This is a genomic window from Acinetobacter sp. AOR14_HL (genome assembly GCF_027855175.1).
Lineage (GTDB): Bacteria > Pseudomonadota > Gammaproteobacteria > Pseudomonadales > Moraxellaceae > Acinetobacter > Acinetobacter calcoaceticus.
In genome coordinates this window covers 288,358-346,028 of sequence record NZ_JAKTII010000005.1, presented here as the reverse complement: position 1 = coordinate 346,028, position 57,671 = coordinate 288,358, and the positions used below count along the sequence as shown (strand labels likewise).

General features: G+C 39.5%; 52 protein-coding genes, 1 tRNA gene and 2 pseudogenes (2 of these 55 only partly in view). 31 read left to right on the top strand and 24 right to left on the bottom strand.

What is annotated here, in order from left to right; all coding sequences use genetic code 11:
- Nucleotides 1–376, top strand: the 3' portion of a protein-coding gene (locus MKL38_RS06740; RefSeq protein ID WP_004643457.1) for an alpha/beta hydrolase. Its footprint begins 257 nt before the window's first position; only the last 376 of its 633 coding nucleotides appear in the window; the start codon falls outside the window, past its left edge; its stop codon occupies nucleotides 374–376.
- Between the two features lie 60 nt (nucleotides 377–436).
- Here the strand turns inward: MKL38_RS06740 and rtcR are convergent, their stop codons facing one another.
- Complete coding sequence (gene rtcR / locus MKL38_RS06735) at nucleotides 437–2,041, bottom strand: RNA repair transcriptional activator RtcR (protein WP_132069098.1); 1,605 nt, start codon at nucleotides 2,039–2,041, stop codon at nucleotides 437–439.
- A gap of 67 nt (nucleotides 2,042–2,108) precedes the next feature.
- Here rtcR and MKL38_RS06730 point away from each other — a divergent pair, with 67 nt between their 5' ends.
- The 5 genes from MKL38_RS06730 (at nucleotide 2,109) to rtcA (ending at nucleotide 6,755) form a co-directional block, all read left to right on the top strand.
- On the top strand, nucleotides 2,109–3,083 hold the full coding sequence (locus MKL38_RS06730; RefSeq protein ID WP_270902867.1) for a ribonuclease Z: 975 nt from the start codon (nucleotides 2,109–2,111) through the stop codon (nucleotides 3,081–3,083).
- 255 nt (nucleotides 3,084–3,338) lie between these two features.
- On the top strand, nucleotides 3,339–4,607 hold the full coding sequence (locus MKL38_RS06725) for an RtcB family protein (protein ID WP_270902866.1): 1,269 nt from the start codon (nucleotides 3,339–3,341) through the stop codon (nucleotides 4,605–4,607).
- A 2-nt stretch (nucleotides 4,608–4,609) separates the two neighbouring features.
- A complete protein-coding gene (locus MKL38_RS06720) occupies nucleotides 4,610–4,972 on the top strand; it encodes a hypothetical protein (RefSeq protein ID WP_231764879.1) in 363 nt (120 codons plus the stop codon).
- A gap of 18 nt (nucleotides 4,973–4,990) precedes the next feature.
- Nucleotides 4,991–5,449, top strand: coding sequence for a DIP1984 family protein (locus MKL38_RS06715; RefSeq protein WP_270902865.1), 459 nt, complete (start codon nucleotides 4,991–4,993; stop codon nucleotides 5,447–5,449).
- Nucleotides 5,450–5,708: 259 nt separating this feature from the next.
- Nucleotides 5,709–6,755 (top strand): RNA 3'-terminal phosphate cyclase, encoded by a 1,047-nt coding sequence (gene rtcA / locus MKL38_RS06710; RefSeq protein WP_270902864.1) that lies wholly within the window; start codon nucleotides 5,709–5,711, stop codon nucleotides 6,753–6,755.
- A gap of 34 nt (nucleotides 6,756–6,789) precedes the next feature.
- Here the strand turns inward: rtcA and MKL38_RS06705 are convergent, their stop codons facing one another.
- The 4 genes from MKL38_RS06705 to pheA all read right to left on the bottom strand — a co-directional run bounded on the left by MKL38_RS06705 (nucleotide 6,790) and on the right by pheA (nucleotide 12,393).
- The gene (locus MKL38_RS06705; protein WP_270902863.1) at nucleotides 6,790–8,250 is read right to left on the bottom strand and encodes an aminoacyl-histidine dipeptidase; all 1,461 of its coding nucleotides are present in this window, start codon (nucleotides 8,248–8,250) and stop codon (nucleotides 6,790–6,792) included.
- Between the two features lie 168 nt (nucleotides 8,251–8,418).
- Nucleotides 8,419–8,802 (bottom strand): hypothetical protein, encoded by a 384-nt coding sequence (locus tag MKL38_RS06700; RefSeq protein ID WP_004643460.1) that lies wholly within the window; start codon nucleotides 8,800–8,802, stop codon nucleotides 8,419–8,421.
- Nucleotides 8,803–8,929: 127 nt separating this feature from the next.
- A complete protein-coding gene (locus MKL38_RS06695) occupies nucleotides 8,930–11,176 on the bottom strand; it encodes a bifunctional prephenate dehydrogenase/3-phosphoshikimate 1-carboxyvinyltransferase (protein ID WP_270902862.1) in 2,247 nt (748 codons plus the stop codon).
- 107 nt (nucleotides 11,177–11,283) lie between these two features.
- A complete protein-coding gene (gene pheA / locus MKL38_RS06690; protein WP_003650703.1) occupies nucleotides 11,284–12,393 on the bottom strand; it encodes a prephenate dehydratase in 1,110 nt (369 codons plus the stop codon).
- 185 nt (nucleotides 12,394–12,578) lie between these two features.
- Between pheA and MKL38_RS06685 the strand changes: the two genes are divergently transcribed.
- Nucleotides 12,579–13,523 (top strand): alpha/beta hydrolase, encoded by a 945-nt coding sequence (locus tag MKL38_RS06685; protein WP_270902861.1) that lies wholly within the window; start codon nucleotides 12,579–12,581, stop codon nucleotides 13,521–13,523.
- Between the two features lie 107 nt (nucleotides 13,524–13,630).
- Entirely contained in the window at nucleotides 13,631–14,257 is a 627-nt protein-coding gene (locus MKL38_RS06680) for a hypothetical protein (RefSeq protein ID WP_270902860.1), read from the top strand.
- Between the two features lie 50 nt (nucleotides 14,258–14,307).
- Here the strand turns inward: MKL38_RS06680 and MKL38_RS06675 are convergent, their stop codons facing one another.
- Nucleotides 14,308–15,453 (bottom strand): acyl-CoA dehydrogenase family protein, encoded by a 1,146-nt coding sequence (locus tag MKL38_RS06675; RefSeq protein ID WP_174728694.1) that lies wholly within the window; start codon nucleotides 15,451–15,453, stop codon nucleotides 14,308–14,310.
- Between the two features lie 163 nt (nucleotides 15,454–15,616).
- The gene (locus MKL38_RS06670) at nucleotides 15,617–16,975 is read right to left on the bottom strand and encodes a dicarboxylate/amino acid:cation symporter (RefSeq protein ID WP_056481146.1); all 1,359 of its coding nucleotides are present in this window, start codon (nucleotides 16,973–16,975) and stop codon (nucleotides 15,617–15,619) included.
- A gap of 503 nt (nucleotides 16,976–17,478) precedes the next feature.
- On the opposite strand from MKL38_RS06670, the gene MKL38_RS06665 reads away from it, so the two are divergent.
- Nucleotides 17,479–18,474: a glycosyl transferase family protein gene (locus MKL38_RS06665; protein ID WP_270902859.1), complete on the top strand. Its 996-nt coding sequence runs from the start codon at nucleotides 17,479–17,481 to the stop codon at nucleotides 18,472–18,474.
- 38 nt (nucleotides 18,475–18,512) lie between these two features.
- Here MKL38_RS06665 and MKL38_RS06660 read toward each other — a convergent pair whose 3' ends face one another.
- From MKL38_RS06660 to MKL38_RS06650, 3 genes are all read right to left on the bottom strand, one after another.
- The gene (locus tag MKL38_RS06660; protein ID WP_003650692.1) at nucleotides 18,513–18,920 is read right to left on the bottom strand and encodes a hypothetical protein; all 408 of its coding nucleotides are present in this window, start codon (nucleotides 18,918–18,920) and stop codon (nucleotides 18,513–18,515) included.
- Between the two features lie 62 nt (nucleotides 18,921–18,982).
- Nucleotides 18,983–19,255: a YeaC family protein gene (locus MKL38_RS06655; RefSeq protein WP_004643467.1), complete on the bottom strand. Its 273-nt coding sequence runs from the start codon at nucleotides 19,253–19,255 to the stop codon at nucleotides 18,983–18,985.
- Nucleotides 19,252–20,160 carry an NAD(+) kinase gene (locus MKL38_RS06650; RefSeq protein ID WP_003650688.1) on the bottom strand — a complete coding sequence of 303 codons (909 nt, stop codon included), beginning with the start codon at nucleotides 20,158–20,160 and terminating at the stop codon, nucleotides 19,252–19,254. Before MKL38_RS06650 ends, MKL38_RS06655 begins: the two co-directional genes overlap by 4 nt.
- 185 nt (nucleotides 20,161–20,345) lie before the next feature.
- Between MKL38_RS06650 and mrcB the strand changes: the two genes are divergently transcribed.
- Nucleotides 20,346–22,742: a penicillin-binding protein 1B gene (mrcB, locus tag MKL38_RS06645; RefSeq protein ID WP_270902858.1), complete on the top strand. Its 2,397-nt coding sequence runs from the start codon at nucleotides 20,346–20,348 to the stop codon at nucleotides 22,740–22,742.
- A gap of 21 nt (nucleotides 22,743–22,763) precedes the next feature.
- Nucleotides 22,764–23,315 carry a tetratricopeptide repeat protein gene (locus MKL38_RS06640; RefSeq protein ID WP_151826465.1) on the top strand — a complete coding sequence of 184 codons (552 nt, stop codon included), beginning with the start codon at nucleotides 22,764–22,766 and terminating at the stop codon, nucleotides 23,313–23,315.
- Between the two features lie 25 nt (nucleotides 23,316–23,340).
- On the opposite strand, the gene MKL38_RS06635 is transcribed toward MKL38_RS06640, so the two are convergent.
- On the bottom strand, nucleotides 23,341–24,243 hold the full coding sequence (locus MKL38_RS06635) for an NUDIX domain-containing protein (RefSeq protein ID WP_270902857.1): 903 nt from the start codon (nucleotides 24,241–24,243) through the stop codon (nucleotides 23,341–23,343).
- A gap of 136 nt (nucleotides 24,244–24,379) precedes the next feature.
- Here MKL38_RS06635 and hemP point away from each other — a divergent pair, with 136 nt between their 5' ends.
- Entirely contained in the window at nucleotides 24,380–24,550 is a 171-nt protein-coding gene (gene hemP, locus MKL38_RS06630) for a hemin uptake protein HemP (RefSeq protein WP_004643472.1), read from the top strand.
- A 71-nt stretch (nucleotides 24,551–24,621) separates the two neighbouring features.
- Here hemP and MKL38_RS06625 read toward each other — a convergent pair whose 3' ends face one another.
- The 4 genes from MKL38_RS06625 to MKL38_RS06610 form a co-directional block, all read right to left on the bottom strand.
- On the bottom strand, nucleotides 24,622–25,962 hold the full coding sequence (locus MKL38_RS06625; RefSeq protein WP_270902856.1) for a sensor histidine kinase: 1,341 nt from the start codon (nucleotides 25,960–25,962) through the stop codon (nucleotides 24,622–24,624).
- Complete coding sequence (locus MKL38_RS06620) at nucleotides 25,959–26,621, bottom strand: response regulator transcription factor (protein ID WP_004643474.1); 663 nt, start codon at nucleotides 26,619–26,621, stop codon at nucleotides 25,959–25,961. Before MKL38_RS06620 ends, MKL38_RS06625 begins: the two co-directional genes overlap by 4 nt.
- Nucleotides 26,622–26,726: 105 nt before the next feature.
- The gene (locus tag MKL38_RS06615) at nucleotides 26,727–27,086 is read right to left on the bottom strand and encodes a NirD/YgiW/YdeI family stress tolerance protein (protein ID WP_151743274.1); all 360 of its coding nucleotides are present in this window, start codon (nucleotides 27,084–27,086) and stop codon (nucleotides 26,727–26,729) included.
- Between the two features lie 75 nt (nucleotides 27,087–27,161).
- Nucleotides 27,162–28,919, bottom strand: a complete 1,758-nt coding sequence (locus MKL38_RS06610; protein WP_270902855.1) for a GspE/PulE family protein — start codon at nucleotides 28,917–28,919, stop codon at nucleotides 27,162–27,164.
- Nucleotides 28,920–29,207: 288 nt separating this feature from the next.
- Between MKL38_RS06610 and MKL38_RS06605 the strand changes: the two genes are divergently transcribed.
- Nucleotides 29,208–30,479 carry an MgtC/SapB family protein gene (locus tag MKL38_RS06605; protein WP_270902854.1) on the top strand — a complete coding sequence of 424 codons (1,272 nt, stop codon included), beginning with the start codon at nucleotides 29,208–29,210 and terminating at the stop codon, nucleotides 30,477–30,479.
- A gap of 9 nt (nucleotides 30,480–30,488) precedes the next feature.
- On the opposite strand, the gene tsaA is transcribed toward MKL38_RS06605, so the two are convergent.
- Nucleotides 30,489–31,208 (bottom strand): tRNA (N6-threonylcarbamoyladenosine(37)-N6)-methyltransferase TrmO, encoded by a 720-nt coding sequence (gene tsaA, locus MKL38_RS06600; RefSeq protein ID WP_270902853.1) that lies wholly within the window; start codon nucleotides 31,206–31,208, stop codon nucleotides 30,489–30,491.
- Nucleotides 31,209–31,309: 101 nt separating this feature from the next.
- On the opposite strand from tsaA, the gene MKL38_RS06595 reads away from it, so the two are divergent.
- Entirely contained in the window at nucleotides 31,310–32,089 is a 780-nt protein-coding gene (locus MKL38_RS06595) for a ferredoxin--NADP reductase (RefSeq protein WP_080027497.1), read from the top strand.
- A gap of 53 nt (nucleotides 32,090–32,142) precedes the next feature.
- Here MKL38_RS06595 and MKL38_RS06590 read toward each other — a convergent pair whose 3' ends face one another.
- Nucleotides 32,143–33,012: a PhzF family phenazine biosynthesis protein gene (locus MKL38_RS06590; protein WP_151798850.1), complete on the bottom strand. Its 870-nt coding sequence runs from the start codon at nucleotides 33,010–33,012 to the stop codon at nucleotides 32,143–32,145.
- Between the two features lie 231 nt (nucleotides 33,013–33,243).
- Here MKL38_RS06590 and MKL38_RS06585 point away from each other — a divergent pair, with 231 nt between their 5' ends.
- The 4 genes from MKL38_RS06585 (at nucleotide 33,244) to abeS (ending at nucleotide 36,968) form a co-directional block, all read left to right on the top strand.
- Nucleotides 33,244–34,710 (top strand): aminotransferase-like domain-containing protein, encoded by a 1,467-nt coding sequence (locus MKL38_RS06585; RefSeq protein WP_270902879.1) that lies wholly within the window; start codon nucleotides 33,244–33,246, stop codon nucleotides 34,708–34,710.
- Nucleotides 34,711–34,766: 56 nt separating this feature from the next.
- The gene (gene trhP / locus MKL38_RS06580; RefSeq protein ID WP_270902852.1) at nucleotides 34,767–36,137 is read left to right on the top strand and encodes a prephenate-dependent tRNA uridine(34) hydroxylase TrhP; all 1,371 of its coding nucleotides are present in this window, start codon (nucleotides 34,767–34,769) and stop codon (nucleotides 36,135–36,137) included.
- A gap of 2 nt (nucleotides 36,138–36,139) precedes the next feature.
- Nucleotides 36,140–36,391, top strand: coding sequence for a YfhL family 4Fe-4S dicluster ferredoxin (locus MKL38_RS06575; protein WP_045430122.1), 252 nt, complete (start codon nucleotides 36,140–36,142; stop codon nucleotides 36,389–36,391).
- A 247-nt stretch (nucleotides 36,392–36,638) separates the two neighbouring features.
- A complete protein-coding gene (gene abeS / locus MKL38_RS06570) occupies nucleotides 36,639–36,968 on the top strand; it encodes a multidrug efflux SMR transporter AbeS (RefSeq protein WP_003650669.1) in 330 nt (109 codons plus the stop codon).
- A gap of 73 nt (nucleotides 36,969–37,041) precedes the next feature.
- On the opposite strand, the gene MKL38_RS06565 is transcribed toward abeS, so the two are convergent.
- The 5 genes from MKL38_RS06565 to MKL38_RS06545 form a co-directional block, all read right to left on the bottom strand.
- Nucleotides 37,042–37,818, bottom strand: coding sequence for an ABC transporter ATP-binding protein (locus MKL38_RS06565; protein WP_017387976.1), 777 nt, complete (start codon nucleotides 37,816–37,818; stop codon nucleotides 37,042–37,044).
- A 12-nt stretch (nucleotides 37,819–37,830) separates the two neighbouring features.
- Entirely contained in the window at nucleotides 37,831–38,544 is a 714-nt protein-coding gene (locus MKL38_RS06560; protein WP_045125742.1) for an ABC transporter permease, read from the bottom strand.
- Nucleotides 38,541–39,230 carry an ABC transporter permease gene (locus MKL38_RS06555; protein WP_005039343.1) on the bottom strand — a complete coding sequence of 230 codons (690 nt, stop codon included), beginning with the start codon at nucleotides 39,228–39,230 and terminating at the stop codon, nucleotides 38,541–38,543. The genes MKL38_RS06560 and MKL38_RS06555 overlap by 4 nt, the downstream gene beginning before the upstream one ends.
- A 91-nt stretch (nucleotides 39,231–39,321) precedes the next feature.
- Nucleotides 39,322–40,107, bottom strand: a complete 786-nt coding sequence (locus MKL38_RS06550) for an ABC transporter substrate-binding protein (RefSeq protein WP_005046083.1) — start codon at nucleotides 40,105–40,107, stop codon at nucleotides 39,322–39,324.
- Nucleotides 40,108–40,281: 174 nt separating this feature from the next.
- Complete coding sequence (locus MKL38_RS06545) at nucleotides 40,282–41,310, bottom strand: LysR family transcriptional regulator (protein WP_005039338.1); 1,029 nt, start codon at nucleotides 41,308–41,310, stop codon at nucleotides 40,282–40,284.
- 197 nt (nucleotides 41,311–41,507) lie between these two features.
- On the opposite strand from MKL38_RS06545, the pseudogene adeF reads away from it, so the two are divergent.
- The 3 genes and pseudogenes from adeF (at nucleotide 41,508) to MKL38_RS06530 (ending at nucleotide 47,402) form a co-directional block, all read left to right on the top strand.
- A pseudogene (adeF, locus tag MKL38_RS06540) lies at nucleotides 41,508–42,728 on the top strand (multidrug efflux RND transporter periplasmic adaptor subunit AdeF).
- Nucleotides 42,729–42,734: 6 nt separating this feature from the next.
- Complete coding sequence (gene adeG / locus MKL38_RS06535; protein ID WP_270902851.1) at nucleotides 42,735–45,914, top strand: multidrug efflux RND transporter permease subunit AdeG; 3,180 nt, start codon at nucleotides 42,735–42,737, stop codon at nucleotides 45,912–45,914.
- A gap of 12 nt (nucleotides 45,915–45,926) precedes the next feature.
- On the top strand, nucleotides 45,927–47,402 hold the full coding sequence (locus MKL38_RS06530; RefSeq protein ID WP_270902850.1) for an efflux transporter outer membrane subunit: 1,476 nt from the start codon (nucleotides 45,927–45,929) through the stop codon (nucleotides 47,400–47,402).
- Nucleotides 47,403–47,464: 62 nt separating this feature from the next.
- Here the strand turns inward: MKL38_RS06530 and glyA are convergent, their stop codons facing one another.
- Nucleotides 47,465–48,718: a serine hydroxymethyltransferase gene (glyA, locus tag MKL38_RS06525; RefSeq protein WP_003650657.1), complete on the bottom strand. Its 1,254-nt coding sequence runs from the start codon at nucleotides 48,716–48,718 to the stop codon at nucleotides 47,465–47,467.
- Between the two features lie 59 nt (nucleotides 48,719–48,777).
- Between glyA and MKL38_RS06520 the strand changes: the two are divergent.
- Nucleotides 48,778–48,940: pseudogene (locus tag MKL38_RS06520) on the top strand (hypothetical protein).
- Between the two features lie 23 nt (nucleotides 48,941–48,963).
- On the opposite strand, the gene MKL38_RS06515 reads toward MKL38_RS06520, so the two are convergent.
- Nucleotides 48,964–50,193, bottom strand: a complete 1,230-nt coding sequence (locus MKL38_RS06515; protein WP_270902849.1) for an alpha/beta hydrolase — start codon at nucleotides 50,191–50,193, stop codon at nucleotides 48,964–48,966.
- A 247-nt stretch (nucleotides 50,194–50,440) separates the two neighbouring features.
- Here MKL38_RS06515 and MKL38_RS06510 point away from each other — a divergent pair, with 247 nt between their 5' ends.
- The 9 genes from MKL38_RS06510 to mltB all read left to right on the top strand — a co-directional run.
- A complete protein-coding gene (locus MKL38_RS06510; RefSeq protein WP_004643492.1) occupies nucleotides 50,441–51,127 on the top strand; it encodes a 3'-5' exonuclease in 687 nt (228 codons plus the stop codon).
- A 148-nt stretch (nucleotides 51,128–51,275) separates the two neighbouring features.
- Nucleotides 51,276–51,908 (top strand): hypothetical protein, encoded by a 633-nt coding sequence (locus tag MKL38_RS06505; protein WP_270902848.1) that lies wholly within the window; start codon nucleotides 51,276–51,278, stop codon nucleotides 51,906–51,908.
- A 101-nt stretch (nucleotides 51,909–52,009) separates the two neighbouring features.
- A tRNA-Arg gene (locus MKL38_RS06500) sits at nucleotides 52,010–52,086 on the top strand.
- 116 nt (nucleotides 52,087–52,202) lie between these two features.
- Nucleotides 52,203–53,138: an ABC transporter ATP-binding protein gene (locus MKL38_RS06495; RefSeq protein WP_003650650.1), complete on the top strand. Its 936-nt coding sequence runs from the start codon at nucleotides 52,203–52,205 to the stop codon at nucleotides 53,136–53,138.
- Complete coding sequence (locus MKL38_RS06490; RefSeq protein WP_270902847.1) at nucleotides 53,135–53,908, top strand: ABC transporter permease; 774 nt, start codon at nucleotides 53,135–53,137, stop codon at nucleotides 53,906–53,908. Before MKL38_RS06495 ends, MKL38_RS06490 begins: the two co-directional genes overlap by 4 nt.
- Entirely contained in the window at nucleotides 53,905–54,717 is an 813-nt protein-coding gene (gene queF / locus MKL38_RS06485; protein WP_198077551.1) for an NADPH-dependent 7-cyano-7-deazaguanine reductase QueF, read from the top strand. The genes MKL38_RS06490 and queF overlap by 4 nt, the downstream gene beginning before the upstream one ends.
- Before the next feature lie 23 nt (nucleotides 54,718–54,740).
- Nucleotides 54,741–55,391, top strand: coding sequence for a hypothetical protein (locus MKL38_RS06480; RefSeq protein ID WP_017391955.1), 651 nt, complete (start codon nucleotides 54,741–54,743; stop codon nucleotides 55,389–55,391).
- A 127-nt stretch (nucleotides 55,392–55,518) separates the two neighbouring features.
- Nucleotides 55,519–56,661 (top strand): rod shape-determining protein RodA, encoded by a 1,143-nt coding sequence (rodA, locus tag MKL38_RS06475; RefSeq protein WP_270902846.1) that lies wholly within the window; start codon nucleotides 55,519–55,521, stop codon nucleotides 56,659–56,661.
- Between the two features lie 19 nt (nucleotides 56,662–56,680).
- Nucleotides 56,681–57,671 carry the 5' portion of a lytic murein transglycosylase B gene (gene mltB / locus MKL38_RS06470; RefSeq protein WP_004643496.1) on the top strand. 11 nt of this gene lie beyond the right edge of the window, so only the first 991 of its 1,002 coding nucleotides appear in the window; its start codon is at nucleotides 56,681–56,683; its stop codon lies beyond the right edge, outside the window.

The following is a 57,671-nucleotide window of genomic DNA, read 5'->3' as shown; positions in this document are numbered from 1 at the left end:
CTTAGCTGTAATTGAACATGTTCGTAAGCTTCATGAAGGTTTGCCATTTTATGCAGGTGGCTTTAGCTTCGGCTCACATGTTTTGGCAAAATGCTTTGCACAGCTTAATCCTGAATTACGACCTGTACAGTTAATTTTGTGTGGTTTACCAACGGCTACCGTAGTAGGTTTGCGCCACTATAAAACTCCAGAAATTCAAGGTGATATTCTACTCATTCATGGTGAGCAAGATGACATTACCTTGCTTTCAGATGCGATTGCATGGGCGAAACCTCAAAAGCACCCAATTACGATTTTACCGGGCGCTAACCACTTCTTTACAGGCTATTTAAAACAGCTTCGCCAAATCATTACACGCTTTATTATTATGAAATAAGCAGTAGTTTGATGGACATAGATTGAGTCTATGTCCATCATTTCATAAGCCCTGTAACTACTAAAAATTATTCCAACTTAATCCAAAACGGGCCAAATATTTTTTCACTCGATCACTATCGTTCGTTGTATTACGTTGTTGACGAGACACCGAAAAGAGTTGTCTTCCCACCTCTGCCATTGATTTTGAATTTTCACAAACCTCAAGTACCCCACGTAATTGAATCTGGTCAAATTCATCTATTTGCTCTAGTTGTTCAGAACTCAAATAGTTCAATAGAATGTCTACATCTCTATTTCCATCATTGCAAGATGCGGTCTGAATAAGCCAAAGTTGCTTTAACCGTTGAATTTCTTTTTCTACAGTTTCACGGCGAATTAACTCACCTTGCGATAAAGTTGCTAAACGAGTCACGCTCGCGGCTAGATCTCTAAAATTTCCTTGCCATGATGCATCTGCTGATTTAGCAAATTTTAAATACATTTCTAAAGCATCACGTTGAAAACGTAATTGTCTTTGATGAATTGCTGCAAAACGTTGTAGCTCAAAATCAATGTTGGGGGCAATATCTTCTATACGGTCTTTTAAATTTGGTAAAAAGAATGTCCATGTATTCAAACGGGCCCATAAATCTTCACGAAAACGACCAGCCCGAACTTCATTACGTAAATCACGGTTAGTACCCGCTATCAGCTGAAAATCTGCCTGAATTTCCTTATCACTTCCAACTGGAAAGAAGCTTTTGTCTTCAAGCGCTTTAAGAAGCATTGCTTGTTCATCAAGCCCTAACTCACCAATTTCATCTAAAAACAAAATGCCTTGGTCAGCACTTTTTAGTAGACCAGCACGAGAAGCAGCTGCTCCTGTGAATGCACCTTTTATATGACCAAATAAAGTGGACATGGCACTATCACCACGTAAAGTCGCACAGTTAACATCAATAAAACGACCGCTTAATTGAAATTTATCTTTCTTTAACTGAAAAATCTGTTTTGCCAAATGAGACTTACCAACACCTGTTGCACCCATAATTAAAATAGGCGCACTAGAGCGAGTTGCAACTAATTCAACCTCCTCAATAAGCTGATTAAAGGCTTTATTATGAGTAGAAATATTTGCTTTAAGTTGTTGCCAATTTTGCTTTTGTTCATCATCGAATCGCTGTTTTAAAACATCGTATCGAGATAAATCCAGATCAATAATTCTATATTCACCTTCTGAGGTCTTTTGTTGATTAGGTGAACTCTGAATAAGTTGAGCTGGAAAATAATGTGCATCAACTAATAAATACCAACAAATTTGGGCAACATGTGTTCCCGTTGTGATATGCAATAAATAGTTATTTTTTTCGACATCAAACGGATATGTTTTTACAAAATCATAAAGTGCCCCATACACCTCTGCAAAATCCCAAGGATCTTTAATACTGACCTTATGTCCAGAAATCTGTGTTTGTGGAGAAATTTCTTTCGCGTCTGCTGCTATAGATTTAACTAAATTATGATGTTGCCGATCATGTAACAACACCAATTCATCTACAAGCAAATCTTCATGCATTAACAGGCTAATTGTAGGACGCCAACGCTGCCAGCGATCTGGCCTTCTTCCCTGATCAAGTGTAGAACCGACAAAGCCAATAACGACTGTTTTCTTTGCATCCGCCATAATTTCTATAAAATTTTATAAGTGTCTATAATATACAATACGCATTTGACCAAAAAATTCCAAGAATATGCTTCATTTTACTTTTTTAGGCACATCTTCAGGTGTACCCACCCTGACACGTAATGTTTCAGGATTAGCGGTTCGTAACAGCAAAAATAAGGACTGGATTTTAATTGATGCAGGAGAAGGTACACAGCACCGCATTCAACAAGCTAAACTTTCATTACAAAACCTAGTTGCCATTTGTATTACACACGTTCACGGCGACCATTGTTATGGTCTAGTTGGTTTACTTGCAAGTGCTGGCATGAATGCCCGCAGCAAACCATTAATCGTGATTGCACCAAAAGAAATTCAGCAATGGTTTGAAATCACCGCCCAACTTACAGATTTATATTTGCCCTATTCACTCCAATTTATTGATGTGAATGAAGCGACACAGCCACAGCAGATCACCGATGAATTCATCGTTCAAGCACATCCACTAAGCCATCGTGTTCCAAGTTTTGCTTTTAGCATCTATATCAAATCTATTCACAAGAAATTAGATACCCAAGCTCTAACTCAGCTTGGCGTACCTCAAGGAGATATGTGGGGCCATTTAAAACGAGGCTATGATGTTGAATTTGAGGGACAAACTCTAAAAGCTCAAGACTTTATCAAAGTTCAAAACCAGCAAATTCATGCAGTTATAGGTGGAGATAATGACCAACCTGAACTGTTAGCAGACGCTTGCAAAGATGCTCAACTACTCATTCATGAATCAACATACTTGCAAACAGTTTTAGATAAGGTGGGCAAAGGTCCAATGCATAGTTCAGCAAAAATGGTGGCTGAATTTGCAGAACAACAATCTCTGGGTAATTTAATTCTGACGCATTTTAGCCCTAGACATCAGGATAGAACTGGACAGCAAGCTATTATTGAAGAAGTTCTCCAGTTTTATAAAGGTCATTTTTATTTAGCAAATGATTTTGATGATTTTACTTTAAACGAAGCTGGACAGCTTTTAAAAGTCGATAAAAATCGTAAAGCCCATTAATAACATATATCTAAAAAGATATTTAAATATATTTTTAGATATATATTAAACGTTAAAATCTCCAATAAAAATTAATCACACAGAGAAAATAATTATTTTTATATATTATTTTCAATAACTTATATTTTAATTAAGTGATTTTTAAAAAAGTTGGCACACTCAGTGCAATAGTACAAAGCACACAACATCATTGGGATATTGTGAATAACACCTGCCTGCAAACGCTTGGCAGGCAGGCTTTGAAAGGAAAAGAAAATGTCTGTCATTGAAGAAATTAACCAACAAGCTCAATTTGAACAAAAGCAGCAAGAACCTGCTTACCAAGTTCTGCAAAATGAAAAAACTATGCCAGTCAAAATGTGGACTAAAGGCGTGCTTGTTGATGACAACTCAAAACAACAATTATTGCAAACTGCTCAAATGCCTTTTATTTATAAATGGATGGCTGTAATGCCAGATGTACACTTCGGTTTAGGCGCAACTATTGGTAGTGTAATTCCAACCAAAGGGGCAATTATTCCTGCTGCTGTGGGTGTAGATATTGGTTGTGGAATGATGGCAACCCGTACAAGCTTAACTGCTTCAGATTTACCAGATAACTTACATGCTCTACGTACTGAACTAGAACGTTTGATCCCACATGGAATGACTAAACGCGGACGCGATCGAGGTTCATGGGAAACTCCACCAGAAATGGTAGATCAAGCTTGGGCTGATTTGGTTGCAGATTTTGAATACATTTGTGCCAAACATCCACGTTTGAAAAACACCAATAACCGCAAGCATTTGGGAACTTTAGGTACAGGAAACCACTTTGTCGAAATCTGTTTAGATGAGCATGATCATGTGTGGATTATGTTGCACTCAGGATCCCGTGGTGTAGGAAATGCTATCGGTAATCATTTTATTGAGCTTGCACGTAAAGATATGCAGAAGCATTTTATTAACTTGCCAAATAAAGATTTAGCATATTTAGTCGAAGGAACTGAACATTTTGATGATTATTGGTTTGCCGTAGGTTGGGCTCAACGCTTTGCCATGAAGAACCGAGAAATCATGATGCAATCTGCGATTAAAGCCTTGGCTACGATTGTACCAAAGCCTTTTCAGGCACGTTTGGAAGCAGTGAACTGTCACCATAACTATGTGGAAAAAGAAGAACACTATGGTGAGGAAGTGATGGTTACCCGTAAAGGTGCAGTCCGCGCGCGTTTAGGAGAATACGGAATTATTCCCGGTTCAATGGGTGCAAAGTCCTTTATTGTACGTGGACTTGGAAATCAGGAATCTTTCTGCTCATGTTCGCATGGCGCAGGCCGTGTTATGAGTCGTACTGAAGCAAAACGACGCTTTACTGTTGAAGATCAAATTGCCCAAACTGAAGGTGTGGAATGCCGTAAAGATGCTGCAGTTATTGATGAAATTCCTTCTGCATATAAGCCTATTGAAGATGTAATGAAAGCTCAAAGCGATTTGGTTGAAGTGGTTTATACATTAAGACAAGTGGTGTGTGTTAAAGGGTGATTATGAAAACTTTATTTTTCCCCTTGCAACTAGAGTCAATCAAACTCGAAGAAGGTAGCTTATATGTCTCTCCTTCTGATAATGGCAAGTTACAAGTCATCAAAATATTAAAACTTGATGACTATGGCGCTCATATTGCAATGTATGAAAATCAATATAAGCATTTTCCCAAATATATAGATGAGACGACATTAACTTTTGGAAAATACAATACAACTAATGAAGTTTTAAGTATTGGGCACTTACCACTTTCTTATTCAGCATTAGCGACCTATAAATTACTTTTTGTTCAAAGCGGCATAACAGGTGAAGAAGAACTTGAGGGTTATAAAATGTGGCAAGAGGCCTCAGGTGGTTATTTCTAATATTAAGGAAATAGAATAATGAAACTCGCAGAAGCTCTTTTACTGCGAAGCGATCAACAAAAAAAGCTCGCTTCGTTAAAACAACGTATCAATGCCAATGTATTGGTACAAGATGGTGATGAACCAAGTGAAGACCCTAATGAACTCATCAAACAGGTGTTTGCTTTAACCCAAGAAAGCAATCAGTTGATTTATCGTATTCATCTAACCAATACTCAAGCAAAGTTAGAAGATGGAAAAACGTTATTATCACTACTGAGCTTAAGAGATAGTTATGCTGAACAGCATAAGATCTTAATGGATGCGATTGCCAATACACATCGTGAATCTGATCGTTATAGCTCACGTGAAATTAAGTGGAAGAAAGTCATTCCTGTTTCTAGCTTACAAAAGCAAGCTGATGATATCAGTGCGAAACTCCGTGACTTAAACGTAAAAATTCAGGCTGCCAATTGGCAAATTGATCTAATCGATTAAACAATAGATTTTGTGAAATCATTTTCACAACCAAAGTTTGGGCATACTGGGCGAGTACAAGATCCTGCGTTACTCCGATCTGAGGGATTGAAGACAATTCAGGCGGCTATGGCAGCATGTGAGCCGTGCATCGATATTCACTTATCAGGCTCAGCACTATGCACCTAGTAAATCTTTGTCGAAAGCAAAGTTACACGTTACTTCGCACTACCATGTACTGACAGTATGTTCATTAAATTAAAAAATAAGGAAAATAGAAGTGAATAAAGCTTTGGCAAATATGCCAACAACCATTCAAATTGATGGCTCACAAGGTGAAGGCGGTGGACAGATTTTAAGAACTGCCCTTGCCCTTTCAATGATTACAGGTCAGGCATTTGAATTAACTAATATACGTGCTGGGCGTAAAAAACCAGGTTTAATGCGTCAACATTTGGTTTGTGTACAGGCATCTCAACAAATTAGCCAAGCTTATGTAGAGGGTGCTGAATTACATAGCCAACGTTTATATTTCACACCTCAACATGTTCAAAGTGGGAAATATCAATTTCAAATCGGCTCCGCAGGAAGTACCACACTAGTTTTACAAACACTTCTACCTGCTTTGTTATTACAAAATGAAGTCTCTGAGCTTACTATTTCAGGGGGTACACACAACCCACTTGCACCAACAGCAGATTTTATTGAACACTGCTTTTTACCTGCTCTAGCGAAACTTGGCATTAACGTCGATTTTAAATTAAACAAAGCAGGCTTCTTTCCAATTGGTGCGGGTGAAATTCAAGTTACGATTCAGCCGTGGCAACATCGCAACAAACTAAATTTATTAGATCGTGGTGCTTTGCAATGTACTGAGGCGTTTGCAGCAGTATTAAATCTTTCAGAAGAAGCGCAAATTGCACAACGAGAATTAGCGACTTTAAATAGAAGACTGAAATTGGATACACAAAAGCAATTTCAGCTGAATGGAATCAGCCAAGGTAATACAGTTTACGTAAAAGCCACCCATCAACATCACACTCAACTGTTTACAGCTTTAGGTGAAATGCGAAAAAGTGCAGAGCAAATAGCTGATCATTTAGCAAAAGATGTAAATCTATATTTATCTTCGCAGGCTGTTGTAGATGAGTATTTGGCAGATCAATTGCTTCTACCTTTAGCTTTAGGGCAAGGTGGCGAATTCACCACACAAAGTATTAGCGAACACACTCGTACTCAAGCAGCCATGATTGAAAAATTTATTGATTGTGAAATCGGGTTTGTCGAGTTAAGTCCAGATCATTTTCATGTAAAGGTCAACGTTTAAGAAGCTCACTAATGAGCTTCTTATTTCTAAAAAATTACTCTACAGATGCCAAAGCCGTCACCAACAACTTCCAGCAATTATCTACAGTATCAACTTTTACTCGCTCACCCGGTGCATGTGCACCTTGAATATCAGGTCCAAATGAAACCATCTGTAAATCTGGATAGTGCTCGGCAATAATCCCGCACTCTAGACCTGCATGAATTACTTTGAGCTTTGGCTCAATGTTAAACGCCTTTTGATAGGCTTGCTGTAAGCACTTTAAAGCAGCCGAATCTGGATTTGGCGTCCACCCCGAAACCAACGGCGTGAGTGTAGAAGCGATATTAAATTGACTAAAATGCGCCTGAATTTTCTTTGCAAAATCTTCAGCTTCTTGGTTCACCATTGAGCGGACCATTAAGACAGCTTTTCCACCCTCTCGATTTAATTTTACAACCCCAATATTATTTGAAGTCTCAACCACATCTGGAAGAGCTTGACTCATACTTGCAACGCCGTATGGACTTGTTGCCAAAGCTTGTAGCCATTCATTTTGCTGTTGTTGAATAATCACTTGATTCGTTTCAACGCTAGTAGCTTGAATAGTTAATCGCAGGTTGTCATCAATACCCTGTAGCTGTTTTTTCCATGTCGTTTGATATTCAGCGAGTAATTTTTCTAATTCAGGTAATTGGTTAGGCGAAATCGCAATAGTTGCAACTGCTTCTCGAGGTAGTGCATTACGAGCTGAACCACCACTAAACTCAACAAGTCTTCCACCAAGCTTTGCTAAATACTCATTTAAAAAGCGGGCCAGAATAACATTGGCATTGCCACGTCCTAAATGAATATCTACACCAGAATGACCACCTTTGAGGCCAGCAACCTGAATATTTACAATGGTCAAGTTTTCAGAAATTTTTTCATAATTAAGTGGCTGCTCGACTTCAACATCAATACTACCAGCACATCCGAGATATAACTCGCCCCACTCTTCTGTATCAATATTGAATAACCATTTGCCTTTTAGCACACCTGCCTGTAAAAGCCGGGCACCACTCATGCCTGCTTCTTCATCAACTGTTAAAAGAACTTCAATAGGGCCATGAGCAATATCATTTGAATCTAATACAGCTAAAGCTAAGGCTACCCCAATGCCATTGTCTGCACCCAAAGTGGTGTCTTTGGCAATTAACCAGCCATCCTCAAGTATTGGGCGAATCGGGTCTTTAAAGAAGTCATGTACAGTACCTGTGTTGGCTTGTGTGACCATGTCTAAATGGCCTTGAAGAATGACTCCAGACACATCTTCCCTCCCCGCAGTCGCATTCTTGCGGATAATCAAATTTCCTACTTCGTCTATGTAAGTTTCTAAATTTCGACTTTGTGCCCAGTTTTTTAAAAACTCACGCAGTTGCTGTTCATGCTTTGATGGACGAGGAATAGTGCAAAGTGTTTGAAAATGCTGCCAAACGACTTGAGGAGATAACGCTGCAATATCAACTTGTGTCATGAAAACCACACTCTAATTATGTAAATATCTTAATAATTTCAATATACACAATGCATTAAAGATAGGTAGGGATTTCAGGAAAGATTTTGTATTTTTATCTTTAATCTAAAGAGAGTACGACTTTTCTAAAAGTCGTACTTCATTAAAAAGTTTTAAGAATCGTTTTATTTAATTTTTCCATTCAAATGCTGAAAAACTTTGATCGGCTTTCAAACTATTTTCAACTGCCTGTGCGAGCTGACGAATAATGCTTTGTGTTTCAATTTTCTCAAACCAGTCTTGTTCTTCATCTGGATTGGCAGAAATTTCACACATCAAATGCCCATCATGGTCTGTTTTTTGGCAAGTAATAGACAAAGGTAAAAGATGATTATCAATACTCACTTCTACTTTTTCATGTTCATGCACAATATGTTGTGCATCAAAACCATAATGCCCCAATTGTTTAAATAATAAAGCCGCTACATATTCTTGGGTGATATGGCATTCATTTGGTGGATGATCAAGCACCCCATGTTGTGGGCAACTGGCAATAAATTGTAATTTTTTCATCCTTTGTCCTAACACTATTATCATTATCTGCACTTAGCATAAGCAATAAACAAACAGCAGCCAAGCATTTAGCCCGCTGCTGCCGTTGCTATTGTGTTAGCAATTATAAAATGTGTTAGGTAAAAAGTTATTGGCTAACTTCAATCGTTAAGCCTGCACGATTCGCCAACTCAGTAAAAGTTGGGAAGCTTGTCGCAACTGTTTCAGTGCCCTGAATCGTAATCGGACCAGAATTACGAAGGCCTGCCATACTAAAGCTCATGGCAATACGGTGGTCATGGTGTGATTCAACTTCACCACCAGTAAAAATTGGTGACCAATCGCCAGACTTACCCTTACCTTCAATAATGATGCCATCTTCAGTTGGTGTGCAGTCAATGCCCATGATTTTTAAGCCATCTGCCATCACTTGAATGCGGTCAGACTCTTTCACGCGAAGCTCTGCTGCGCCAGTCAATACCGTTTGGCCTTCCGCACAAGCTGCTGCAATAAATAAAGCTGGGAATTCATCAATCGCTAAAGGTACTTGGTCTTCAGGCATGTGAATGCCTTTAAGCGTGCGTGAACCCTTAATATGAATATCAGCAATCGGCTCCCCACCAGCAATACGTTCATTTTCAACAGTGAGGTCAGCACCCATCTGTTTTAAAATTTCGATCACACCAGTACGTGTTGGGTTAATACCTACAGCTTCAAGCACAACGTCGGCGCCTTCAGTAATTGCAGCACCCACCATAAAGAAAGCAGCAGATGAAATATCTGATGGCACTTGAATGTCAGTGCCCACTAATTTACCGCCACCAACAAGGGAAATTTTGTTGCCTTCAGTCTTAACATCATAACCAAATGCACGAAGCATGCGTTCAGTATGATCACGAGTTGGCTCTGGTTCAGTTACCGAAGTTTCACCTTCAGCCCATAGGCCAGCAAGTAGAATGCCTGACTTTACTTGAGCAGATGCCATAGGTAAATCGTATTGAATACCTTTTAATTGCTGGCTACCCGTAATGCTTACAGGTGGTGTACCTTTTTCACCTGTAGTCTGAATTTGTGCGCCCATTAAACGCAATGGCTTAGCAATACGCTCCATTGGACGTTTAGAAAGTGAAGCATCACCTGTCATGACTGAATCAAATTTCTGTGCTGATAACATGCCTGAAAGCAAACGCATGCTTGTACCAGAGTTACCCATATACAATGCACTTGCAGGTGCTTTTAAACCATGCATTCCTACACCATGAATGGTCACTTCACCATTCTTTGGGCCTTCAATGCTTACGCCCATATCACGGAAAGCTTGCAAAGTTGCTAACGCGTCTTCACCTTCAAGGAAGCCAGTGACATGAGTCGTGCCTTCGGCAATAGCACCAAACATAATGGAGCGATGTGACACAGATTTGTCACCCGGTACGGTAAATTTACCTTTAAAAGTTTTATTTCCCGGTAAGATACTGAATTGCTGTGTCACCTTATTTTTCTCCATTAAAGGTTTTTTGGCTAACATATGATTGAAATGCTGACGGGCTGCCTGAGCATGGCCAAGCAAACCCATTAATGCATGAGAGTCTTCGTTTTCAATCAATTTTCTAAGTACAGTAAGCTGCTTTTCGAAGCCATCTACAGCATTTAATATAGCTGTTTTATTGGCAAAGAAAATGTCATGCCACATTTGGGGATCACTGGCAGCAATCCGCGAAAAGTCACGAAAACCACCTGCTGCATAACGGAAAATATCGAGATTATCTTCACGGTTTGCAAGTTGCTCGACCAGATTAAATGCCATCAAATGTGGTAGATGACTCGTATGGGCCAACACTTCATCATGCTTGGCAACATCCATACAAATGACTTCGGCTTTTGCTGCCGACCAAAGTTGAATCAGTTTATCAACAGCCCATTCTGCACTTGTTGCTAACGGCGTTAAAATCACTTTATGATTTGCAAATAAGTCAACTTTACCCGCGTGAACACCTGTATGTTCACTACCTGCAATAGGATGCCCTGGCACAAAACCTTCTGGTAAATCTTCACCAAATACAGCTTTTGCTGCATCAACGACATTACCTTTTGTACTTCCCACATCGGTTAAAATTGTGGTTGCTGACAAATAAGGTTTAATTTGCTCAAGCACTTTTTGCGTAGCACGCACTGGCAAGGCTAAAACGACTAAATCTGCCCCTTTCACGGCTTCAACTGGATCAGAAAATCCTTCGTGTATTAAGCCAAGTGATTTTGCATCTTCTAAAGTTTTATGTGAGCGCGTAGATGCCACAATAGTTGTCGCCAACTTTTCTGCAACAATAACACGAGCTAAACTCGACCCGATGAGTCCTAAACCAATAAATGCAACTTTTTTAAATAGGGGTTGTGACATAACTTCAACTTTGCTTTTGCTCAAAGATATTTAAACCATTGAGCAATTTGTTTTTAAGCATAATGACATGCTTATCTTAATGCATGTCATTATTCCAACATAAGTGATTACAGAACAGCAGCAGGATAAGAACCTAAAATACGGATCTCTTTCACCATTGGGCGAATATCATTAATCGCAGCAGCAACATTCTCTTGTTCGATATGACCTTCTAAATCGATAAAGAATACATAGGCCCATTTTTCAGGTAATGCTGGACGAGTCTCAATACTTGTTAAGCTAATATTATGTTTTGCAAATGGCGCTAAAATTTCTAATAAAGCACCCGCACGGTCATGCGCTGAAATCAATAATGATGTTTTATCATTGCCACTTTGTGGAATTTTTTCACGACCAATTACTAAGAAACGTGTTGTATTTTCCGGATTATCTTCAATATTGCTATGTAAGATTTCAAGGTTATACATGCCCGCTGCGATATCAGATGCAATCGCTGCCGAATGCCATTCGTTGCGAATACGGCGCGCAGCTTCTGCATTTGAGTTTAAAGCAACACGCTCAACACCCGGATAATGCGCATCTAACCATTGGCGACATTGAGCCAAAGTTTGCTGATGAGCATAAATCTGCTTAATACTGTCTTTACGTGTATTTTCAGAAACAAGGAATTGATGATGAATACGTAATTCAACTTCACCAATCACGTTTAAATTCGATGTTTTAAAGCAATCTAAGGTATGGTTTACAACACCTTCAGATGAGTTTTCAACTGGAACTACACCGTAATGGGCACTACCTGCTTCCACTTCACGGAAGACTTCATCAATTGTTGGAAGTGGGCGTACAACCGCATCTTTACCAAAATGCTTAAGTACAGCAGATTGAGTAAAAGTACCTTCTGGCCCTAAAAATGCAATACTTTGCGGCGCTTCTAAAGCAAGGCAAGCAGACATAATTTCACGGAACAAACGCGCCATGGTTACATCAGACAAAGGACCTTGGTTACGCTCCATGACTTTACGTAAGACTTGCGCTTCACGTTCAGGACGATAAAACAAAGGATTCTCTTCGGAAGCAAATTTAGCTTTCGCAACTGCTTCAGCAAGGCTTGCGCGTCGATTTAATAATTCTTGAATCTGTTGATCCACGCTATCAATATCTTCGCGAATTTGTTCTAAACTAAGAGAAGTCGTTTTGTTTTGATCATCGTTGATCATTGGAATGCAGCCTCAGCAAAATCATCTTTTAAACGAGAGTATAACAATAGTCTGCTTTGATTTGTTAGGCAATATGGCTGTATTGGCTTTTTTCATTAAACCATCTTGGTCGGATTCCTCAGATCGCTTTATTTGATAATGATTTTCATTTATCATTTACATAATAAATTTTATTCTTGTTTATTATGCATAACTCATTTTTCTTTTTATCTTGCAGTTTTCTTTTGAGCTCATTAGTAAGTGGCTCTGTTTTTGCTCAAACTTCTACACAAAATCAATCAAAAATTGTTTTTCAAAACAATCAGGCACAATTTCAAATTAACTCTAAAAATACAGGCCATGATTATCTTATCCAAATTTATAAACCACCCGTTGCCCCACCGCAACATGGTTATCCGGTACTTTATATATTAGACGGAAATGCAACCTTTCCAAGTGCAGTCAATATCGCTCAATCTATTGGGGCAGGTTCTACAAAATTAGGTCTAGACCCGCTCATGATCGTTGCGGTCGGTTACCCCAAACAAAAAACTTTTGATGTACAAAAACGTGCTTATGACTACACCCCAAAACCTTCTGCTGAATTTCAGGCTCAAGGTAAATATAAATATGGTGGTGCTGATCAGTTTATTGCATTTTTAAATAACGAACTCAAACCGGAAATCGCCAAACAGTTTCCAATTAATAGCCAGCAGCAAAGTATTTATGGCCACTCATTTGGAGGGTTATTTGTGCTTTATCAATTTTTTCAAAAACCTGAAGCATTTCAACGTTACATTGCAGCCAGCCCTTCCCTGTGGTTTGATCAAGGCATGCTATTTCAAAAATTAAACTATTGGCAGAGTCAAAAACAAAGTAATTCTCCGATGCTTTTGACTACAGTCGGCACCCATGAGCAAGGAGGACCTCGTACTCAATCTGATCATTACTTTAATGAAAAAGATTTCTTTAAAACTTTGGAAAACCGCCGCTCAGCCCAATTTGCTTATTGGCATTTTTATAATCCTGCTGAACAACATATTACCAATTTGTATGCGAGTTTGCCGAAAGCACTTATGTTTGCTGCATGCCAAAACTTAGAAAGCTGTAAACCTTTATTTGATGAGCCTACAGAGCAAACAACTGAATAAAACCCACTTAAATTTAAAGTGGAGCATTTCACTCCTCTTAAAGACAAAGCTCTTAATCGATAGATTAGTTATACTGTCTGAAGATGTCATAACAACAGTAAAATAGAATGAATAAAATTATTGTTTTAGGTCTACTGAGTTTAATTAGTGTCAGTCTAACGGCTTGTGGCGGCTGTCCCCTCATCGCGGGGTGCAATGGTACTGATCCGTCCCCGTACTATATGACGACTGCCAGCAATCAAGTTCGGGGCATTCCCGTGCCAGCCCAGACTAAACTCACCTACAAGTCACAACATTTTAGGCAGGAATTTCAGCAAACACATGCCTTAAAAGAGAAAAATTTAACAGCTATCGCGTTACCAGAAAATACGGCAATCGTTTGGGGAGGCATGCCAGTAGACATGTTTATACAGTTTTATAATCCCGAAATGAAAGGATTTTCAGTCTATCCTGCGAAAGGATTTAAAACAGAATTATCAAATGATTTTTTACGTTTATGGAAAAGTTGTGAAAGTGATTTAAACATTAACCTAAAGAATCCTAATGACTGGTCATTTAATCCTAAAAATATGGAAATAACTGGTTGTGGTGTCGTCTTTCAAAAGCGCAGTGAGTATACCGAAGACTCATTCCGTCAAGATGAAGCAGATGAGTTTTTAAAAAAGATGAATCATGCATTACAGCAATTACCGAAACAACAAGACTACCCTGTCATTCAACAGAAGACCAAATAGTTAAAAACAAAACAGCCCGTTCTAGGACAGGCTGTTTTTTCTCTGCTTAATTAGGCTTTGCCAATTAATCCACGTGCTACGATTTCTTTCATAATTTCATTTGTACCACCGTAAATACGCTGAATACGGGCATCTACAAAGAAACGAGAAATTGGATATTCGGTCATATAGCCATAACCACCAAAAAGCTGAAGCAAGTTATCTGCGACTTTCATTTGCATATCGCTACTGAAACTTTTCAATGCCGCAGCCGTTTCTACATCTAGTTTACCTTCTTGATATAAGGCAACGTTTCTTTCATAAAAAGCTGCTGTTGCAAGCTCATCAATTTTTGCTTGTGCCAAAACAAAACGCGTATTTTGGAATTGTGAAATGGGTTGACCAAATGCTTGGCGTTCTTTTACATAAGCCGTTGTCAAATCAATTGCACCGCGGATTGCACCAATTGCAGTGGATGCAATTGCAGTACGTTCACGTGGTAATTCTTGCATTAAATAAGCAAAACCTTGCCCAGCTTGACCAAGTAACTGGTTTTTAGGCACTTTCACATTGTCAAAAAACAGCTCAGATGTGTCTTGAGAATGTAGGCCGATTTTGTCTAGATTTGTGCCTTTTTTAAAGCCTTCCAGATGTGTATCTGCTAGTAATAAGGACACACCTTTCGCCCGTGCTTGAGGATCAGTTTTTACTGCAAGCACAACAAGATCAGCATGCTGTCCATTTGAAATAAAGGTTTTTGAACCATTTAGCAAATAATGGTCGTCTTGCAAAATGGCACTGGTACGCATTGATTGTAAATCCGAGCCTGCTCCAGGTTCAGTCATACCAATTGCACCAACCACTTCACCTGTTACCATTTTCGGTAACCAATATTGTTTTTGCTCTTCTGTCCCGATGTGTAAAATATAGGGTGCAGCAATTTCAGAGTGGCAAGAAATGGCTGTTGATAATGCACAAAAACCGGCACGTGCAGACTCTTCAACCAACATTAATGAATAGTATGTCGGAACCCCATAACCACCGTATTCTTCAGGGACATCCACACATAAATAGCCATTTTCACCCAGTTGATTCCAAACTGAACGAGGCATGATTCCTTCGCGTTCCCATTGGTCGTAGTGAGGCGCAATATGCTCACTCATAAAACGTTTAAAATTATCACGGAATAATTCTAAATCTGCATCGTATGCCAACATAATATTTTCCTTCAGCTTTATTGTTTTATCGAACCTCGTTGTTGTGCATGCTAATCATTTTTCAAGCAACTGTCATGGCATAGCTGCTCATTAAAACTGTACTTTTCAGTCAGCCAATAAAAAAGGAAGCCACAGCTTCCTTTTTTATATAGGTTTATTCGAATTAATCTAGACCTTCAGCGACTTGAGGAGTTTTTTGTTCCATCATTTTTCTGTCGACTTCATCAGGATTGTTTAATGCTTCATTCAGCTTATCTTTATCTAAAGCACCCACCCATTTAGCAACAACAATCGTTGCTAAAGAGTTACCAACAAGGTTGGTTAAAGCACGTGCTTCTGACATGAAACGGTCAATACCTAAAATCAATGCTAAACCTGCAACAGGAATATGTCCTACAGCAGACAACGTTGCTGCCATAACAATAAAGCCAGAGCCAGTTACACCCGCCGCCCCCTTAGATGAGATTAAGAGTACCAATAACAAAGTGATCTGATGTTGAATATCAAGCTGAGTATTCGTTGCTTGGGCAATAAAGATGGCAGCCATGGTCAAATAGATTGATGTTCCATCAAGGTTAAATGAATAACCTGTTGGAATAACCAAACCGACTACAGACTTTTCACAACCTGCAATTTCAAGTTTACGCAACATACGCGGCAAAACAGATTCAGAAGAAGATGTACCAAGTACAATTAATAACTCTTCACGAATCATGCGAATCATCTTGAGGATACTAAATCCACTAATACGGCTGATTGTACCCAAGATCAAAAAGATAAAGAGTAAACACGTAATATAGAAGCAGATAATGAGTTGCCCTAATTGTACGAGTGAACCAACACCATATTTACCAATGGTGAATGCCATTGCGCCAAATGCGCCAATCGGTGCCAGTTTCATTACCATGTTCACAATGTTAAAGAACACATGTGCAACTTGATCAATAAATTTTAAAACTGGACGTCCTGCATCACCTAACTTATGTAAAGCAAAACCAAAGAGAATTGCAAAAAGAAGGACTTGTAAGATTTCACCATTTGCAAATGCACCAACCACCGTATCAGGGATGATGTGCATTAAAAAATCAATGGTAGATTGTGACTCACCAGAACTGACGTATTTTTGAATGCCCGAAGTATCAAGAGTAGTAGGGTCAACATTCATCCCTACACCCGGTTTAGCGATGTTAATTACAACAAGGCCAATTAGAAGTGCAATTGTTGAAACAACTTCAAAGTATAACAAGGCAACGCCGCCAGTTTTTCCGACTGACTTCATGCTTTCCATGCCAGCAATACCGCTCACCACGGTACAGAAAATAACTGGAGCGATGATCATCTTGATCAAACGAATAAAGGCATCACCTAATGGCTTGAGTTTTTCACCTAAACCTGGAATATGCTGTTCGACACCATTGACAATTTGCGTTGAGCTTGGGGAAAAATGCCCTACCAAGATACCCGCAATAATCGCAATAATCACTTGAAAATAAAGTGATTTATAAATCGGTTTTTTAGCCATAACTTTACTTCAATCTATATTTCCAAGTCCGTTGGAAATACCAAAATGAAACGTCTATTCTTTACGAATACACAGCCCTAACCTTTCACATGAACACCGCAAAAGGGAAACGGTTCTTTGTAAACAAAAAACCTTCCTACTACCTCAATGAAAACAAAAAAGCTGTTTTCTAAAACAGGAGAATACCTGAAGTTCCTAACCACTTTGAGTAGTTAGAAATAACCTCTTACTTTTTAATAAAAAGCTGAAGATATAGGAGAATCACAGAAAATTATGATATGAGTGCTCAAAAAAGCACGAGAAAGTGTACTCGAATTAAATAATGATTCGATTAAATTTTTGGCTAATACGCGCAAAAAACACCCATGTGGCCCTAAGACTTTAGTATAAGAAACACTTTTGATATTTTTTCGACAGTTTTTTATGTCATATTGATTAAATACTTGTGGACATTTCATTTTGAGCTGCCTGCATCCCATCATTTTTATTGTTTTTGAACTACGATGAATACTAAACGTAATATCTATAAAGATGCTGAACACCCCTTCGCTCAATATGTCCGTATTTTAGGTAAGGGAAAAAGTGGTTCACGTTCCTTAAGCTATGAAGAAGCGTATCACGCGTTTACCATGATTTTAAAAGGTGAAGTGCTTGATGTGCAGTTAGGCGCTTTTTTAATGCTACTTCGGGTTAAAGAAGAATCTATTGATGAACTCGCAGGATTTGTTCAAGCGACTAGAGACCAGCTTAATTTTCAGCCTTTAGAAGTTGATTTAGACTGGTCATCTTATGCAGGTAAACGTAAACATTATCCGTGGTTCTTGTTAGCAGCCCTTACCCTTGCTCAACACGGTTATAAAATTGTTATGCACGGTGCATCAGGCCATACCCTTAACCGCGTCTATACTGAGCAGGTTTTAGAATATCTTGGTTATCAAATTTGTCATTCTGAACAAGAAGTGCGTACTCAGTTAGCAGAGCAAAATTTCGCTTACTTACCTTTAGACGTGATTTCACCTGTTTTAAGTGAACTGATTTCTTTAAGAAATGTGATGGGATTACGCTCGCCTATTCATACTTTAGCCCGCTTAATAAATCCTTTTAATGCAAAAGCCACCTTACAAGCTATATTCCATCCAGCTTATAGAACTTCCCATCAACATAGTGCACTGCGCTTAGGCTATCAAAATAGTGCAGTCATTAAGGGTGAAGGCGGTGAATTTGAGCGAAATCCAGATGCAAAAACATTAATTTGCGGTATTAAAAATGGTGAGCTTTATGAACACGAGTTACCAAAACTCACGCCTGAACGTAGTCCAACTGAAGAAGAGTTAGATTTAGCAACTTTTAAAGCAGTGTGGCTTGGTCAACAGCACCATGAATACGGTGAAATGGCAGTAACAGAAACCATCGGAATCGCACTATATACCATGGGAGTTGTTACTAGTTTTGAAGAGGCAATGCTGAAAGCAAAAGCATTATGGAATAGTCGTTTCTAATATATGTATGACCAAGGTTATATCGGATAGCCTTGGTTTTAAGGCTCAATATAATAAAAATCTGGCCAAAATGGATATTCCTGACCTGAAGAATGAATATTTCTTAGTTTCAAGTGATCACCTATTTTGATTGTAATCTTATTAGAATCGTAGGAACCCGAAAGATAAGCATCTCGTTGTTGACCAATAAGTGTCTTACAATATAAATGATGTGCTTTGATCTTTTGGGAGCTTCGTATTGTTTGCGACTCCAGCACCTGAATCCCAATCAATAACATGGGATAACCGTCGTTCTTTATACTTGTATATTTAGCTTGAGGTGAAGTGTATTTCCGACTCGCAACAACCTTCACGTTGAGTAAACATTCAATCGGCTGTTTGGCTAATGCAGCACCACTAAACAATATTAGAAATAATAGTACGTAAATAGGTTTTAAACGTTTCATAGGATTCTTTATTATATTTTGATAAACATAAAAAAAGCCCAGTAATCACTGAGCTTCTTAAATTAAACAAAACGAATTGGCTTAAATTCTGGCTCATGCTTGTGATGATCATCATCACACTCTTCACCTTCCTCTTTCGTACCACGGTCAATATAGCCGCTACGCTGTTCTTCTGGTAAGTTTTTCAACTCCCAAGCAATGACAGCTTGCATACAAGTCTCACGCTGCTCTTTTGTTAAAACAACGCCATTTGGCCATTTACCAATTTCTACTGCTGTTTTTAAACGCTCTACAATTTCAGGGTTTAAAACAGATAGCATTTGTTCAATATTCATGATTCATCTCTTTGGAAAGATTCAAAATCTTGGTTCCAACCAAGTTTGGTACGGCAGGCCATATAGAAATCATAACCTGGTGGATGCAATAAACTTAGTTTAAATGGATGTTTGCGGATGTGTAAACTATCTCCGACATTCAGCGATATACTATGTTGTCCATCAGCACTCACCATCGGCAAAACTCGATTTTCGCGAATAACAATTTTAATTTCGCTTTGCCCACCGACTACGATGGGACGTGATGACAATGTATGGGGATGCATTGGAACTAATGCAATCGCATCCATACTTGGATGTAAAATTGGTCCACCGCCTGACAAAGCATAGGCAGTTGATCCTGTTGGAGTAGAAACAATTAAACCATCACTATGCTGGCGATAAACATATTGACCATCAATGTTGAGTTCAAAGTCAATCATATGGACGGACTTACCCGAATGCAAAACAACATCATTTAAAGCGATTGCATCATAAATAACTTCGCCATTTGTTCGTACTTCCATTTCAAGTAAGAAACGGCGATCAAGTTGAAAATGCCCTTGAAGCACTTGGTCAAGTTTAAAAATGGCTTCTGAAGGTTTGATATCAGTTAAAAAACCTAATCGCCCACGGTTAATGCCAATAACAGGGGTATTATAACGGACCAACGCTCTGGCTGCATGGAGTAGAGAACCATCGCCTCCAACCACAATAACTAAATCAGCAACTTCACCTAATAGATGACGGCTTACTATCTGTGCATGATCATAAGGCACTAATTCGGCTGTTTCCTGATCAAAAATGGGGTTCAAACCTAAGTTCAATAAATGATCATGAATTAAACATAGTGTTTCTACAACTGATGATTTATCTGGTCGACCGATTAACCCGACGTTTCTGAAGGACTTATGTGAAATTTGCACGAATGAGTAAGCTCCGCTGCGATACTCGCATATAATAACATTAACCCGATTAATTTAAAAAAACATAACTACAAGATGCTGTAAAATTCAATCTAACTTTTCCAATTATTCACAGTTTTATCATTGCAAATTGATGACAAGCTATCGCATCATTACAGGCATTGTTAGGGTTTTATCTCATTTTTATGAAGTTTGAACGTGGTATCGGTTTCTTTGCACTAATCTTTTCCATTTTGGTCATTGGTGCTTTTATTGCTCTTAGTATCTATCTGATTCGTTTAGATAATATTATCCGTGAAAAATTTGAAGGACAGCGGTGGGATATTCCTGCCAAAGTGTTTGCAAGACCTTTGGAAATTTATAACAACGCGCCTATTTCTCAAGCAAATTTCACTCAAGAATTAAAGTTATTGGGTTACAAAACTTCAAGTAATTATGACAAGTCTGGAAGCTATGTTGCTCAAGGCAGCAATATGTATATCCACACACGTGGTTTTGACTACGGTGACAGCGTTGAACCAGAACAAGTCTTAGAGTTAAGTTTTGCAAATGATCAAGTTGTTGAAGTTAGAAGTACTAAACCCTCTTCAACCGGCGTTGCACGCTTAGAACCGCTACTCATTGGAGGAATTTATCCTCAGCACAATGAAGACCGTGTACTCATTAAACTGAATAATGTCCCTAAACCACTCATTGAAGCTTTAATTTCTACAGAAGACCGCAATTTTTATCATCATCATGGTATTTCAATTCGCGGTACAGCTCGTGCATTGGTGAGTAATGTCACTGGTGGAAAACGTCAAGGTGGCTCAACCCTGACTCAACAATTAGTTAAAAACTTCTATCTCACCCCTGAACGCACACTCAAACGTAAAGTCAATGAAGCATTAATGGCTTTACTCATCGAACTGCATTACAGCAAAGATGAAATTTTAGAAGCGTATTTAAATGAAGTGAATCTGGGGCAAAATGGTAGCTACTCAATTAATGGCTATGGTTTGGCTTCACAATTTTATTTTGGTTTACCATTACGTGAACTTAGCGTTGCACAACAAGCTTATTTAGTAGGTTTAGTGCAAGGCCCTTCTTTATATAATCCTTGGAAAAACCCTGAAGGTGCAAAAAAACGCCGTGATACTGTCTTAAATAATATGCGTGTGATGGGTTATTTAACTCAAGCTGAATATGAAGATGAAATTGCACGTCCTTTAAATGTGTTAAGTAAACCAAGTTTAGGGCCTGCAAAATTCCCAGACTTTTTAGATATTGTACGTCGTCAATTACGTACAGAGTATCAAGAAAGTGATTTAACCAATCAGGGATTACGTATTTTTACGACCTTAGATCCAATTACTCAAACTCAAGTTCAAAACGCGTTTAAAGCTTCAGTAGACCGTTTGGCTAACAGTAATCCAGCACGTTTGAAAAATCTACAAGGCGCTGTATTGATTGCACATCCTGAAAACGGTGAGTTAGTTGCAGCGGTTGGTTCTACACAAGACTTTACTGGTTTTAACCGTGCTTTGGATGCGAAACGTCAAGTCGGTTCTTTATTGAAACCTGTGATTTATCTAAGTGCTATTGAATCTGGACGTTATAACTGGGCAAGCCAAATTGAAGATGCGCCGATCAGTGTTCCTGTAGATGGTGGTAAAAGCTGGACACCTAAAAACTATAGCGGTGGTGGACATGGTGTAGTCAGTCTGAGTGAGGCATTAGCAAACTCATATAACCTATCTGCTGTACGCTTGGGTCAAGAATTTGGTCTATCTACATTTAGCAATAATTTAAGAAAGTTTGGTGTTGAGTCAACGATTCCTGCCTACCCTTCTATTTTCCTTGGGGCAGTCAATATGTCACCAATGGAAGTACTTGGAATTTATGAGAACTTCGCTACAGGCGGTTTTAAATATCCAACTCGTGCGATTCGATCTGTCGTAGACGCGAATGGTCGTCTGCTTGACCGTTATGGCCTTAATGTTCAACAAACGATTGATCCTTCTGTCGGCTATATCATGAATTATGGCCTACAACAGGTGATGTCTTCGGGTACTGGTCGTGCAGCTTATAGCAGCTTATCTCCAGCTTTAAAATTGGCAGGTAAATCAGGTACGACTAACGATACACGTGATTCATGGTTTGCAGGTTATTCGGGTAACCATGTCGCTGTAGTATGGTTAGGTTTAGATGACAACAAAGTGACTGGCCTAACAGGTTCATCTGGTGCATTGCCAGTATGGACTAACGTGATGAAACAGTTACGCCAAACTCCTGTGAATATACGTCAACCAGACACTGTACAGTGGCAGTGGATTGACCGTGCAACAGGTGATTTATCTGCTCAGGCTTGTGATGGCGCTATGTATATTCCGATGCTAACGCATACGGTTCCACATCGTGCTACGCCATGTGCAGCACCGTATTATCAAGTTGATCCAACATATACGCCACAAAGTGATAACACAACTCCTGACTCTCAGGATGATAATACCGACAGTTATATTCGTGAAAGTGAAAGCCAGATGCAACAAGATCTGTCAAATAACTCACGTGTGATTTCAAGTGGTAGTTATAACAACTAAGCGTTAACAGGAAAGTAGGATATGTTGAAGAAAGGTGTTTTTTATATTGGTGCTGTACTTATGGTCGGCTGTACAACTTTGCCTGATCATTCCGACTCCAAAGAGAAAACACCTGCCCCACCAGTGAAGAAGAATACGGAGACTCCATCGGGTGTAAAAATTACACCTTATGAACATCCGGAAATTCAACGCAAAAATTTACAGGTTATTGTTCCGCAGCAAAAAAAGCCTCAACATTTTAGTGATGATGGCAGCCAGTTACCTGCATTTAAAGTCTTAATGCAAAAAACACAGCAGGCTTACAAAAACCAGCAATGGTCAGAAGCTGAACGCTATGCGCTTCAAGCACAGCGTTTAGCTCCTCAAGCCGCAGAAACATATCTATTTCTTGCCCTTACGGCAAATCATAAACAGCAATATTCTAATGCTGAATCTCTAGCGCGACGTGGTTTAAGTTTTGCCCAAAGTCAGGCCATGAAAAAGCAACTTTGGTTGACCATCTTAAAAGCTGGACAACAACGCAATAATCAAAAAACTGTTCAAGAAGCGCAACAAGCATTAAAAGCCCTCTAGCTTTTAATGCTTTTCTATTTTCTTATTAGAAATTACGAATACCTGCTAAGCCATATGCACCATGCTTTTGTGCAGTAGCTAAATCATCAGGACTCATACCTCCCAATGCAAAAACCGGAATCTGGCTTTTTTGGGCTAGATCAGCAAAACGTTCCCAACCTAATGCCAAGGCTTCTGGATGGGTCTCTGTTACTTTGACAGGACTTACAAAAACAGCATCACAGCCAATTTGCTGAGCATGCTGTAAAGAAACTGCATCGTGGCAAGCAGCAATAAAACGTAAGCCTACTGTTAAATCGCCCTTATGCAAGTTCATGAGCTGAGATTGTTTTAAATGAACGGTCTTAATCTGTTTCTTTAACTCAGGGCTCAACTGCTGCCAAATATCTGTATTAATAATTAAGTTTGATAACTGATTTTCATCTAAAGCACTTAATTGTTCTAAATACCTCTGATCAGCATCAGCTTCTTCTATACGCCAATACAATAAAGCATCACTGCCCTCTACAGGTGTAAGCATATTGCTGATTTTGATGAGATGCGGCCAATAGAGTCGCTTTATGATGTCTTTATTGGCTTTTGGAAAGTTTAAATGAAGCAACTGTTCACGTGTGTACCATGCCCATGGCTGATGAATAAGATTTAATAGTTCATCAGGCACATAACTATGGAATAAATGTAAATTGACAATAATGTCGTCATATTCATGGTGAATATAATCAAATTGATGCCAATCTTTTAAACCAATACCCACTTCTTCATAGATTTCACGGCGACAGGCTTCTTCGGGTGTTTCACCCTGCTCAACCTTTCCTCCTGGAAACTCATGCTTTCCACCTTGATGCTGCTGCTCTTCGCGCCATCCGACTAATATTTTTCCACGATGGATCAAGATTGCTATAGCGACATCGACTATTGGTTTGGGCATCTTTTTACTCTCTAAAACTTTTCTCAAGTGTAAGCAAATTTTATCATTTTATAAAATTTTAAAAATCTCATTGACAGATCTATTCGATAATGATTATCATTTAAATCGTTCAAGAACATACCACGGAGCACAACAAATGAACGCACCTTTTAGCTTATTTACTCGTAACAATGAAACAGCTCATGCCTTACCAATGTTACATTCTAACAACCTCTTTGCATTAGGCCGTGAAATCCGCATTATGCATGCTGGCGAGGAATATCGTTTACGCCTCACTCGCAATAATCGTCTGATTTTAACTAAATAAAAATACACTCGCGTTTCAATAATATTCGTGGGAAAACAAAAAATGGATAGCATGGGTAACCATGCTATTTTTTATAAAGGTAGATTAACCTCCACCCTCAAACCACCCTGTTCAGCATGCATAAAATGTAATTCACCATTATGCAATTCAATAATTTTTCGTGTAATCGAAATTCCCAACCCTGAACCTTGCTGCTGAGTACCTAATACTCGAAAAAAACGCTGTCCTAAACGTTGCAATACCTCATCATCCACACCATTTCCTGTATCTTCTATAGCGACCTTAATTTGCTGTTCATCCTGACCAATCTCAACATAAATAGAGCCTAAAGTCGGGCTATAACGAATGGCATTATCGAATAAATTTCTAAAAGCAATAAATAGTAATTCTTCATTCGCAAGGGTTTTAGTTTCTGTCGACAAGGTATTTGTCTCTATCAACATCTGTTTAGCTTGTGCATCTAAAGTTACAGTTTCAATGACTCTGGCCAATAAATAATTTAAATCGATAATCGTCTTGGGAAGTTGTGGCTGCTCTGCTTCATTGGGCTCTAAGCGAGCGAGAAGGAGTAAATTTTCAAGTATTTTTGTACTTCTAGAAACGTCTTCTTGTATACGTTCAAAGTCCTGATGAAGCTCTGGAACATGTTGATATTTACGCTGTAAAACCTGAAGACGCATTTGTATGGCAGATAACGGAGAACGTAACTCATGAGAAGCATCTGCGGTAAAACGCTGTTCAGCGACTAATGCCCTTTGCAACCTTGCAAGTAATTGGTTTAGCGCATCAATCACAGGCTGAATTTCTGTAATGACATCTGGTTCTTGAATGGGTTCTAAATTTGATGCGGTTTTTTGAGCAATTCGTCTAGAAAGCAAATTTAGTGCAGCCAATTGATGCTCGGTACGCCAACTTACAATGACCCATTGTAGCAGCCAGAACAACACCATAAGGCCGCTATACCCAGCAAGTGCTTTGAGTACTTCTTCAATACGTGTACTGATTGGCTGAAAAACTTCAACTTGTAACTTTGAGTCTTCTTGCTGTGCAGCTAAGCTACGCCATAATTGGCCATCAAACCAAAAATATGAAAAACCTTCTGATAAATTACCTTGTTCAAAAAGCTCGTGCTGATAGCTATGAGAATGAGTAAGTAATTGCCCAGAACTTAATAATTCATACTGAATATCAAATTCATCACTGAGTTCATCAAACTGTTTCATAGAGTGCCCAGAAATATCAGAAACCAGCAAAGTATCTGATATTTCATCCATGATTTCGTCTTGCACCGACATGTTGTGATAAATAGAAAATATGGTGAGTAAGCTTAAAGCCAGCAAGCCCACCACGATACTACTCCACATTGTGGTTTTAACCAGTTGCGACTGCAAGGATGAGCGATTAGATTTCATTTTAAGTCTCCCATACGGTAGCCTAACCCCCGTATGGTTTTAATGCTGCTACTTCCGATTTTTTTTCGAAGCTGATAAATAAATACTTCTATTGCGTTACTTTCAATTTCCTCACCCCATGCATAGAGCGCTTCTTCTAATTGATCACGCGTAATAATATGCTCAGGATGGACCATAAGCTTACGTAATATTTGGAACTCTTTAGCTGTTAAATCAATAGACTTGCCAGCGCATGAGACAACTTTTGCTTGTGTATCGAGTTGCAGATCGCCCCACGTTAAGACTGATTGCTGACTCAACGTTTGCTTACGTAATTGAGCGCGGATTCGGGCAGATAACTCTTCTAAGCTAAAAGGCTTAACCAAGTAATCATTTGCACCTAAATCTAGTCCTTCCACCCTGTCATGAATACTGTCACGCGCTGTAATAAAAATAACAGGAACATTTTTTTGTTTATGGCGGATCGTTGTTAAAACTTTTTCACCAGCCAGTTGAGGCAACCCCCGATCAAGCAAAATACAGTCATAGTCATGCTGCTCGATTGCCGTAAGCGCATAATCGCCTCTTTCTACCCAATCTACCTGATAACCGTCTAACTCTAGCCAAGATTGAATACTTTCAGCTTGAGAGCGATCATCTTCTGCAAGCAAAATTCTCATCTATTTTTCCTGTTATATCCTGATTTGATCTTGCCAAGCCTTTCTAGAAAAAGCAAAGCCGCATTATTAAAATGCGGCTAAAGGTAATACATCTAAGATTATTAATTAAAACTGAACTTGATCCACATCAATTTCTACACGTTTTAAAGGCTTATAATCGATGTCTACTTCACCAATTAAAGTTACATTTGTATTTGGTGAAATAGGACGACCTTGCCAAAGTTCATCATCTACATCAACCGTAATGCTACCTGTCTTGTCACGAAATTGGTATTTTTCATCGCCTAAAGATTTTACAACCTGACCATGTACTTTGACCGGTGTATTATCTTTAGCCGTTAATGCATGCTTAACAGTTGTTACAGCTACTGGAGCAATTGCTGCCTGATTCACAGGTGTATTCGCCATAGCGACACTAGCAGCTGTTAGACCTGTAGTCATTAGTATTGCTTTAAGCATTTTCATAAGATTACCTTTTTAATCACATCTTGGAATAACATAAGTACATCATGCATAAATGAGGTGAATCTTAAGAAAAAGTTAATTTAATGGCACAACCCGTAATACCTCTTCTAATGTCGTAAGACCATCAATGACTTTGCGTGCACCCGCAATTCTCAAGGGTTCTATACCTTCTTTTTTAGTTTGTGTCCTTAAATCATTTAAGGTCATATGGCTACTAATAAGATGCTTAAGCTCTAGACTGACTGGCATAAATTCATAAATACCGACTCGCCCTTTATAGCCTGTATGACGACATTGTTCACAACCTACTGCCTGATAAACTTTTTCTGGCATGTCCATAATGTAATCGAATGTGAGGTGTTGCCACTCGTCCTCATTAATATGAGTTTGCTGTTTGCAGTGCGGACAAAGCTGTCGTACTAAACGCTGTGCGAGAACACCCAAAATTGTGGCTGCTGTTAAAAATGGTTGCACGCCCAAATCGTGTAATCGGGTCAAACTAGACGGTGCATCATTGGTGTGTAAAGTTGATAATACTAAATGACCTGTGAGTGCTGCCTGAATTGCCATATTCGCTGTATCTTGATCACGAATTTCCCCAATCATAATAATATCGGGGTCTTGACGCATGAGCGCACGAACACCATCTGCAAAGCCTAATTCAATTGCATTGTTGACCTGCATCTGGTTAAAACTAGGCTCTAACATTTCAATTGGATCTTCAATGGTACATACATTAACCTGATCTGTTGCGAGCTGCTTTAAAGAAGAATATAGCGTGGTCGTTTTACCTGAACCTGTAGGACCAGTGACTAAAATAATGCCATGGCTATTTTTTGTTAACTGTTGCCACTGTTGTAAGAGACCCTCTTCAAAACCAAGCTGATGAAAGGAACGTACCAACACATCGGGATCGAAAATACGCATAACCAGTTTTTCACCAAATGCAGTAGGCAAGGTTGATAAACGTAGCTCTGTTTCTTGCCCCTTTGGCGTCCGAGTTTTTAATCGACCATCTTGTGGTTTGCGCTTTTCGGCGACATTTAAACGTCCTAAAATCTTAATACGTGCAATCACTGCGGTCAGTGTATTTGAAGGCATGTTGTAAATGGTGTGCAAAACACCATCGATACGAAACCTGACTTTGCCATTGTCCTTACGCGGTTCCATATGAATGTCACTGGCACTCTGCTCAAACGCAAACTGTAAAATCCAGTCGACTAATTTCACAATATGCTGATCATTGGCATCAGGGTTTTGACTATCCCCAAGTTGTAAAAGAGCCTCAACATTTTTATTATCACGATCATGAGCTGCATCTTTTTGAGCTGAGTTTACCGCTCGACTGACCTGATAATATTCTCGTAAATAACGTTGCAACTGTTCGGGATTAAGTAATACCCGCTCAATTTTTTTAGGAGCTAGACTTCGTTCAAGATTATTGAGCCAATCTGTTTGAAATGGCTGGTCTGTTCCAATCACAATTCGATCGGCATGGATTTCAACAGCTAAAATATGATTACGAATGGCAAATTCTTGCGACATTACCTGTGTTAAAGCACTCACATCCGCTTTTAAAGGATCAATCACAAATAAAGGTAGCTGAACCCGATCTGCAAACCATAAACACAAACGGTTTAAACTTAAATGGGCCTGTGTGTGCTGCTGATCTTTTAAATTAAAATGTGCAATCCACTGTAAAGGATGCCACTTCAACTGATCTTTTTGGCGGTGGCTTGACTGTACCAGTAATTTATCTCGTTCTGTGATACGGCCTTCTTGTAATAGTTGTTCTAGACACCAATAGGTATCTATTTCTACATGTGCATTCATGCGTTATCCCCAATATATTTTCATAATATAGCAGAGATGTTTTAGATTTAGCTCACCCCAAAATCGTTAAATTCATTATTTAAATATCCTTCAACTTCAAATAATTAAACTAATTCTCAACTTGATATTTTTTTGCGTCATAGGTCATGTTTATAAAAATATTTTGTATGTTGCTATGCCTAAAAAAGATACTATGCTGACTATAATAAAAAGCATAAACTGGAAACGAACACATGATTTTAAAATGATTAAAATCCACATATAACGATAAGCATAAGAGGAAGTAATATGGAACTTCCAATGACAATGTCATTACAAACTGCATCCTTTGAGGAATTCATTACTATAATTGCTGCTGCCCTTGGCTGTGGCTTATTAATTGGTTTAGAACGAGAGCGCAGTAAACTCAAACACGAATATAAAACTTTCGCTGGTTTCAGATCTTTTGCAATTAGTGCTTTATTAGGCGCGATCTGTTTTTTATTCGGCATTTCAATTGGGATTGTTGGAGCTTTAATCATCGGTGCAATCAGCATCGTTTCCCTCAAAAACCAGCCAAATGATCCGGGCGTTACTACCGAACTTGCATTTATCATGACTTATTTCATTGGAGCACTCTGTATTTGGAATATTTCATTGGCAGCAAGTTTAGCAGTCATCATGACGGCTATCTTAATAGCTAAGCAGTCTATGCATGGTATTGCTAGCCAATGGATTACCGAGGCAGAATTGCGCGATGGAATTTTTCTACTCGCCTTACTTTTAATTGCTTTACCTTTAGTCCCGAATAAACCCTTTTGGGGTCCAGTTTTAAATCCGAATGTTATTTTAAAATTACTGACTTTAATCTTATTTGTGCAGGCACTGGCACATATTGCCAAACGCTTATTATCTTCTAAAAATGCCTTATTACTTTCGTCTTTGGCTTCAGGTTTTGTTTCCAGTACAGCAGCTATTGCTAGTCTGGGTTTAGAAGTACGTTCCGGTCGTGCAAATGCAACGACTAATGCAGGCGCTGCATTAATGTCCTGCGTTTCAACACTTATTCAAACTTTAATTATTGTGATAGGTATCAGCTTTGCTTGGTTTAAGCTAATTATATTTCCTGCCATTATTGCATTAGTTGTTTTAGCGGTATGGGCTTTTATTTTATTACGTAAAGCAGAGCCTAGTACTACTTTACCCGAACTCGACTCAAGAATGTTTAGTCTTAAAGAAGCCATTATTATTGCTGGAACACTTACACTCATTCAGGCAGGTGTTTATGGTTTAAGTATATCTTTAGGCGATGCAGGATTAATAGCCGGAACGTTACTCGCTTCTTTGTTTGAGATCCATGCAGCTATAGCCGCAGTAATTGTACAGGGTGAACCTAATAGTGCTCATATGTCCCCTTTATTAATTGCTTTTATGGGAGGCTTTGCAGTGCATGCAATTGCCAAAAGTATAAACTCTGCAATTTCGGGCGGGCTGCCCTATGCACTTGCTTTCGTTCCCGCCCAGCTTATTCATATGGTTATTTTTATTACTTTACTTTGGCTCAACATCCATTGGTTTTAAAATAGCGAATCAGCTTTGGACCACATCCACTACGGTAACTTCAAACTGACCGACTTTAAAATGAATATCGAAACTAGAAAATTTCATTTTATAAATTCTGTCTGGATCTTCTTGATAGGCAGGCCGTGGGTCTAAAGCCAATACTTGCTCAAGCTCATCAATGTATTGATTATTCATATCTTTATTTTGTAAAAAATATTTTTGAGCATTTAGAGCAGGTTCAGACCAAATGACTGATTTACGTTTTGGTTCTGCATGTGCATAACCACTTTGTGCATCAGCAATCGCATCAGAATATTGAATATAGGGTTTGATATCTAGAATTGGAGTTCCATCTAATAAATCGCTGCCAGTGACATACACTCGGACTGACTTACCGACTTTTTCCACTTTATTCAGCTTTACCACTGACAGTCCGATTGGAGATGGTCGATACATGCTACGTGTAGCAAATACGCCAATTTTTTCATTACCCCCTAAACGTGGAGGACGAACCTGTGGACGGAATTTATCTACATTGCCCTGATTTTTATTGTCATGAAACTGCCAAACTAGCCAGAGATGACTAAATTGTTCAATTCCCTCAAAAGCCAACAAGTCATTATAAGGTTCTACCATGTCGATATATGACTCGATATTTACCAAATTTGGCTGGCGTGGAATACCGAATTTTTCTCGATATGGAGAGCACATGTGGCCGATTATCGGGAAGGTGACAGAATTGATCATCACTTTTTCTTATAAACACAATTAAATATATTCAGTTTATCGGGAATGAATTTAGATTAGAATAGCAATCTGTTTTCTTTTAATCGTGATCGAGACCTTTAATGGCTGCTTTTAACGTCGAACGCATTACTCATGTTCACCACTGGAATGACACCCTTTTCAGTTTTAAAACTACACGCGACACTAGCTTACGTTTTAAAAATGGTCAGTTCGTAATGATCGGACTTGAAGTGAATGGCAAACCGTTAATGCGTGCGTATTCGATTGCAAGTGCAAACTACGAAGAAGAGTTAGAATTCTTCTCAATTAAAGTACAAGATGGTCCTTTAACTTCGATTTTGCAAAAAGTACAAGTTGGCGATGAAATTTTAATTTCTAAAAAACCGACAGGTACATTGGTTCATGATGACCTTTTACCAGGTAAAAACTTGTACCTTTTATCTTCTGGTACTGGCCTTGCACCATTCTTATCAATTATTCGTGACCCAGAAACTTACGAACGTTTTGAAAAAGTAATCGTTGTTCATGGTACACGTTATATTTCTGAATTAGCTTATCAAGACCTTATCTTGAACGAATTACCAAACCATGAGTTCTTTGAAGAATTAGGTATTAAAGACAAACTTGTTTACTACCCTACTGTAACTCGTGAACCTTTCCACACTCAAGGCCGTGTAACAACTGCAATTGAAACTGGTGCTTTATTCGAAAAAGTTGGTTTACCACGATTTAACCGTGAAACTGACCGCGCAATGCTTTGCGGTAGCCCTGCTTTCTTGAAAGATGTTGCTGCGTTACTTGACCAACACGGTTTAGTTGAATCACCTCGTATGGGTGTAATGGGCGACTACGTAATTGAACGTGCGTTCGTAGAAAAATAAGTTTTTCTAATTAAAAAAACCGAGGACTTTACCTCGGTTTTTTTATATCTGTTTTAGAGGTTAATCGTACCATCGATACAGGTAACAGCAGTTCCACCCACTAAAATTTTATCTTGATATAAATTTAGTTGAAGCTGTCCGTCACGCCCTAAAACGCGACCTTGTGAAGACATTACCTGATCATTTTGTGCGGGCAAAATACCATGGTAACGAATAAAAGACGCTACGCTACCATTACCACTACCACAAACTGGATCTTCATTTATTCCAATTGAAGGGGCAAATGAGCGAACTTCTATATGTTTTTGCTCATCATTATTTTCATAAAAACCATAAACCGTCGCTCCACCAACTTTCATTTCTAAATCATGTTGTTTTAAAGCAGCGAAGTCTGGTTGAGTCGCTAAAACAGCTTCGGCATTGACAGCTTGTAATACAACCCAACGCGCCCCAACATCAACCAATGCAGCATTCCATTGAGTGTCAATCTGACATTTTAAAATCTCTGCCAATTTTTGAGTCTGTGTCGTATCTAATGGCGTAATTTTAGGTTGTGGTAGTTCAAAGGAAATATGATTCAATTCACTTACAGTAAGAGCAACTAAACCTGCACCACATTGCTGTACCAATTTTCCTTCTTTAGCAGTAATTAGACCAGCTTCAAGTAAAGCATGGGCTGTGCCGATTGTAGGATGGCCTGCAAATGGTAATTCATTTTGCGGAGTAAAAATTCGAACCTGATAATCTGCTTGCGAATCTGTAGCAGGCAGTACAAATGTAGTTTCAGAGAGATTGGTCCAATTGGCAATCGCCTGCATTTGCTCAGATGTTAAGGTACTAGCGTCCATAATCACCGCGACAGGATTTCCTTTAAATGCTTGTGAAGTAAAAACATCAACTTGTTTAAATGCTACAACGGACATAGACCCACTCCTACTCATTTTGATATTAAAAATTATGGTTTTAAATCCTCACCATGCTTTTGATCTTACTGAGATATCTTTAATGGTTACAGTATCAGTTTTTATTAAAAATAATAGACACAGTTTTTAAGTTCAGAAATCGATTAAATGGACCAACCTAAAGTCATCACAATATTTGAGATAAATAACAGATCACTATAAAGTGTACCCATTACTTTGGCTTTTTAATGAATTGATATGTACAAATATAAAAAAGTGAGTGATGACTTAACACTTCAAATCCATAATGGAAGGCAGCCTATTGGTTCACGTCTACCTTCAATACGAGACTGTGCAAACCATTATCAAGTCAGCATTAACACCGTAAAAGAAGCGTATCGTCAACTTGAAGATCAAGGTTTGATTTCTGTTCGTCCTCAATCTGGTTACTATGTTTGTCATGCACCTTCAAACTTGCTAGAACTCGAAGAACGTTATGTCAGTGAAGAAAAAGTTCCCCTTTCTGGCATTAGCTGCTTTCTCGCACAAATCGTTAAAAAGCAAATGGACCCAGCCTATATTAATTTGGCTCTAGCTTGCCCCTCAGGAGAAAATTTCTACCCGATTGAACGTTTAAAACGCTTAACTGCTCAAGTTTTACGTACACAACCAGATATTTTTAAAAGCTATACCTTACCACCAGGGTCAACACGACTACGCACACAAATTGCTAGACGAAGCTTGCAACTCGGTATGTTTCTTTCAGCAGATGATATTGTGCTGACTCATGGCACCATGGAGGCTTTAAGTCTCGCGATTATGGCAACAACTCAAGCAGGTGACAGCATAGCCCTTGAGATCCCGACTTTTCATAATTTGTACCCACTCCTGCATAATTTAGGCCGAAAAATTGTAGAAGTACCGACTTCGCCGCATACAGGCATGTGTCTAGATACGCTTGAAGAACTCTTAAAATCTCAAAGTGTACAAGCCATTTTAACTATTCCAACCGGACACAATCCTCTCGGTTTTAGTATGCCTGAAAGCAGCCGCCGTCGATTGGCAGAGCTAGCTAATCAGTTTCAAGTTCCTGTTATTGAAGATGCGATGTATGCCGAATTGCAACTAGCCGAACCTCTCTTACCCAATATTAAGGCATTTGATCAAAATGGATGGGTTCTCGTATGTAGTAGCTACACCAAGACTGTAGCACCCGACTATCGAATTGGTTGGTTAGAAGCTGGGCGCTTTCGTAATATTGTGCAGCAACTGAAATTTACAACAACGGTAGCCGAGCCTGCTTTGCTCACTGAAACCTTAGGACTTTTCTTGGAAAATGGTGGTTATGACCTGCATTTACGTCAGTTAAAAAAACGCTATCAACAACAAATTGACACCATTAAGTCTTATATTTGTCGCTATTTCCCACTCGGTACTCGAGTCAGTCGCCCACAAGCTGGATTTATTTTATGGTTAGAGTTGCCCGAATCTATTGATACGCTGGAACTCTTTCATCAAGCTATGGATGAAAAAATCTTATGTATGCCCGGAATTTTATGTTCGGCTGATAAACGTTTTAGTCATTGTTTACGTATTGCAGCTTGTTTTGAGTTAAATCCCAAAATGTTAAATGCTTTGATGCGCTTAGGAGAGTTGGCAAAAAATATGCTACCCATACAAAAAGATATAGGCCAAATTCCTACTAATTCAGTAGGTTGAATCAAAAATGCAGAGTTAATAAAATAAAACCATATATTTTTTATGCCTTTTATTTTATGAATACTGAACTTCTCTCTCCCGCAGGTTCACTTAAAAACATGCGCTATGCATTTGCCTATGGTGCAGATGCCGTATATGCAGGCCAACCACGTTACAGTTTACGTGTGCGTAATAATGCTTTTGATCATGACAACTTAAAAATCGGAATTGATGAAGCTCATGCTTTGGGTAAAAAGTTTTATGTTGTGGTTAATATTCAGCCACATAACAGCAAATTAAAAAACTTTATTCGTGATCTTGAACCGATTGTGGCTATGCAACCAGACGCACTCATTATGTCTGATCCGGGTTTAATTATGATGGTGCGTGAACATTTTCCTGATGTACAAATTCATCTATCGGTTCAAGCCAATGCGATTAACTGGGCAACTGTTAAATTCTGGAAAGATTACGGCCTAAGCCGTGTGATTTTATCGCGTGAGTTGTCTTTAGAAGAGATAGAAGAAATCCAGCAACATGTGCCCGATATTGAACTTGAAGTTTTTGTGCATGGCGCACTATGCATGGCCTACTCAGGTCGCTGCTTACTTTCAGGATATATGAACAAACGTGATGCCAACCAAGGTGCTTGTACAAATGCTTGCCGTTGGGACTATAAGCTGCATGAAGCCCAAGAAGATTTGAATGGTGATGTGATTCCAGTCACTCAGCTCAATGAGTCAGAAAAGGCTTGCTGCTCATCAGCACAATCAGAAACAGCCTCGGCTCAAACCCTATTAGTACAACGTAATGATGAAGAAATGTTTGCTGCCGAAGAAGATGAACACGGTACCTATTTTATGAACTCGAAAGATTTACGTGCTGTACAACATGTAGATCGTTTAACAAAAATGGGCATAGCCTCGCTTAAAATTGAAGGCCGTACTAAATCATATTTTTACTGTGCCCGTACTGCTCAAATTTATCGAAAAGCGATTGATGATGCATTAGCAGGAAAACCATTTGACCCAAGCTTAATGTCTCAGCTTGAAGGTTTGGCAAACCGTGGTTATACCGAAGGCTTTTTAAGACGTCATGTGCACAGTGAATATCAAAACTATGCCGATGGCTCATCACATTTTGACTATCAACAATTTTGTGGAGAGGTTTTAGAACGTCACGGCGACTATATTCGCATTGAGGTTAAAAACCGTTTTGTGGTTGGGGACTCACTTGAACTCATGACACCGCAAGGCAACATTACCTTTAGCTTAACCGAGATGCGCGATTTAAAAGGTAACCCAATTATAGATGCCAAAGGTTCGGGGCATTTCGTTGAAATTCCGCTTTCACAAGATGTTGATATTAGTTATGCACTACTCGTACGCAACTTACCACATGCAAAGGAAAGTATTACTGCATCGACATTAGCTTATTCAGCGAGTTAAAAATGGCACTTTTAATTACAAGTGAATGTATCAATTGTGATATGTGCTTAGCTGAATGCCCGAACATCGCTATTTTTGAAGGGAGCAAAGTTTATGAAATTGATCCACTTCGTTGTACCGAGTGTGTAGGCTTTTACGATGCGCCAACATGTAAGGCGGTTTGTCCAATCGATTGTATAAAACAAGATCCAGCACATATTGAAACCCAAGATCAACTATTAGATAAATTTAAGGGATTAAATTTGCTCGGCTAATCTATCTTTTAAAAAGTTTATAGAGGATCAAGCTAAAGTCGCTGATCCTCTAAATGACTGCACGGATCAATGATTAAATAAACGAATAAATAGCTGAGACCACTTTGCAAGTGATAAAATCAAATGATCAGTTCAGTTTAATTTACTTGTATTTGTGTACCAAAGAAATTGAACAATCGTTAAAACTGATCTAACCATTTCAATATTTCATATAGATTGATTAAAACTCATTCTGGCGCAGCTCCCCATGTCTTATCTTTATTTAGCAATTGCGATTGCTTGTGAAGTCATTGCAACCTCAGCTTTAAAAGCATCTCAAGGTTTTACTGTTCCAATTCCTTCGATTATTACTGTTGTGGGTTATGCAATTGCTTTTTATTTATTGTCTCTGACGCTAAAAACAATTCCGATCGGAATTGCATATGCTATTTGGTCGGGTGCAGGTATTATTTTAATTTCTGCAATTGGCTGGATATTTTATAAACAGCATTTAGACTTGGCAGCCTGCATTGGTCTTACTTTAATGATCGCAGGCATTATCATTATTAATGTGTTTTCTAAAAATACTCATCTATAAAATATAATTAAAAAACAATCGAGTATGGTGAGAATCTTTTATAAAAAATTTCACCATACTCGGTATGAACAGCTTATTTTAAACTGCCTGTTAGAAACTGCTTTAAGCGTTCACTTTTCGGATTATTGAGTACTTCATCAGGATGACCCTGTTCTTCAATCTTCCCTTGATGCAAAAAAATTACTTGATTAGACACATGACGTGCGAAGCCCATTTCATGTGTCACCACAATCATGGTACGTCCTTCTTCCGCCAAGCCCTGCATTACTTTGAGTACTTCACCCACGAGCTCTGGGTCAAGCGCACTGGTTGGTTCATCAAACAACATAACTTCCGGTTCCATAGCCAAAGCACGAGCAATCGCTACACGTTGCTGTTGACCACCAGATAAAAATGCAGGATATTTACTTTCAACGCTTTCAGGCAAACCAACTTTGCGTAGATATTTCCGCGCACGTTCTTCTGCCTCAGCACGTTTTACCCCAAGTACGTGAATTGGCCCTTCAATCACATTTTCTAGCACCGTCATGTGTGACCATAAATTAAAATGCTGAAATACCATCATGAGCTGGGTACGCATTTTTTGTAGTTGCTTTGGATCAACCACTTTTAAATTGCCTTTTTTATCAAAGACTGTGCGTAGTTTTTCACCATTAAGTTTAATAGTGCCATTGCTTGGTTGTTCTAAAAAGTTAATACAACGTAGCAAGGTACTTTTACCTGAACCAGATGAACCAATGATACTAATGACATCACCAGCATTTGCATCAAGTGATATCCCTTTAAGTACTTCATGATCGCCAAATGTCTTATGTAAATCACGAATCACTAGTTTTGCAACTTGTTCCATTATTTATGTCTCCTAATGATTCGATGGCTTTAAAAATGCCAACCAACGTTTTTCCAACTTACGAAATAGCCAAATCAAAATAAATGCCAGCATCGCATACAACACTGCGGCAATTCCAAAAGCATTGAAGGTGTCATAGGTTGCCGCATTCACATCACGCGCAATTTTTAAAATGTCAGGAACAGTTGCTGTAAATGCAATGGTTGTTGCATGCAACATTAAAATGACTTCATTACCGTAAAATGGTAAAGCACGGCGCAACATCGATGGAATAATAATGCGGGTATAGCGTTTCCATTTTGACATTCCAAAAGCTTGTGCAGCTTCAATCTCGCCATGTGGAATAGAACGAATCGCCCCAGCGAAGATTTCAGTCGTATATGCACCAGTATTGAGCGCGAATGCCAAAATGGTGCAATTTATGCCCTCTCGAAAAAACGCATCAAGCGTCTGATGTTCATGGATGTAATCAAAGCTGTAAATGCCTGAGTAAATAATCAGCAATTGGATGTACAGTGGTGTGCCACGAAAAATATATGTATACAACCAAACTGGGCCACGCAACCAAAGATTTTCTGATACTCGTGCAAGTGATAAAGGCACAGCAAGTACAAAACCAATACCAATAGAAAGCACCAATAACCAAGCAGTCATCGCTACTCCGGTCATTTGTAAACCATCGGTCCAAAGGTAGGCCTGCCAATATTGTTGAAGGATTTCAATCATAATTGTCCCTTCCTCACACCAGCAGAATAACGACGCTCAAGCCACATTAAAATGAGGTTCGACACAGTGGTAATTGCCAAATAAATCGCGGCAGCCACGATGCTGAAAAAGAACAGTTGCATGGTACTTCTACCTGCATCTTGGGTAATTTTTACAATGTCAGTCAGGCCAATAATAGAAACCAGTGCGGTTGCCTTAATCAAGACCTGCCAATTATTGCCAATACCTGGCAATGCAAAACGCATCATTTGAGGGAATAATACACGTCGAAAAACCTGCCAAGGGGTCATACCATAGGCCATTGCTGCTTCAATTTGACCCGTTGGAACAGATTGAAATGCACCACGAAAGGTCTCGGTAAAATATGCACCATAAATGAACGCTAAAGTAATCACACCCGCCACAAAAGGATTGATATCAATTTGATCCATTTGCAGTGATTCAGTAATTTGGTTTAGACCCAACTGCAAGCTATAAAATAACAACAGCATAATGACCAAGTCAGGCACACTACGGATGAGTGTGGTATAGGCGGTCGCAATATAGCGTAAGGCTTTAAAACTAGAGAGTTTTGAGCTCGCACCAATCAAGCCAATAATGACAGAAAGCAAAAGTGACAACAGCGCAAGCTGGAGGGTCATCCATGTCCCGCTGAGAAGGAGTGGCCCATAGCCAGATAAAAACATGACTCATCTTCTCCTTAAAAACAATATCTAATATTGATGAGATGAGAATAGATTTAAAAATGTCGGCACTAAGCCGACATTTTTCACATCATTAGTAAATGTTAAAGGAGAAATATTTTTTCTCTAGTTTCTTGTATGTACCATCCGCAATGATTGCTGCGAGTGCTTTATCAATATTCGCTTTCAAATCTGCATCTTCTTTGCGTAAACCAATCGCTGCGCCTACACCCAGTGTTTTTGCATCAACTACATTGCCACCGACAAATGCAAAGTTTTTGCCTTTTGGTTGTTTTAAGAAAGCACCGTCAACCATGATTGCATCTTGTAAAGTTGCATCTAAACGACCTGACATCATATCTTGATAAATCAAATCTTGGACTGGATAAGGTACAACGGTTACACCTTTTGTTGCCCAATAGGTTTTAGCATAAGTTTCTTGAATTGTGCCCTGTTGTACACCTACACGTTTACCTTTCAAAGAGGCAGCTGTAGGCAATAACGGCGAGCCTTTTTTTGCAACCATGCGCGTTGGCGTATTGTAGATTTTGCTACTAAACAAAATTTGTTTTGCACGTTCATCAGTGACCGTCATTGATGAAAGAATGCCGTCAAATTTTTTCGCTTTAAGTGCTGGAATCATCCCATCAAAAGAGTTTTCAACCCAAACACATTTGGCTTTGAGTTTTGCACAAATGGCATTACCCAAATCAACATCAAAACCAGTTAACTTACCATCCGGTGTTTTATATTCAAACGGCGCATAAGAGGACTCAGTACCAAAACGAATCACCTTCCAATCCTTTGCTTGAACATTCGTCGCAACAGCAGCCAAAACTAAGGTTGTTGAAACGAACATTTTTTTCATAAAGCTTGCCATCTTGAAGCTTCTCCTTAAAATCCAAATAAGGTGATAAAAACTTGAGTATTTCTAAATTACTCTTCTGCCGAAATAATTGCAATTTCTATACCATAAGTTAAGGATTTATGAAGATGTCTAAGCAATGGATTGTACCAACTGATTAAATGTTGAAAAATCACTCAAACTGCGAGGTTAATTTTTGAGTGTATAAGCCTCTGCCATATTTTCATTTTCAACCAATGTCCGAATGGTGTATTCATGGTTATGTTCTTTGGCACTGGCAAATTCACATTTCTGATCCCATACCATTGAGCAACCACTCAACAATGGACAACCTGCAAATAATTCGGCCACCCAATCAACAAATACTCGAACTTTAGGCGATAAATGACGGTTTTGTAGATAAACGACTGATATTGGCATGGGTGCTGGCAACCATTCAGTCAGCACTTCCTTGAGTGAGCCATCCTCCAGATGTTTTGCTACCATATAATATGGGCATTGAATTAAGCCAAAACCCTGTACAGCCAAATCAACATATGAATCACCATCGTTAACAGAAACGCGCCCTTTCACGCCAACGCTATGAATCTCACCATCAACCATAAAATCCCAGTCGATATTACGTCCGGTACGACTATTAAAGTAATGCACGACCTGATGTTTTTGTAGATCATCAATGGTTTGCGGTTCACCATGTTCAGCCAAATAACTAGGTGCAGCAACAGTCACACACTGAATTGTTCCGATACGACGTGCAACCAAACTTGAATCTTTCAACTGACCAATACGAATGACACAGTCCACCGCATCTTGTACCAAATCGACTGGACGATCACTCATTCCAATCACCAAATCAATATCGGGATACTTGGCATGAAAATCACAAAGCATCGGAATCAGGATCAGCCGCCCAATCGAGGCTTTAACATCAATACGTAGTCGGCCTCGTGGTCCACGTTCCGAGTCATGAAAATTCGATTCGACATCTTCAACATCGGCTAAAATTCGCGAAGTACGTTCATAATAAACCGCACCATCGGGTGTCAAACTGAGTTTACGAGTGGTTCGGTTCAATAAGCGAACTTGTAAATGTTTCTCTAAACCCTGAATGGTTGTGGTCACAGAAGCACGCGGTAGGCCTAAACTGTCAGCCGCTAAACTGAAACTATTTGTTTCGACAACTTTGTTAAATACTTTCATGGCATGAAATAGATCCACACGCACACTCCTATCAATGCATTTTTTAATTCAAATACATCAATTGTTATAAAAATACGAATAGTGTTATCGAATTTAATATATTTATTCGTGATTGACAAACTTTTATGCTCCGTCCATCCCCCAAACCCTGTTTCTCCCATACGGACCATAATTAAAAGTCTGAAAACAGGTATCCAAATAAGTAGGAGCACCTCATGTCATTTTCCCGCAAACAGTTCGCACTGTCTGCCATCTTTGTTGCCCTTTTAGCAACAGGAGGCAGTTTTATATTTCTACATGAAAATGCCGATGCAAAAGCTGCACCGACCCAAGCCCAACAAGCTGCTACTGTTGATGTCTCTCCTGTCGTCAGCAGAACCATTACCGACTGGCAAGAATATTCCGGTCGCTTAGAAGCCATTGATCAAGTTGATATTCGGCCTCAGGTTTCGGGCAAACTCATTGCCGTTCATTTTAAAGATGGGAGTCTGGTTAGAAAAGGCGAGTTACTTTTTACAATTGACCCTCGTCCATTTGAAGCAGAACTCAATCGTGCACAAGCACAACTTGCTTCAGCCGAAGCGCAAGTCACCTATACAGCAACCAATCTTTCCCGTATTCAACGTCTAATTCAAAGTAATGCTGTATCACGCCAAGAGCTTGATCTGGCAGAAAATGATGCACGCTCAGCCAGTGCCAACCTACAAGCAGCCAGAGCAGCCGTTCAATCTGCACGCTTAAATCTGGAATATACCCGTATTACTGCACCAGTTAGCGGTCGAATTTCGCGTGCCGAAGTAACCGTGGGTAATGTTGTTTCTGCTGGCAACGGAGCACAAGTTTTAACAAGTTTAGTGTCTGTATCGCGTCTCTATGCATCTTTCGATGTTGATGAACAAACTTACCTGAAATACATCAGTAACCAACGTAATTCTGCACAAGTTCCTGTCTATATGGGACTTGCCAATGAAACTGGTTTTTCTCGTGAGGGAACCATCAACTCAATCGACAATAACCTAGATACAACCTAAGGTACGATTCGTGTTCGAGCGACTTTCGACAATCCAAACGGAGTTTTATTACCGGGTTTATATGCTCGAATTCGTCTTGGTGGTGGCCAACCACGTTCAGCGATTCTCATTAGCCCAACAGCCATTGGGGTCGATCAAGATAAACGCTTTGTCGTTGTTGTCGATGCTAAAAATCAGACGGCTTACCGTGAAATAAAAATCGGTGCACAACAAGATGGCTTACAAATCGTGAATAGCGGATTACAAGCGGGCGACCGTATTGTGGTGAATGGTTTACAGCGTATTCGTCCGGGTGACCCTGTTACGCCACACCTCGTCCCGATGCCGAATGCACAAATCACTGCGAGTACCAACACACCTCAACCTCAGCCAGCAGAAAAAACATCAACTCCGGCAAAAGGTTAATCACATATGAATATTTCTAAATTCTTTATTGATCGGCCAATCTTTGCTGGTGTTTTATCAGTACTGATTTTACTCGCTGGTCTACTGTCGGTATTCCAGTTACCGATTTCCGAATATCCAGAAGTTGTACCGCCATCTGTGGTGGTACGTGCTCAATATCCGGGTGCAAACCCAAAAGTAATTGCCGAAACTGTTGCCTCTCCGCTTGAAGAATCGATTAACGGCGTAGAAGACATGCTGTATATGCAATCTCAAGCGAACAGCGACGGTAACTTAACCATTACAGTGAACTTTAAACTCGGTATTGACCCAGATAAAGCTCAACAATTGGTTCAAAACCGCGTGTCTCAGGCAATGCCTCGTTTACCTGAAGATGTACAGCGTTTAGGTGTCACCACCTTAAAAAGTTCTCCCACTTTAACCATGGTTGTACATCTGACTTCACCAGATAACCGCTATGACATGACTTACTTACGTAACTACGCTGTACTGAATGTAAAAGATCGTTTGGCACGCTTACAAGGTGTAGGTGAAGTCGGTTTATTTGGTTCTGGTGACTACGCTATGCGTGTGTGGCTCGACCCACAAAAAGTAGCGCAACGTAATCTCACAGCCACTGAAATTGTGAATGCAATCCGTGAACAAAATATTCAGGTTGCGGCAGGTACAATTGGTGCGTCACCAACCAATTCACCTGTACAACTTTCAGTGAATGCTCAAGGTCGTTTAACCACTGAGCAAGAATTTGCAGACATTATTTTAAAAACTGCACCCGATGGCGCGGTCACCCGATTGGGTGATGTTGCTCGTGTTGAACTTGCAGCCTCACAATATGGCCTGCGTTCATTGCTTGATAATAAACAAGCTGTAGCGATTCCAATTTTCCAAGCACCTGGTGCCAATGCATTGCAAGTATCCGATCAAGTGCGTAGCACGATGAAGGAGCTTTCAAAAGATTTCCCATCTTCAATTAAATACGACATTGTTTACGACCCAACTCAATTCGTACGCTCTAGTATTAAAGCAGTCGTTCATACTTTACTTGAAGCAATTGCACTGGTTGTTGTGGTTGTTATTTTATTCTTACAAACATGGCGTGCGTCGATTATTCCATTGCTCGCAGTACCGGTTTCTATTATTGGTACATTTGCACTTATGCTTGCCTTTGGGTATTCCATCAATGCGTTATCACTGTTTGGGATGGTACTTGCCATCGGCATTGTGGTCGATGACGCGATTGTCGTCGTCGAAAATGTCGAGAGGAATATTGAAGCTGGCTTAAGCCCAAGAGATGCAACTTATCGCGCCATGCGAGAAGTGAGTGGCCCAATTATTGCGATTGCCTTAACCCTCGTTGCAGTATTCGTACCGCTAGCCTTTATGACGGGTTTAACAGGGCAGTTTTATAAACAATTTGCCATGACCATTGCCATTTCAACTGTCATTTCGGCATTTAACTCCCTTACGCTCTCTCCTGCTTTAGCAGCCATGTTACTGAAAGGACATGACGCTAAACCAGATGCTTTAACACGCCTTATGAACCGTGTATTTGGACGTTTCTTTGCGCTGTTTAACCGCGTATTTACCCATGCGTCAGACAACTATGGTAAAGGCGTAAGTCGTGTTATCTCCCATAAAGCATCGGCAATGGGTGTCTATGCAGCACTTTTAGGTTTAACCGTTGGTATTTCTTATATTGTTCCGGGTGGCTTTGTTCCCGCTCAAGACAAACAATATTTGATTAGCTTTGCTCAATTACCAAACGGCGCGTCTTTAGATCGTACCGAAGCAGTGATTCGTAAAATGAGTGACACCGCACTTAAACAGCCCGGTGTAGAAAGTGCTGTTGCCTTCCCAGGTCTATCAATTAACGGTTTTACCAACAGCTCAAGCGCCGGTATTGTCTTTGTGACCTTAAAGCCATTCGATGAACGTAAGGCCAAAGACTTATCTGCAAATGCAATTGCTGGTGCTCTCAACCAGAAATATTCAGCCATTCAAGATGCCTATATTGCGGTTTTCCCACCGCCACCAGTGATGGGCTTAGGGACCATGGGCGGCTTTAAACTCCAACTCGAAGACCGAGGTGCCTTAGGCTATTCAGCTTTGAACGATGCTGCACAAAACTTTATGAAAGCGGCACAATCAGCCCCTGAACTTGGTCCAATGTTCTCAAGTTATCAAATTAACGTACCTCAGCTGAACGTAGATCTGGACCGTGTAAAAGCCAAGCAGCAAGGTGTGGCTGTAACCGATGTTTTTAACACCATGCAGATTTATTTAGGCTCTCAGTACGTCAATGACTTTAACCGCTTTGGTCGTGTTTATCAGGTTCGTGCTCAAGCCGATGCTCCTTTCCGTGCGAACCCTGAAGATATTTTGCAGTTAAAAACCCGTAACAGTGCCGGACAAATGGTGCCTTTATCTTCATTGGTGAACGTGACTCAAACTTATGGTCCGGAAATGGTGGTGCGTTATAACGGCTATACCTCAGCGGACATTAACGGCGGCCCTGCACCGGGCTATTCATCTAGCCAAGCTGAAGCTGCTGTTGAACGTATTGCTGCTCAAACCTTACCACGCGGCATTAAGTTTGAATGGACTGATTTAACTTATCAAAAAATCTTGGCTGGTAATGCAGGACTGTGGGTTTTCCCAATCAGTGTATTACTCGTGTTCTTGGTATTGGCAGCACAATACGAAAGCTTAACTCTGCCTTTAGCTGTGATCCTCATTGTGCCAATGGGAATCTTGGCGGCTCTGACAGGTGTCTGGCTTACGGGTGGAGATAACAACATCTTTACGCAAATTGGTCTGATGGTACTAGTCGGGCTGGCCTGTAAAAATGCCATCTTAATTGTCGAATTTGCAAGGGAACTTGAAATGCAAGGTGCAACTGCATTTAATGCCGCAGTTGAAGCGAGTCGTCTGCGTTTACGCCCAATTTTAATGACATCAATTGCATTTATTATGGGTGTAGTCCCACTGGTTACCTCAACAGGTGCAGGTTCTGAAATGCGTCATGCCATGGGTATTGCCGTGTTCTTCGGCATGATCGGGGTAACGTTGTTTGGTTTATTCCTCACCCCTGCCTTTTATGTCCTGATTCGTACACTCAACAGCAAACATAAACTGCATTCGGCAGCCGTTCATGAAGCGCCATTAGCTAACCCACATGATCACTAAGGAGGACATTTGATGACATCATCAAAACAAAAATGGTTAGTGTCCTCACTCATGGGAAGCCTGCTCCTTGCAGGCTGCTCATTGGCTCCGGAATATCAACCTGCAAAGGTCATAGTTCCTGTTAAATTTAAAGAGTCAGACCCTAAACTTGAAGATAGCAACTGGAAAATTGCTCAACCTGCCGATGCACAATCACGTGGCGAATGGTGGCGTGTTTTTAATGACCCACTGTTAAACGAACTAGAGCAACAAGCAATTGCTGGCAACCAAAACCTTAAAGCGGTGGCTGCCAATATTCAGGCTTCACGTGCATTACGTTCAGCAGCGCAAGCGGAACGCTTACCAAGTATTGGTGCTGGCTTTGGCCCAACTCGCCAAAAACCATCTCCCGCTTCACTGGGTTTAGATGACAATGCCCATACATCTGCACAAACTTTATGGCGTGCTCAAGCGAGTATTTCATATGAGCTCGATTTATTTGGTCGTATTGCTAGTAGTGTCAATGCAGCAACAGCTGATGTACAGCAACAAGAAGCGTTATACCAGTCTGCACTTTTAGCATTACAAGCAGATGTTGCTCAAGGCTATTTTCTAATTCGCCAGCTTGATGCTGAACAAGTAATTTATAATCGCACTATTAAGTTACTTGGTGAGACTCGAGATCTAGTTCAAACTCGATTTCGCAATGGTTTAGTCAGTGAATTAGATGTTTCTCGCGCACAGACTGAACTGGCTACAGCCCAAACCAATGCACTAACGATTGCCCGTAACCGAGCAACTGCGGAACATGCACTTGCGGTTTTACTTGGAAAAACGCCAGCTGACTTCAATCTAGCAGCTCAACCATTAGCAACAAACAGCATTCGCCTTCCAGCAGGTCTACCTTCAACTTTGCTTGAAAGACGGCCTGACATTGCTGCTGCTGAACGTGCTATGGCAGCAGATAATGCGCGTATTGGAATTGCACGCGCTGCTTTTTTTCCAAAACTAGATCTAACAGGTGCTCTTGGTTATGAATCATCAACTTTAGGTGATTTGGGTAAATGGTCGAGCCGCACATTCTTGCTTGGGCCAGTCGCAGGCACTATTTTATCTTTACCCTTGTTTGATGGTGGGCAACGTAAAGCTGGAGTTGCTCAAGCACGAGCCGCCTATGAAGAAAGCATCGCAAACTATCGCCAAACTGTGCTAAATGCATTTCGTGAAGTCGAAAATGGGTTGTCCGATCAACGTATTCTCGATCAACAAATTCAAGCTCAAAACCAAGCACTCTCTTCTTCTCGTCACGCAAATCAGCTTTCTCACCTACGTTATCGAGAAGGTGCTATTAGCTATCTTGATGTAATTGATTCTGACCGTACTATTTTGCAACAAGAACAACTTTCTGCTCAGCTTAACGGCAGCAGAATGATGGCTAGTGTAGATTTAATTCGGGCATTAGGTGGTGGATGGCATGATGCAGATTCATCGCTAAAAACTAAAAGTTAATTCTTACGTAATTAACTAGATATAAAAAAAGCGCCATATGGCGCTTTTTTTATATCTACAACTTATTGTGCGTATACAGGGAATTTTGCACAAACAGTTTCAACTTTTGCTTTTACGTCAGCAATAACTTTTTCGTCACCTTTGCTGTCAATCACGTCAGCGATCCAACCAGCAAGTTCACGAACTTCAGCTTCACCGAAACCACGAGTTGTTACTGCTGGAGTACCGATACGGATACCAGAAGTCACAAATGGAGAGCGTGGATCATTTGGAACTGAGTTTTTGTTAACAGTAATGTGAGCAGCGCCTAACCAAGCATCTGCCTCTTTACCAGTTACGTCTTGTTTGATTAAAGATAACAAGAATAAGTGGTTGTCAGTACCGCCAGAAACAACGTCATAACCACGAGCGATTAATACTTCAGCCATAGCTTGAGCATTTTTCACAACTTGTTGTTGGTAAGCTTTGAAGTCATCAGACATTGCTTCTTTGAAGCAGATTGCTTTAGCAGCAATCGCATGCATCAATGGACCACCTTGGTTACCAGGGAATACAGCTGATTGAAGTTTTTTCTCGATTTCTTCATTCGCTTTCGCAAGGATTAAACCAGAACGTGGACCACGAAGTGTTTTGTGAGTCGTAGTTGTGGTTACATCAGCAATTTGAACTGGGTTTGGATATACACCCGCAGCAACTAAACCAGCAACGTGAGCCATATCAACAAAAAGGTAAGCGCCAACTTTGTCCGCGATGTCACGGAAACGTTGCCAATCTACAACACGGCTGTAAGCAGAGAAACCAGCAACGATCATACGTGGCTTGTGCTCTAATGCTAAACGCTCAACTTCTTCGTAATCGATCTCGCCTGTTTCAGAGTTTAGACCATACTGAACCGCATTATAAGTTTTACCAGAGAAGCTTACTTTTGCACCGTGAGTCAAGTGACCACCGTGAGCCAAGCTCATACCTAAAACAGTATCGCCTGGGTTAAGAAGCGCTAGATAAACAGCAGAGTTAGCTTGTGAACCAGCGTGTGGTTGAACGTTTGCGTAATCTGCACCAAAAAGTTCTTTAGCACGATCAATCGCCATTTGCTCAATAATATCCACATATTCGCAACCGCCATAATAGCGTTTACCTGGATAACCTTCTGCATATTTGTTCGTAAGTTTTGATCCTTGCGCTTCCATCACAGCAGGAGAGCAATAGTTTTCAGATGCAATTAACTCGATATGTGCTTCTTGACGCTCACCTTCAGAAGCAATTGCTTGAGCTAATTCTGGATCAAATTCAGAAATGGAAATATTGGCAAACATTAGCGGGGGTCCTATAAGTAGGGCTTTTAAGCCGTGCTAAGATTGCGACATATTGTAGCATGAAGTTTATAATTAAACAGAATCAAGTTAGCTCAGTTTTAAATAAAAATGGCTCAAGTTTTATAAAAAATGAGCCATTGTTTATAAATCAATTAAAAAGCCCGCTTAAAGCTTATATTTTTTAATTTTCCCATCATTAACTTTATCTTACAACAATGTTAAAAATACTTTAAATATCAATAACTCTATTGTGCTGTTAGCAAAGTTTGAACATTTCCAACGATGTTGTCTACATTAGTACTCATGACCGTACCATGGTCCCAATTACCCGTAACATAACTATTAATTTTAGTACCTACTACTGTGGCATTAGATATCAAGATATCCGTTGCGACTTTAGGTACTGTCGTATCGCCTACCCCTTGATAAATAATAATCGGTGTGGTGACTTTTGCTTGCAGCGGCTGCGAATCTTTATCTAAAAAGGTTTTAACCAACGCCACTGCCATAAAGTTAGGTTGTGTACGCGTATAGCCATCCAGTGTTCCATTATGGTCTGTAGCATACTTAGTCATGCTTGCACCAAAGGCTTGGCCCAATGGTCCAGAGCAAAGAGTTTCTGCTTGTGCGGCAATACCTGAGATTTGCGAAGTAAATACTTGTGAATAATCAAAGTTCGGCTGTGTGTTATGCATACCCGCCGTAACTAGAGCGGTATATGTATCAAGCTGTGCATACATCGGAATCTTTTTATCCAAAGTTGCATTCACAACAGATTGCTCCCCTGCTACTAAAATAAAACCTAAATTAGAAGCTGGTGCTACCGCTACCGTACCTTTATAGTCTAGCTGCGCACGACTCGCATATTGTGCAGCGCTCAACGCAGCATGCCCACCTTGGGAATGCCCGACTGTAAGCCATTTTTTTGAAGTTAATAAATTACGCTGTGATAAATAGTTACGTGTTGCAACTACCGCATCCGTAATTGAAAAAGCCTCACTTTTAACATTTAAAAATGGATGTATTCCTGGTGTGCCCAAGCCTTCATAGTCAGGTGCAACGACAACATAACCTGCTGCAAGTAGCTTACTAATTAAATCTTTTGTACTGTCTGCTAAAGCTGCTTTACTTGGTGCACAAGTATCTGCAACACCTGTGGTTCCATGTGCCCAAACTACAATTGGCCAACCGCCTGCTGGTGGCGGTGTATTTGGTGTGAATACCAAACTGGTTGCCTGCACCTCTTGCCCACTTTGGCCCAACATTTTATAAGTCAAAATACTACTTTCTGCAGCAACTGATCCTAAGTTGGTACTGGTGTAAGCATCAACTTTAACAACTGGATTTTGTATGTTGTTGGCAGGAGTACCGGATGGATCAACAATCGGTGAGTCATCATCACTACTTCCTCCTCCACAGGCGACTAAAAATAAACTCGTGCTGAGAACGCTGGTCATTAATAGTTTTATTTTCATTGATATATCCCTTAAATTCCATTTTTGTTGTGCTTTAGTTTTTTAATCAACATTTTCCAATGCCTTAAAAATAATTACGCCTAATCTTTATTTTTCGCAAGTTCTATTTGATGAAATTAATCCATGAAAGACTCTATTTTTAATATAAATTGTCATTCTCATCACTTTCTAGTTGCACTTCATGTTTTAAAGTGAATAGCCAACTGTTACCATTCATAGCTACTCGTAATTATTTAAAGGGCCAGATATGCAAGCCATTATTTTAGATACAGAAACTCATACACTAAATGGTTTGCCTATTGAAATTGCGTATGCTCCGATCGAACTTAATGAAGGTAAACTCACCTTAGATAAAAGCAAATTGTTTGATCAGTTATATCAAGTGGGTGCGCCTATCTCTTATGCTGCGATGGCAGTACACCACATATTAGAAACAGATTTAGAAAACCAGCCTCACTATAAAACCTTTAAATTGCCAGAGACTACAACTTATATTATTGGCCACAATATTGATTACGATATTGCCGCGATTGCTCGTTGTGGTGTTGATGTATCGAATATTAAACCGATTTGTACTTTGGCTTTAGCACGTAAAGTTTGGGCAGATGCAGAGGCTCATAATATCTCAGCACTCATCTATATGATTTCTCAAGGCAGCAGCAAAGCTCGGGAAATGCTTAAAGGTGCTCACCGTGCCGATGCCGATATTATTTTGACTGCTAATATTTTGATGCATATTGTCTATCATTTAAATATTCAAGATATTGAAGAGCTCTACCGAGTTTCTGAAGAAGCACGTATCCCCACTACTGTTAACTTTGGTAAGCATAAAGGCACAGCAATTGCTGAACTTCCTAAAGACTATATTCAATGGCTACTACGCCAAGATGAGCTTGATGTCTATCTTCGCAAAGCATTAGAAAGTGCCTTTTAATATTTTAACCAAATGATATTTATAGATTATTCATCATATTGTCATTTTTAGGTTTTATTGTTAACCCCATTTATATTTTATTAAAAACAGTACTGTTCGACTCAGAAGATTGGACAGTCTGATTTATTTTTTATATTGGGGAAAAATAATGGCTGGTTTTTATAGAACCAATTTGGGAAGAGTTGCGCTTCAACAACGCAATATTGTTTTAAATGCAAAACAAAGACGTTTATTACTCTTAATAGACCATGAAGATTTTCAGAACTTAAATGGTGAGTTTAAAAAACGTATTGCATCTCCAGAACTTATTCAACAACTTATAGACTTAAAACTTATTGCTCCAATTGCCTCTACCGATACATCTACTAATGAAGAAATTATTCTAAAAACATCAGCCATAAATAAAGTAGAAGAAAATCAAAAAGAATCTGTTGATAGTTCTATACTGCATTCCCCTCATCTTGTTGGAGAAATCCAACTTTCCGAGCAAAAAACTTTAGATCAGTCCAGTACTACATATTTTCAACCAGTAATATCTTCTGAGGCTCTTTCTTTCGAAGAAATACAACAGTTAATGATAAAAACACTTAGCAGCTATTGCGGACTAATGACTAAACCACTTGTTCAAAAAATAGAGAAAACTGCAACAATACAAGAGCTTAAATTATGTCAAATGCAATGGATTACTAATTTACAAGAATCACGCATTCCCCCTCAAGAACTTGCAAGAGCTTTACGTACAATTAACTATTCAATTCAGCTTCTGTCACAAAGCATATAAAATATTGAACAACTTGCTGTTTAATTAAGCATTAAAATCACTTGGCATGTATTTCGTGCTTTACCTGCAAGTGTTTTTTTCCTATGATGTGCCCCACACATGCGCTCGTAGCTCAGTTGGATAGAGTACAGGTTTCCGAAACCTGGGGTCGTGGGTTCGATCCCCGCCGGGCGCACCAGCTTTTATATAATAATTTCTCAATTTATCTTAATTTTATAAAATTCCGACTATTTTACTTGGTTTATTAATCATTATCGCTCAAAATATACCCCTCTTTCATAATGTGAGAATTTCATGACTGATGCTTTGGTTTTAAGAGATTTGTCCAAAACATATCGTAATGGTTTTCAGGCGTTAAAAGGTATTAACCTCACTGTGCCTGAAGGTGAATTTTATGCGTTGTTAGGCCCAAATGGTGCCGGCAAATCAACAACCATTGGTATTATCAGCTCCCTCACAAAAAAAACCTCAGGAACAGTTGAGATTTTTGGGCACAACCTCGATACCCATCCTTCTCTGGCAAAACAGCAGCTTGGCGTCGTTCCTCAAGAATTTAACTTCGGGCAGTTTGAAAAAACATTCGATATTTTAGTCACTCAAGCTGGCTATTACGGTATCCATAAGAAGATTGCAGAAAAACGTGCCGAACATTATTTAGAAAAACTCGGTTTGTGGGAAAAACGTAATATACAAGCACGTATGCTGTCTGGTGGTATGAAGCGTCGTCTGATGATTGCCCGCGCCATGATGCATGAGCCTAAACTGCTTATTTTAGATGAACCTACTGCTGGTGTAGACATTGAATTACGCCGTTCTATGTGGGATTTTCTAACCGAAATGAACGAAAGCGGTACTTCTATTATTTTAACGACCCACTATTTAGAAGAAGCAGAAATGTTGTGTCGTCGCATTGCAATTATTGACCGCGGTGTAATTAAAGAAGATACCAGCATGAAGAGCTTCCTTAATCAGCTCAATGAAGAATCATTTATCTTCGATTTAGCCGAACCAATTGGGCCGCTCCAGTTAAACATTATTGGTGTCAAATTCAACTTAATTGATAGCAATACTTTAGAAGTAACGATGGATAGAGCGCATACATTGAATGACCTATTCCAGTTATTAGAATCTCAAGGTATTCGTGTTCACAGTATGCGTAATAAATCGAACCGTCTAGAAGAGTTATTTGTCAAAATGGTCGAGAAAAATCTTGAAGGAGAGGCAAAATGAATTTTAGCCAACTGCAAATTGCTCTCTGGACCATAGTTCGTAAAGAAGTACGCCGATTTCTACGCATTTGGCCACAAACCTTATTACCACCAGCAATTACAATGAGTTTGTACTTCGTCATTTTTGGTAATTTGGTTGGTTCACGCATTGGACAAATGGGTGGCGTTAGCTATATGCAATTTATTGTGCCTGGCTTAATTATGATGGCTGTCATTACCAATAGTTATGCCAACGTGTCTTCCAGTTTCTTTAGCGTAAAATTCCAAAAAAGCATTGAAGAACTCATCATGAGTCCTGTGCCACTACATATTATTTTGTGGGGCTATGTGATTGGTGGTATTTGCCGTGGTGTATTAGTTGGTGCAATTGTAACTGCAATGAGCATGTTCTTTACTGACCTTTTCATACACAACTGGTTCGTAACTATATATACCGTCTTAATTACTTCGGTTCTTTTCTCATTAGGTGGTTTTATTAATGCAGTCTATGCAAAATCATTTGATGATATTTCTATTATTCCAACCTTTGTTCTTACACCCTTAACTTATTTAGGTGGTGTGTTTTATGCCATTAGTGCACTTAGTCCTTTTTGGCAAAAACTTTCTTTAATTAACCCTATTGTTTATATGGTTAATGCTTTCCGTTTCGGCATTTTAGGTCATAGCGATGTGAATGTTTCATTCTCTTTAATCATTGTGACATCATGCTGTGTTGTACTTTACGGAATTGCTTACTATTTACTTGCTCGTGGTTCAGGAATGCGTGAATGAGTGTCGAACAGTCTTTATTGGGTAAAGAAACCCAATATCCAACTAACTATCAACCTGATGTTTTATTTCCAATTGCCCGTGCTCAGTCTCGTGAAGCCTACTCACATATTGAAGGCATCACACAAGGTAAAGATTGGTGGCATGTTTTTGAAATTTCATGGTTAAACGCTCATGCTATTCCGCAAGTTGCTATTGGCAGAATTACGCTACCTGCATCTTCACCGAATTTGATTGAATCTAAGTCATTAAAACTTTACTTCAATAGTCTTAATTTCACTCAGTTTGAGTCTAAACAATCATTTATTGAAACGGTTGAAAAAGATCTCTCTGCTGCGGCTGGTGCAAAAGTTGAGTTAACCCTATTTCAGGTAGATGATTTAGAGATTTCTAAACCTCAAGGTATTTGTGTTGATGACCTCACTCCAGATCGTTTAGAACAGCATCCTGATGCCACTCTCTTAAAACTCGATGATTCTGGTGAAGAAGTCGAAGTTGAATTGTATTCTCATCTTTTAAGAAGCAACTGCCCAGTCACGGGACAACCGGATTGGGGTACAGTTTTTATTCGTTTTAAAGGCAAAAAACCTTGTTATCGTAGTGTTTTAGCTTATATTATCTCGTACCGTCAGCATAACGGCTTTCACGAACAGTGTGTTGAGCAGATCTTTGCCGATATTTGGCAAAATCTACAGCCTGAAAAGCTGATGGTTTATGCAACTTATACTCGTCGCGGCGGACTTGATATTAACCCTTGCCGAGTATCGGATCTTTCATGGATGCCAAAACCGATTCGATTGGCACGACAATAAAACGAATAATTTGAGGATATACCATGCCGTTTTTTGGTTTTACCCCTTCTGAAGGCTTATTGAACGATATGCAGACTGGAATTGCGAATAAAAATTCTAGTGAACCTTTATATCCACTTCGCGATAAGATTGCTTTACAACTTAATGAAGAAATTATTGATAATGTCTTGATTCAGTTAGTTCAGCATTTTCCTGCAAGTGAAAAGCGCGATACTGCCGAAAAACTAGCAGGCTATGTCAAATCAACTGTTGCTGTTCTTTTAAAGCAATTGCTAAGCAAAGCACCAAATGATGTGGTTAAACAGTCAGTAGAGTTTTCTGAAAAAAGCTTATTTAAAGACCCACAAGGTCAATATAAAGTAGGCGTAAATTTAGATGCAGGTTTAGTGACCAACCTTAAGCATAACTTTACTGAGCTTGAAGCCGGCAATGACATTAATAAAGCTGCTTTAGCTGAATTATATAAACAATTCGGCGATGCGATGATCAAACACTTCATGTCTGATTTTAACAAGACATTAGATCTCGGTATGATCAAGCGTAAAGCAGCGGATATTGGTGCAGCAGCTGTAACAAAAGCTGTTCACATTGCAATCGACAAACTGATTCCAAGCTTAAATCGCACTGAACTTAAAGCGATGGCTGAATACCATGATGGTCTATTCTTTAACTAATAAAAAATAGACTATCGGAAACCTAGCGAGAGCTAGGTTTTTTTATTGCAAAATATTGATATACATTGCCATTCACCACGTTTATGTTAGCATGCGCCAAGCACTGATTGACCTTAGTTAACGCCGCATGTCTCCTAGCCCACAATATAAATTTTTACGCCAAGCTCCTCGAGATGGTCTTAGCACCGCTATGCAACCGTCAAAGTGGCAACAACTCCATATTGACCCTTGGTTATGTCTATTTCTGCTCTTAAATGCTCTATTAGGTTTAACCGTACTATATAGTGCTTCTGCACAGGATGTAGGGTTAGTGAGTAAACAAGCCATGAGTTTTGGTATTGGCTTTTTAGTTATGTTTGGTCTAGCCCAAATTCCACCCAAGGTCTATCAAGCTTTTTCTCCATATTTTTATTTGTTTGGCTTATTTTCACTTGTGGCAGTCATGGTGTTTGGCGAAGTCCGAATGGGTGCTCAGCGCTGGATTGATATTCCCGGTTTCGGAAGTGTCCAACCCAGTGAGTTCATGAAAATCGGCATGCCCATGATGGTTGCATGGTTTTTAGCACGTAAACCCCTTCCCCCTAGCTTTTCACAAGTTGTTTTATCATTAATGTTAATTGGTATTCCTTTTTTATTAATTGCAGAACAACCGGATTTAGGGACATCACTGTTAGTGCTAGCAAGCGGCATATTTGTTTTATTTTTAAGTGGACTATCATGGCGAATGATCGGTGCCGCAGGAGCCTGTGCTACGATTATCATTCCGATTGCTTGGGAGTTTCTTTTACACGACTATCAACGTCAAAGGGTTTTAACGTTGCTTGACCCAGAGGCAGATGCACTCGGTACAGGCTGGAATATTATTCAATCTAAGACTGCGATTGGTTCTGGTGGTTTTTCAGGTAAAGGATTTCTTGAAGGAACTCAATCACATTTGCACTTTTTACCCGAAGGTCATACCGACTTTATTATTGCTGCGTATTCCGAAGAATTTGGGCTCATCGGTGTACTTATTTTAGTTATTCTTTATTTTGCTATTATTTTTAGAACATTCCAAATCGGTTTACAAAGCTTCCATAACTATGGTCGTTTAGTTGCTGGCGCCTTTGGTTTGTCTTTTTTTGTTTATGTATTTGTAAATGCGGGAATGGTCAGTGGTATTTTACCTGTAGTAGGTGTTCCTTTACCTTTTATGAGTTATGGCGGAACAGCTATTATTACTTTAATGGCCACCTTTGGTTTAGTCATGTCCATTCATACACATCGATAATCTGGAATTTTAAAACGATATGTTGTCTCAACACTTAAATAAAACTTTAAAAATGCTCGCTTTGTGTACTGGTTTAATCAGTACAAGTCACTTCGCTCAGGCCAACGATTTTGCAACACATCCTGATTATGTAAATTTTAAACAAAAAACGATGAGCGCTTATGGGTTAAGTGGCGATCAAGTTGATGCAGCCATGAGTGGTGCAAAGAATTTACCAAACATTCTAAATATTATGACTCGTCCAGGGGAAAGCAAACCTTGGTATGACTATCGTTCTATGTTTTTGGTTGAAGGGACAATTCAACGTGGCGTCCGTTTTAAAAACCAATATGCAGATGCTTTAAACCGCGCTGAACAACAATATGGTGTACCTCAAGCTGTCATTTTGGGCATTTTAGGTGTTGAAACAGGTTATGGCGCGAATAAAGGTTCTTTTATTACACGTGATGCCTTAGCCACACTTGCTTTTGGCTACCCTCGCCGTGCTGAATATTTTGGCGATGAGTTGGCTGCTCTTATTGCATGGACTTATAAAGAAGGTTACCCAACAAATAGTATTGTAGGTTCCTACGCAGGTGCAATTGGCTATCCACAGTTTATGCCGAGCAATATTAGTAAATATGGTGTCGATTATGACGGTAATGGGCATATCGACTTAAGAAACTCTGCGGAAGATGCAATTGGTTCAATCGCAAACTACTTAGCAAAACAAGGATGGCAACGCGATCAACCTATCGGCTTTATGGCACGTTACACGGGATCAAATCCGGAAAGTATTATTGCTAAAGATTTAACTCAGCCTTTTCCATATGGTGCATTAAAGACACTAGGTGTCTCACCATTAAATCCTTTAGTTAAAATTGATGATCTGGATATGGTGAATGTTATTCAATTACAAGACTATAACGGACCAATTTACTATTTAACTTACCCGAATTTTCAAGTGATTACGACCTATAATAAGAGTCGTATGTATGCGACTGCTGTATGGTTATTAGGCACTGAGGTGG

What these genes read in the sequence shown, in the direction of transcription:
- MKL38_RS06505 (WP_270902848.1), top strand. Translation starts at nt 51,276, where the DNA reads ATGGCTGGTTTTTATAGAACCAATTTGGGAAGAGTTGCGCTTCAACAA.
- MKL38_RS06490 (WP_270902847.1), top strand. Translation starts at nt 53,135, where the DNA reads ATGAATTTTAGCCAACTGCAAATTGCTCTCTGGACCATAGTTCGTAAA.
- abeS (WP_003650669.1), top strand. Translation starts at nt 36,639, where the DNA reads ATGTCTTATCTTTATTTAGCAATTGCGATTGCTTGTGAAGTCATTGCA.
- MKL38_RS06560 (WP_045125742.1), bottom strand. Translation starts at nt 38,544, where the DNA reads ATGATTGAAATCCTTCAACAATATTGGCAGGCCTACCTTTGGACCGAT.
- MKL38_RS06595 (WP_080027497.1), top strand. Translation starts at nt 31,310, where the DNA reads ATGGCTGCTTTTAACGTCGAACGCATTACTCATGTTCACCACTGGAAT.
- MKL38_RS06610 (WP_270902855.1), bottom strand. Translation starts at nt 28,919, where the DNA reads ATGAATGCACATGTAGAAATAGATACCTATTGGTGTCTAGAACAACTA.
- tsaA (WP_270902853.1), bottom strand. Translation starts at nt 31,208, where the DNA reads ATGATCAATTCTGTCACCTTCCCGATAATCGGCCACATGTGCTCTCCA.
- MKL38_RS06680 (WP_270902860.1), top strand. Translation starts at nt 13,631, where the DNA reads ATGAATAAAATTATTGTTTTAGGTCTACTGAGTTTAATTAGTGTCAGT.
- pheA (WP_003650703.1), bottom strand. Translation starts at nt 12,393, where the DNA reads ATGATCAACGATGATCAAAACAAAACGACTTCTCTTAGTTTAGAACAA.
- MKL38_RS06705 (WP_270902863.1), bottom strand. Translation starts at nt 8,250, where the DNA reads ATGACACAAGTTGATATTGCAGCGTTATCTCCTCAAGTCGTTTGGCAG.
- MKL38_RS06685 (WP_270902861.1), top strand. Translation starts at nt 12,579, where the DNA reads ATGCATAACTCATTTTTCTTTTTATCTTGCAGTTTTCTTTTGAGCTCA.
- MKL38_RS06700 (WP_004643460.1), bottom strand. Translation starts at nt 8,802, where the DNA reads ATGAAAAAATTACAATTTATTGCCAGTTGCCCACAACATGGGGTGCTT.
- MKL38_RS06620 (WP_004643474.1), bottom strand. Translation starts at nt 26,621, where the DNA reads ATGAGAATTTTGCTTGCAGAAGATGATCGCTCTCAAGCTGAAAGTATT.
- MKL38_RS06530 (WP_270902850.1), top strand. Translation starts at nt 45,927, where the DNA reads ATGACATCATCAAAACAAAAATGGTTAGTGTCCTCACTCATGGGAAGC.
- MKL38_RS06575 (WP_045430122.1), top strand. Translation starts at nt 36,140, where the DNA reads ATGGCACTTTTAATTACAAGTGAATGTATCAATTGTGATATGTGCTTA.
- MKL38_RS06590 (WP_151798850.1), bottom strand. Translation starts at nt 33,012, where the DNA reads ATGTCCGTTGTAGCATTTAAACAAGTTGATGTTTTTACTTCACAAGCA.
- MKL38_RS06565 (WP_017387976.1), bottom strand. Translation starts at nt 37,818, where the DNA reads ATGGAACAAGTTGCAAAACTAGTGATTCGTGATTTACATAAGACATTT.
- rtcR (WP_132069098.1), bottom strand. Translation starts at nt 2,041, where the DNA reads ATGGCGGATGCAAAGAAAACAGTCGTTATTGGCTTTGTCGGTTCTACA.
- queF (WP_198077551.1), top strand. Translation starts at nt 53,905, where the DNA reads ATGAGTGTCGAACAGTCTTTATTGGGTAAAGAAACCCAATATCCAACT.
- MKL38_RS06550 (WP_005046083.1), bottom strand. Translation starts at nt 40,107, where the DNA reads ATGGCAAGCTTTATGAAAAAAATGTTCGTTTCAACAACCTTAGTTTTG.
- MKL38_RS06660 (WP_003650692.1), bottom strand. Translation starts at nt 18,920, where the DNA reads ATGAAACGTTTAAAACCTATTTACGTACTATTATTTCTAATATTGTTT.
- MKL38_RS06625 (WP_270902856.1), bottom strand. Translation starts at nt 25,962, where the DNA reads ATGAAATCTAATCGCTCATCCTTGCAGTCGCAACTGGTTAAAACCACA.
- MKL38_RS06510 (WP_004643492.1), top strand. Translation starts at nt 50,441, where the DNA reads ATGCAAGCCATTATTTTAGATACAGAAACTCATACACTAAATGGTTTG.
- MKL38_RS06720 (WP_231764879.1), top strand. Translation starts at nt 4,610, where the DNA reads ATGAAAACTTTATTTTTCCCCTTGCAACTAGAGTCAATCAAACTCGAA.
- adeG (WP_270902851.1), top strand. Translation starts at nt 42,735, where the DNA reads ATGAATATTTCTAAATTCTTTATTGATCGGCCAATCTTTGCTGGTGTT.
- MKL38_RS06605 (WP_270902854.1), top strand. Translation starts at nt 29,208, where the DNA reads ATGGAACTTCCAATGACAATGTCATTACAAACTGCATCCTTTGAGGAA.
- MKL38_RS06725 (WP_270902866.1), top strand. Translation starts at nt 3,339, where the DNA reads ATGTCTGTCATTGAAGAAATTAACCAACAAGCTCAATTTGAACAAAAG.
- rodA (WP_270902846.1), top strand. Translation starts at nt 55,519, where the DNA reads ATGTCTCCTAGCCCACAATATAAATTTTTACGCCAAGCTCCTCGAGAT.
- MKL38_RS06640 (WP_151826465.1), top strand. Translation starts at nt 22,764, where the DNA reads ATGTTGAAGAAAGGTGTTTTTTATATTGGTGCTGTACTTATGGTCGGC.
- MKL38_RS06555 (WP_005039343.1), bottom strand. Translation starts at nt 39,230, where the DNA reads ATGTTTTTATCTGGCTATGGGCCACTCCTTCTCAGCGGGACATGGATG.
- MKL38_RS06635 (WP_270902857.1), bottom strand. Translation starts at nt 24,243, where the DNA reads ATGCCCAAACCAATAGTCGATGTCGCTATAGCAATCTTGATCCATCGT.
- MKL38_RS06715 (WP_270902865.1), top strand. Translation starts at nt 4,991, where the DNA reads ATGAAACTCGCAGAAGCTCTTTTACTGCGAAGCGATCAACAAAAAAAG.
- MKL38_RS06665 (WP_270902859.1), top strand. Translation starts at nt 17,479, where the DNA reads ATGAATACTAAACGTAATATCTATAAAGATGCTGAACACCCCTTCGCT.
- MKL38_RS06670 (WP_056481146.1), bottom strand. Translation starts at nt 16,975, where the DNA reads ATGGCTAAAAAACCGATTTATAAATCACTTTATTTTCAAGTGATTATT.
- MKL38_RS06515 (WP_270902849.1), bottom strand. Translation starts at nt 50,193, where the DNA reads ATGAAAATAAAACTATTAATGACCAGCGTTCTCAGCACGAGTTTATTT.
- glyA (WP_003650657.1), bottom strand. Translation starts at nt 48,718, where the DNA reads ATGTTTGCCAATATTTCCATTTCTGAATTTGATCCAGAATTAGCTCAA.
- MKL38_RS06480 (WP_017391955.1), top strand. Translation starts at nt 54,741, where the DNA reads ATGCCGTTTTTTGGTTTTACCCCTTCTGAAGGCTTATTGAACGATATG.
- hemP (WP_004643472.1), top strand. Translation starts at nt 24,380, where the DNA reads ATGAACGCACCTTTTAGCTTATTTACTCGTAACAATGAAACAGCTCAT.
- MKL38_RS06495 (WP_003650650.1), top strand. Translation starts at nt 52,203, where the DNA reads ATGACTGATGCTTTGGTTTTAAGAGATTTGTCCAAAACATATCGTAAT.
- MKL38_RS06655 (WP_004643467.1), bottom strand. Translation starts at nt 19,255, where the DNA reads ATGAATATTGAACAAATGCTATCTGTTTTAAACCCTGAAATTGTAGAG.
- mrcB (WP_270902858.1), top strand. Translation starts at nt 20,346, where the DNA reads ATGAAGTTTGAACGTGGTATCGGTTTCTTTGCACTAATCTTTTCCATT.
- MKL38_RS06675 (WP_174728694.1), bottom strand. Translation starts at nt 15,453, where the DNA reads ATGTTGGCATACGATGCAGATTTAGAATTATTCCGTGATAATTTTAAA.
- MKL38_RS06615 (WP_151743274.1), bottom strand. Translation starts at nt 27,086, where the DNA reads ATGAAAATGCTTAAAGCAATACTAATGACTACAGGTCTAACAGCTGCT.
- trhP (WP_270902852.1), top strand. Translation starts at nt 34,767, where the DNA reads ATGAATACTGAACTTCTCTCTCCCGCAGGTTCACTTAAAAACATGCGC.
- MKL38_RS06730 (WP_270902867.1), top strand. Translation starts at nt 2,109, where the DNA reads ATGCTTCATTTTACTTTTTTAGGCACATCTTCAGGTGTACCCACCCTG.
- MKL38_RS06695 (WP_270902862.1), bottom strand. Translation starts at nt 11,176, where the DNA reads ATGTCACAACCCCTATTTAAAAAAGTTGCATTTATTGGTTTAGGACTC.